54 protein-coding genes (2 of these 54 cut by a window edge) are annotated in these 57671 nt (G+C 38.2%); 17 read left to right on the top strand and 37 right to left on the bottom strand.

Going from position 1 to position 57671, the window contains the following annotated elements:
- On the top strand, nt 1–1804 hold the 3' portion of the coding sequence (locus JOC76_RS08225) for a glycosyltransferase family 39 protein (protein ID WP_205177116.1). 371 nt of this gene lie to the left of the window's left edge; only the last 1804 of its 2175 coding nucleotides appear in the window; its start codon lies beyond the left edge, outside the window; its stop codon occupies nt 1802–1804.
- 67 nt (nt 1805–1871) lie between these two features.
- On the opposite strand, the gene JOC76_RS08220 is transcribed toward JOC76_RS08225, so the two are convergent.
- The gene (locus JOC76_RS08220) at nt 1872–2432 is read right to left on the bottom strand and encodes a maltose acetyltransferase domain-containing protein (protein WP_205177115.1); all 561 of its coding nucleotides are present in this window, start codon (nt 2430–2432) and stop codon (nt 1872–1874) included.
- Nucleotides 2433–2467: 35 nt separating this feature from the next.
- Nucleotides 2468–3472, bottom strand: a complete 1005-nt coding sequence (locus tag JOC76_RS08215) for an ROK family transcriptional regulator (RefSeq protein WP_205177276.1) — start codon at nt 3470–3472, stop codon at nt 2468–2470.
- A gap of 260 nt (nt 3473–3732) precedes the next feature.
- Between JOC76_RS08215 and JOC76_RS08210 the strand changes: the two genes are divergently transcribed.
- Complete coding sequence (locus JOC76_RS08210) at nt 3733–5739, top strand: catalase (protein ID WP_205177114.1); 2007 nt, start codon at nt 3733–3735, stop codon at nt 5737–5739.
- Nucleotides 5740–6203: 464 nt separating this feature from the next.
- On the opposite strand, the gene JOC76_RS08205 is transcribed toward JOC76_RS08210, so the two are convergent.
- The 7 genes from JOC76_RS08205 to JOC76_RS08175 form a co-directional block, all read right to left on the bottom strand.
- Nucleotides 6204–7025: an STAS domain-containing protein gene (locus JOC76_RS08205; protein ID WP_205177113.1), complete on the bottom strand. Its 822-nt coding sequence runs from the start codon at nt 7023–7025 to the stop codon at nt 6204–6206.
- 485 nt (nt 7026–7510) lie between these two features.
- Nucleotides 7511–8110, bottom strand: coding sequence for a PP2C family serine/threonine-protein phosphatase (locus JOC76_RS08200; RefSeq protein ID WP_205177275.1), 600 nt, complete (start codon nt 8108–8110; stop codon nt 7511–7513).
- 86 nt (nt 8111–8196) lie between these two features.
- Nucleotides 8197–9201 (bottom strand): PP2C family protein-serine/threonine phosphatase, encoded by a 1005-nt coding sequence (locus JOC76_RS08195; protein ID WP_205177112.1) that lies wholly within the window; start codon nt 9199–9201, stop codon nt 8197–8199.
- A gap of 3 nt (nt 9202–9204) precedes the next feature.
- Complete coding sequence (locus JOC76_RS08190; protein WP_205177111.1) at nt 9205–9621, bottom strand: anti-sigma regulatory factor; 417 nt, start codon at nt 9619–9621, stop codon at nt 9205–9207.
- Nucleotides 9622–9624: 3 nt separating this feature from the next.
- Nucleotides 9625–9987, bottom strand: coding sequence for an STAS domain-containing protein (locus JOC76_RS08185; RefSeq protein WP_205177110.1), 363 nt, complete (start codon nt 9985–9987; stop codon nt 9625–9627).
- 332 nt (nt 9988–10319) lie between these two features.
- On the bottom strand, nt 10320–13412 hold the full coding sequence (locus JOC76_RS08180) for an MMPL family transporter (protein ID WP_205177109.1): 3093 nt from the start codon (nt 13410–13412) through the stop codon (nt 10320–10322).
- A gap of 182 nt (nt 13413–13594) precedes the next feature.
- Nucleotides 13595–14125 (bottom strand): TetR/AcrR family transcriptional regulator, encoded by a 531-nt coding sequence (locus tag JOC76_RS08175; protein WP_205177108.1) that lies wholly within the window; start codon nt 14123–14125, stop codon nt 13595–13597.
- Between the two features lie 178 nt (nt 14126–14303).
- Here JOC76_RS08175 and JOC76_RS08170 point away from each other — a divergent pair, with 178 nt between their 5' ends.
- The 6 genes from JOC76_RS08170 to JOC76_RS08145 all read left to right on the top strand — a co-directional run bounded on the left by JOC76_RS08170 (nt 14304) and on the right by JOC76_RS08145 (nt 19561).
- Nucleotides 14304–14450 carry a BH0509 family protein gene (locus tag JOC76_RS08170; protein ID WP_205177107.1) on the top strand — a complete coding sequence of 49 codons (147 nt, stop codon included), beginning with the start codon at nt 14304–14306 and terminating at the stop codon, nt 14448–14450.
- 257 nt (nt 14451–14707) lie between these two features.
- Nucleotides 14708–15619, top strand: a complete 912-nt coding sequence (locus JOC76_RS08165; RefSeq protein WP_307784701.1) for a ubiquinol oxidase subunit II — start codon at nt 14708–14710, stop codon at nt 15617–15619.
- Nucleotides 15620–15637: 18 nt separating this feature from the next.
- Entirely contained in the window at nt 15638–17644 is a 2007-nt protein-coding gene (locus JOC76_RS08160) for a cbb3-type cytochrome c oxidase subunit I (RefSeq protein WP_205177105.1), read from the top strand.
- 6 nt (nt 17645–17650) lie between these two features.
- Nucleotides 17651–18259 carry a cytochrome (ubi)quinol oxidase subunit III gene (locus tag JOC76_RS08155; RefSeq protein WP_307784700.1) on the top strand — a complete coding sequence of 203 codons (609 nt, stop codon included), beginning with the start codon at nt 17651–17653 and terminating at the stop codon, nt 18257–18259.
- Nucleotides 18260–18574, top strand: coding sequence for a cytochrome o ubiquinol oxidase subunit IV (locus JOC76_RS08150; RefSeq protein WP_205177104.1), 315 nt, complete (start codon nt 18260–18262; stop codon nt 18572–18574). It abuts the gene before it with no gap.
- Between the two features lie 72 nt (nt 18575–18646).
- Nucleotides 18647–19561 (top strand): heme o synthase, encoded by a 915-nt coding sequence (locus JOC76_RS08145; RefSeq protein WP_205177103.1) that lies wholly within the window; start codon nt 18647–18649, stop codon nt 19559–19561.
- Nucleotides 19562–20195: 634 nt separating this feature from the next.
- On the opposite strand, the gene JOC76_RS08140 is transcribed toward JOC76_RS08145, so the two are convergent.
- The 8 genes from JOC76_RS08140 to JOC76_RS08105 all read right to left on the bottom strand — a co-directional run bounded on the left by JOC76_RS08140 (nt 20196) and on the right by JOC76_RS08105 (nt 27116).
- Nucleotides 20196–20426: a hypothetical protein gene (locus JOC76_RS08140; RefSeq protein ID WP_205177102.1), complete on the bottom strand. Its 231-nt coding sequence runs from the start codon at nt 20424–20426 to the stop codon at nt 20196–20198.
- A 44-nt stretch (nt 20427–20470) separates the two neighbouring features.
- Nucleotides 20471–20914, bottom strand: a complete 444-nt coding sequence (locus JOC76_RS08135) for a hypothetical protein (protein WP_205177101.1) — start codon at nt 20912–20914, stop codon at nt 20471–20473.
- 312 nt (nt 20915–21226) lie between these two features.
- Complete coding sequence (locus tag JOC76_RS08130) at nt 21227–21385, bottom strand: hypothetical protein (protein WP_205177100.1); 159 nt, start codon at nt 21383–21385, stop codon at nt 21227–21229.
- Between the two features lie 498 nt (nt 21386–21883).
- Nucleotides 21884–23338 carry a glycoside hydrolase family 1 protein gene (locus tag JOC76_RS08125; RefSeq protein ID WP_205177099.1) on the bottom strand — a complete coding sequence of 485 codons (1455 nt, stop codon included), beginning with the start codon at nt 23336–23338 and terminating at the stop codon, nt 21884–21886.
- A gap of 85 nt (nt 23339–23423) precedes the next feature.
- A complete protein-coding gene (locus tag JOC76_RS08120) occupies nt 23424–25334 on the bottom strand; it encodes a beta-glucoside-specific PTS transporter subunit IIABC (protein WP_205177098.1) in 1911 nt (636 codons plus the stop codon).
- Between the two features lie 309 nt (nt 25335–25643).
- Entirely contained in the window at nt 25644–26387 is a 744-nt protein-coding gene (locus tag JOC76_RS08115) for a DUF4386 domain-containing protein (protein ID WP_205177097.1), read from the bottom strand.
- A 56-nt stretch (nt 26388–26443) separates the two neighbouring features.
- Entirely contained in the window at nt 26444–26668 is a 225-nt protein-coding gene (locus tag JOC76_RS08110) for a helix-turn-helix transcriptional regulator (RefSeq protein WP_205177096.1), read from the bottom strand.
- 1 nt (nt 26669) lies between these two features.
- Entirely contained in the window at nt 26670–27116 is a 447-nt protein-coding gene (locus JOC76_RS08105) for a hypothetical protein (RefSeq protein ID WP_205177095.1), read from the bottom strand.
- Nucleotides 27117–27612: 496 nt separating this feature from the next.
- On the opposite strand from JOC76_RS08105, the gene JOC76_RS08100 reads away from it, so the two are divergent.
- Complete coding sequence (locus tag JOC76_RS08100; protein ID WP_205177094.1) at nt 27613–28281, top strand: hypothetical protein; 669 nt, start codon at nt 27613–27615, stop codon at nt 28279–28281.
- Nucleotides 28282–28520: 239 nt separating this feature from the next.
- Nucleotides 28521–28667, top strand: a complete 147-nt coding sequence (locus tag JOC76_RS08095; protein ID WP_205177093.1) for a BH0509 family protein — start codon at nt 28521–28523, stop codon at nt 28665–28667.
- 107 nt (nt 28668–28774) lie between these two features.
- On the opposite strand, the gene JOC76_RS08090 is transcribed toward JOC76_RS08095, so the two are convergent.
- The gene (locus JOC76_RS08090) at nt 28775–29431 is read right to left on the bottom strand and encodes a CoA transferase subunit B (RefSeq protein WP_205177092.1); all 657 of its coding nucleotides are present in this window, start codon (nt 29429–29431) and stop codon (nt 28775–28777) included.
- A gap of 17 nt (nt 29432–29448) precedes the next feature.
- Complete coding sequence (locus JOC76_RS08085; protein WP_205177091.1) at nt 29449–30138, bottom strand: CoA transferase subunit A; 690 nt, start codon at nt 30136–30138, stop codon at nt 29449–29451.
- A gap of 206 nt (nt 30139–30344) precedes the next feature.
- Here JOC76_RS08085 and JOC76_RS08080 point away from each other — a divergent pair, with 206 nt between their 5' ends.
- Entirely contained in the window at nt 30345–31226 is an 882-nt protein-coding gene (locus JOC76_RS08080; protein WP_205177090.1) for a LysR family transcriptional regulator, read from the top strand.
- Nucleotides 31227–31311: 85 nt separating this feature from the next.
- A complete protein-coding gene (gene infC / locus JOC76_RS08075; protein WP_205177089.1) occupies nt 31312–31872 on the top strand; it encodes a translation initiation factor IF-3 in 561 nt (186 codons plus the stop codon).
- A gap of 112 nt (nt 31873–31984) precedes the next feature.
- On the opposite strand, the gene JOC76_RS08070 is transcribed toward infC, so the two are convergent.
- From JOC76_RS08070 to JOC76_RS08055, 4 genes are all read right to left on the bottom strand, one after another.
- On the bottom strand, nt 31985–35095 hold the full coding sequence (locus JOC76_RS08070) for an alpha-mannosidase (protein ID WP_205177088.1): 3111 nt from the start codon (nt 35093–35095) through the stop codon (nt 31985–31987).
- Between the two features lie 24 nt (nt 35096–35119).
- Nucleotides 35120–35944, bottom strand: a complete 825-nt coding sequence (locus tag JOC76_RS08065; protein WP_205177087.1) for a carbohydrate ABC transporter permease — start codon at nt 35942–35944, stop codon at nt 35120–35122.
- Between the two features lie 14 nt (nt 35945–35958).
- Complete coding sequence (locus tag JOC76_RS08060) at nt 35959–36879, bottom strand: carbohydrate ABC transporter permease (RefSeq protein WP_205177086.1); 921 nt, start codon at nt 36877–36879, stop codon at nt 35959–35961.
- Nucleotides 36880–36957: 78 nt separating this feature from the next.
- Complete coding sequence (locus tag JOC76_RS08055) at nt 36958–38331, bottom strand: ABC transporter substrate-binding protein (RefSeq protein ID WP_239557613.1); 1374 nt, start codon at nt 38329–38331, stop codon at nt 36958–36960.
- 394 nt (nt 38332–38725) lie between these two features.
- On the opposite strand from JOC76_RS08055, the gene JOC76_RS08050 reads away from it, so the two are divergent.
- Nucleotides 38726–39859 carry a GntR family transcriptional regulator gene (locus JOC76_RS08050; protein WP_205177085.1) on the top strand — a complete coding sequence of 378 codons (1134 nt, stop codon included), beginning with the start codon at nt 38726–38728 and terminating at the stop codon, nt 39857–39859.
- Nucleotides 39860–40358: 499 nt separating this feature from the next.
- Here the strand turns inward: JOC76_RS08050 and JOC76_RS08045 are convergent, their stop codons facing one another.
- Nucleotides 40359–40559: a cold-shock protein gene (locus JOC76_RS08045; RefSeq protein WP_026574136.1), complete on the bottom strand. Its 201-nt coding sequence runs from the start codon at nt 40557–40559 to the stop codon at nt 40359–40361.
- Nucleotides 40560–40879: 320 nt separating this feature from the next.
- Nucleotides 40880–41491: an NAD(P)H:quinone oxidoreductase gene (wrbA, locus tag JOC76_RS08040; protein ID WP_205177084.1), complete on the bottom strand. Its 612-nt coding sequence runs from the start codon at nt 41489–41491 to the stop codon at nt 40880–40882.
- A 232-nt stretch (nt 41492–41723) separates the two neighbouring features.
- On the opposite strand from wrbA, the gene JOC76_RS08035 reads away from it, so the two are divergent.
- On the top strand, nt 41724–43136 hold the full coding sequence (locus tag JOC76_RS08035) for a PQQ-dependent sugar dehydrogenase (RefSeq protein WP_205177083.1): 1413 nt from the start codon (nt 41724–41726) through the stop codon (nt 43134–43136).
- A 103-nt stretch (nt 43137–43239) separates the two neighbouring features.
- On the opposite strand, the gene JOC76_RS08030 is transcribed toward JOC76_RS08035, so the two are convergent.
- From JOC76_RS08030 to JOC76_RS08025, 3 genes are all read right to left on the bottom strand, one after another.
- Nucleotides 43240–44004 (bottom strand): putative protein N(5)-glutamine methyltransferase, encoded by a 765-nt coding sequence (locus tag JOC76_RS08030; protein ID WP_205177082.1) that lies wholly within the window; start codon nt 44002–44004, stop codon nt 43240–43242.
- A 107-nt stretch (nt 44005–44111) separates the two neighbouring features.
- Nucleotides 44112–44240 (bottom strand): hypothetical protein, encoded by a 129-nt coding sequence (locus JOC76_RS30425; RefSeq protein WP_275591341.1) that lies wholly within the window; start codon nt 44238–44240, stop codon nt 44112–44114.
- Between the two features lie 34 nt (nt 44241–44274).
- On the bottom strand, nt 44275–44544 hold the full coding sequence (locus JOC76_RS08025; protein ID WP_205177081.1) for an HU family DNA-binding protein: 270 nt from the start codon (nt 44542–44544) through the stop codon (nt 44275–44277).
- Nucleotides 44545–45006: 462 nt separating this feature from the next.
- Here JOC76_RS08025 and JOC76_RS08020 point away from each other — a divergent pair, with 462 nt between their 5' ends.
- Nucleotides 45007–45300, top strand: a complete 294-nt coding sequence (locus JOC76_RS08020; protein WP_205177080.1) for a hypothetical protein — start codon at nt 45007–45009, stop codon at nt 45298–45300.
- 166 nt (nt 45301–45466) lie between these two features.
- On the top strand, nt 45467–45658 hold the full coding sequence (locus JOC76_RS08015; protein ID WP_205177287.1) for a hypothetical protein: 192 nt from the start codon (nt 45467–45469) through the stop codon (nt 45656–45658).
- 231 nt (nt 45659–45889) lie between these two features.
- Here the strand turns inward: JOC76_RS08015 and JOC76_RS08010 are convergent, their stop codons facing one another.
- Nucleotides 45890–46075 (bottom strand): hypothetical protein, encoded by a 186-nt coding sequence (locus JOC76_RS08010; protein ID WP_205177079.1) that lies wholly within the window; start codon nt 46073–46075, stop codon nt 45890–45892.
- Between the two features lie 267 nt (nt 46076–46342).
- Here JOC76_RS08010 and JOC76_RS08005 point away from each other — a divergent pair, with 267 nt between their 5' ends.
- Nucleotides 46343–47692: an MFS transporter gene (locus tag JOC76_RS08005; protein WP_205177078.1), complete on the top strand. Its 1350-nt coding sequence runs from the start codon at nt 46343–46345 to the stop codon at nt 47690–47692.
- Nucleotides 47693–47784: 92 nt separating this feature from the next.
- Here JOC76_RS08005 and JOC76_RS30420 read toward each other — a convergent pair whose 3' ends face one another.
- The 8 genes from JOC76_RS30420 to JOC76_RS07970 form a co-directional block, all read right to left on the bottom strand.
- Nucleotides 47785–47910 carry a hypothetical protein gene (locus JOC76_RS30420; protein WP_275591340.1) on the bottom strand — a complete coding sequence of 42 codons (126 nt, stop codon included), beginning with the start codon at nt 47908–47910 and terminating at the stop codon, nt 47785–47787.
- Between the two features lie 188 nt (nt 47911–48098).
- Nucleotides 48099–48728 (bottom strand): polyhydroxyalkanoic acid inclusion protein PhaP, encoded by a 630-nt coding sequence (phaP, locus tag JOC76_RS08000; RefSeq protein WP_205177077.1) that lies wholly within the window; start codon nt 48726–48728, stop codon nt 48099–48101.
- A gap of 292 nt (nt 48729–49020) precedes the next feature.
- Nucleotides 49021–50613 (bottom strand): FMN-binding glutamate synthase family protein, encoded by a 1593-nt coding sequence (locus tag JOC76_RS07995; RefSeq protein WP_205177076.1) that lies wholly within the window; start codon nt 50611–50613, stop codon nt 49021–49023.
- A 270-nt stretch (nt 50614–50883) separates the two neighbouring features.
- The gene (locus JOC76_RS07990; protein WP_205177075.1) at nt 50884–52764 is read right to left on the bottom strand and encodes a sigma-54-dependent Fis family transcriptional regulator; all 1881 of its coding nucleotides are present in this window, start codon (nt 52762–52764) and stop codon (nt 50884–50886) included.
- Between the two features lie 240 nt (nt 52765–53004).
- Nucleotides 53005–54060 carry a 2,3-butanediol dehydrogenase gene (locus JOC76_RS07985; RefSeq protein ID WP_205177074.1) on the bottom strand — a complete coding sequence of 352 codons (1056 nt, stop codon included), beginning with the start codon at nt 54058–54060 and terminating at the stop codon, nt 53005–53007.
- Between the two features lie 17 nt (nt 54061–54077).
- A complete protein-coding gene (lpdA, locus tag JOC76_RS07980) occupies nt 54078–55457 on the bottom strand; it encodes a dihydrolipoyl dehydrogenase (protein ID WP_205177073.1) in 1380 nt (459 codons plus the stop codon).
- A gap of 16 nt (nt 55458–55473) precedes the next feature.
- Complete coding sequence (locus JOC76_RS07975) at nt 55474–56706, bottom strand: dihydrolipoamide acetyltransferase family protein (RefSeq protein WP_205177072.1); 1233 nt, start codon at nt 56704–56706, stop codon at nt 55474–55476.
- A gap of 29 nt (nt 56707–56735) precedes the next feature.
- Nucleotides 56736–57671, bottom strand: partial view of an alpha-ketoacid dehydrogenase subunit beta gene (locus JOC76_RS07970; protein WP_205177071.1) — the 3' portion only. 93 nt of this gene lie beyond the right edge of the window; the window shows 936 of its 1029 coding nt (coding positions 94–1029); its start codon lies off the right edge, out of view — the gene reads right to left on this strand; the stop codon is at nt 56736–56738.

Raw genomic sequence — 57671 nt, 5'->3', positions numbered from 1 at the left:
CCTTTACATTACCATTCGCCGCTGGTTTAGTGCAAATGCAGCACTCCTTGCAGGTGCCGTACTTGCCCTAACCCCGGTGGCCACACTTATGTTCCGTTTTAATAATCCTGATGCACTATTAGTTTTACTCCTTACGGCAAGCGCCTATGCCTTTACCCGAGCACTTGAGGAAGGTAAAACGAAATGGCTCGTGTGGGCCTCTGTCTACATTGGCTTTGGCTTTTTGACTAAAATGATGGCCGCTTTCCTTATTATTCCGGTTTTTGTAGTCGTCTATCTGATGTTTGCTCCAGTATCGGTACGTCGACGTCTGGTACAATTGGTAATTAGTGCGGGTACGGTTGTCGTATCGGCAGGCTGGTGGGTTGCAATTGTTGCGCTAGTACCAGCTGCAAATCGTCCATATATCGGAAGTTCTCAGAGTAATAGCATTCTCGATCTAATCTTAGGTTACAATGGTTTAGGCCGACTTACAGGAAATGAATCAGGAACGAGCAGCCAAAGCGGTTCCACGGGAGCAACTGGTGGCGGCATGGGCGGAAATTTCAGTGGCAGCACCGGCGTGCAGCGTTTATTTAACTCTGAAATGGGAGGCCAGATTTCTTGGCTGATCCCCGCAGCACTCATTCTATTAATCGTCGCAATTTGGCTAGTACGCCGTAACTGGAAAATGGATCGCGTCATTCCGGCAATGTTTTTATGGGCGGGTACGTTCTTCATTACTGGTATTGTGTTCAGCTTTAGTCAAGGAACGATTCACCCGTATTACACTGTTGCACTTGCTCCAGCAATCGGTGCCATGATTGGGATTGGTGTTGAAGTTCTCTGGAGTCGACGTGAACAATTAGCTGCCCGAGTAGGGTTAGCAGCAGCGGTTGCTTTGACAGCAGTTTGGTCTTTTGTCTTACTTAATCGCACATCCACATGGCACCCATGGCTGAAAATGGCCATCTTAATTATTGGTGGTGTTGCAGCCATTACGATCGTAATTGGACCAAGACTTGGACAAAGAATAATGATGTTTGCCGCAGCAGCTGGACTGGCTGCCAGCTTGGCTGGGCCATTAGCTTACACGATTAAGACCATTGCGACAGCACATACCGGTTCGATGCCATCTGCAGGCCCAACAACAAGTGGAGCTGGGTTCCCTGGTAGTGGCAAAGGTTTCCCAGGTAATTTTGAAGATGGGCAAATGCCACCTGGAATGAATTCAACCACCCCATCTACAACTACTGATAATACTGGAAGTGCCCCGTCCTCAGGAACTTCGGGTAATTCTGGAAGTGCTAATTCCAACAGTACGATGCCTGCGAACTTTAAACAAGGAGGTTCTGGAGGTACTGAAAAAGAAGACACAGCAAGCAAGCAAATCGTATCCATGTTACAAAAGAATGCTTCGAAATACACCTGGGTTGCAGCAACAATCGGTTCACAGACTTCGGCTACTTACCAACTAGCATCAGATGAACCAGTTATGGACATCGGCGGCTTTACGGGAAGTGATCCAACACCTACACTTTCGCAGTTTAAACAATACGTAAGTGAAGGAAAAATCCATTATTTTATTAGTGGTGGTGGAATGGACCATGGCGGTAAGTTTAATCAGATGGATGGCACCACTTCTAATAGTACTACCAATGGAAGCACGAATGGAGAAACAACTGCAAGTGCTGCCGGAAGTAATAGGCAAAATGGTCCAATGGGCGGAAGCTCGAACTCAGAAATCACCAATTGGGTTCAGAACACTTTTAAGTCAACCACAGTGGATGGAGTCACAATCTACGACTTGACTCAAATGAAATAAAAAATGAGGGAAACCTATGTAATTAAGGTTTCCCTCATTTTTTATAATTTCCTCCTAAACTTGTACTTTATTCTTCGATTTGTTTTATAATTCTAGCAGGACTTCCACCTATGACCACATTATTCGGTACATTTTTAGTTACGACCGCACCTGATGCTACGACGACATTATTTCCAATAGTAACTCCAGGATTTATAACTGCTCTCCCGCCAATCCAAACATTATCACCAATATTTACTGGTTTTCCGTATTCTGCGCCTGATATTCTTTCCTTAGTACTTACTGGGTGAGTCGCTGTATAAATATGAACTCCTGGTGCAATCAAGCAGTTTTCACCAATTCGAATTTCACAAACATCCAAGAAAACACAATCAAAATTAGCATAGAAATTTTCACCGACGTGAATGTTATAGCCGTAATCACAACGGAACGCCGGTTCTATATAAAAATTCTCTCCAGTGGAACCAAGTAGTTCTCTTAACAAATCCGTTCTTTGGTTTTTATCTGTTTCAAGACTATCATTAAATAATCTCGTTAACCTTCTAGCATTCTTTCTTTCGCTATGTAATTCAGCGTCAGCAGCATTATAAAGTTCCCCATTTAACATTTTTTGTTTTTCGGTTTTCATTATGTAATTCTCCTTATTGTCAGATACATTTACAGCTATATGCTTTTTCCGGTAATCATAAGTTCAAGACCAAGACTTTGTAATCCAAATAGATAGTCTTCTTTCCAATCACTCATAATAAGTTCTGGAAGATGTTCTGCCGGAATGTATGTTGAGCTTCGTTTTTCAATTTGCTCGATGATAAATGGATTGACCTCATCATCGCAAAAAATAATCGTATGAGGATTAATGATCGCTGTAAATGAAGCGACTAACCTGCTAATGGCATCAATCTCAAATTCCTCGCAAATGATTGTTTTTTGGGTCCTGTTTTCATTTTTGAGTGCCTGCCCAAAATTTCGGTCATCATACTGTGGAACGAATGAAACCTCTCCTGAAAAATTCGTACTGCCTCTCACGATAGCTCCATTTACCATAATTCCAGCACCTGGACCATTTTGACCTGAATATAAATAGACAATCGATTTATTTTTCTTATTTCCTTTAGTATCTTGATAGCCAAGTACTGCCGCATTCATATCGTTCTCTATAACAACCGGCATGGAGAATCGATTTTCCAAGTATCCCTTCAAATCAAAGTTTTGAAGATGTTCATAGCCTGGTATATAAATAATTCGTCCATTATCAACAGATCCTGGTACACCAATGGCTATAGAATTGATTTTTGGGAATTGCCTTTTTATTTTTTCAACAAACTCGGTTAATGATGTTAAATGATCATTTATTAATGTACTTGATGTTTTTCCCGCATTCTTGACCTCTCCTAAACAGTTAAAAACAATATAATTTGTCTCTGTTCTCTCTAAAAAGATGGCCAATCCTAACATATACTCGGGATTGTAGGTATATCTTTTAGCCCTTCTACCACCACTCGAATCATCAAGACCGACTGAAAGAAGTTCGCCGGCCTTTTCCATCTGTGTTAAGAATTTACTAATTGTAGGGAAACTAATTCCTAATTTATCGCTGAGTTCAACTTTTGTTGCACTTCCAAGTTCCAATAAAGATTTCCGAATACTACGAAGGATTTCCTTCCCCATTGATTTCGGAGTAGCATTCACAAGGATCACCACCTAATAAATAGACTTATTAAACACCTTTAATAAGTGCCGTATAAAAAAACTTATTAAACATCTTTAATAAGTAATATTGAAAATATATCATAGAAAATTAACGAAAACAATAGGACCAGTTCGAAAATAATTAGTTTACTTTTCTTTTAAAAGGGTATCGAAAGAGTGGGTAATACATTTATCTACTCTTTCTTTTTAATGTACATACTTTCGTAAGGAGGATGACTATGGAAAATAAGAAGGCTGTTCAATTAAAAAACTTTTCTATCAATAATGAAGAAACCGCCCCTTTGACTACCAACCAGGGGCTAAAAGTCTCCGAAGATGAGTTTTCTTTAAAGACCGGATTAAGAGGACCGACATTAATGGAAGATTTTCATTTTCGAGAAAAGATGACCCATTTTGACCATGAACGGATTCCTGAACGGGTCGTTCATGCTCGTGGCGTAGGTGCTCATGGAATCTTCCAACTATATGAATCTTTGGTTGAATATACAAAAGCTGACTTTCTCACTGACACATCCAAAACGACACCGGTTTTTGTTCGCTTCTCAACCGTACAAGGCTCGAGAGGGTCAAGCGATACGGTTCGTGATGTCCGAGGATTTGCGACCAAATTTTATACGGATGAAGGCAACTTTGATTTAGTCGGTAATAATATGCCCGTTTTCTTTATCCAGGATGCGATTAAGTTCCCTGACTTTGTACATGCGCTTAAACCTGAACCACATACGGAAATTCCTCAAGGTGCGAGCGCTCATGATACGTTTTGGGATTTCATTGGCCAAAATCACGAATCTGCCCATATGGTTATGTGGGTAATGAGTGACCGTGCGATTCCACGCAGCCTACGAATGATGGAGGGCTTTGGTGTCCACACGTTCCGACTAATCAATGCAGATGGTGAAGCACACTTTGTAAAATTCCACTGGAAGCCTAATCTTGGTGTTCATTCACTCGTTTGGGATGAAGCACAGCGGATTGCTGGTAAAAATCCTGACTTCCACCGACAAGATTTGTATGAAGCCATTGAGAAAGGGGATTTTCCGGAATGGGAGCTTGGCCTGCAAGTCATTCCAGAAAAAGATGAATTCAAATTTGATTTTGACATTTTAGATCCGACCAAATTATGGCCTGAAGAAGAAGTGCCCGTAAAGATTGTTGGCAAAATGACCTTGAACCGTAATGTTGACAACTTTTTTGCAGAAACAGAACAGGTCGCTTTTCATCCCGGTCATGTCGTTCCAGGCATCGATTTTTCCAACGACCCGCTCTTACAAGGACGTTTATTTTCCTATACAGATACACAGCTTTCCCGCTTAGGAGGTCCGAACTTTCATCAAATCCCTATAAATCAACCGGTCTGTCCATTCCATAACAATCAACGGGATGGAATGCATCAAATGGCAATTCATAAAGGGCAAACAAGTTATCATCGAAACGGTTTAAATGCCAATCAACCTGAACCTGCTCCAGTTGAACTAGGAGGCTACGAATCATACCAGGAAAAAATTGAAGGACGCAAAATTAGAGGGCGAAGTGATAGTTTTCTAGATTTCTATTCTCAAGCGAAGTTATTCTACAACAGTCTTACACCAATTGAACAACAGCACCTGAAAGATGCTTTGAGCTTCGAGCTGGGAAAATGTAAATCAGCTATGGTTAAAAATAACGTGGTGGCACTTTTAAATCGTATCGATCGGCAAGTGGCGGAAGAAGTGTCGGACCATATTGGTGCTGTACTTCCAGAGGAAAATCTTGAAGTAAAATCAGATAAAAAGTCTTCTGCTCTTAGTATGGCAAACACAGTTAGCCAAACGGATACTAAATGTGTAGCTATCTTGTTAAACGGTGAAGTGGAAGATGCGGTATTAACTGACTGGATTAAAACGCTGGCACAATTTAATATCAATTATAGTATTGTTGCCGAAAAGATATATACAATCAATCATTTCCTAAAAGTAACAGATACATTTGATACGGCGGATTCAAGTCTTTTTGATGCAGCACTATTTATTAGTACTAGTTCCAAAGTTGAACCGCCTATATTAGAATTTATTGAAACTTCCTATAAACACTTCAAACCTTTAGCACTGGCAGTTAAAGATAACAAAGCGCTTGAACGTTGTCGTGTGCGGTTAGATGCTCCTGGTGTTTATAATTTATCAAGATCTGACTTTCCTCCATTTATTGAAGGTATCACTCAGGGACGTTTCTGGGAACGTCCGTTATAAAGCCAAAAGCCCTGAACATTCAAATTGTTCAGGACTTTTTAATGTTCTAGGCAACACACTTGCTCACACACCTTCAGATAACAGGTAAATCCTTTATAAATCTCCCTTTACTCATTTTTTCCAGATACACCTAAAAAAATCATGATCCAAAGGGGGGACATAAGCGTGATTCCTCGTATAAATCCAATTATAAAATTGAACATCATATTCTCCTCCTAAGAGTTGAAGACCAGGAATGATCCTCTGCCGATTTTTACTTCCCTTCATTATGTAAATACCCCTTTTTGAAAAACATAATCATCTGCGTTTGAAGCTGGATTTTCAAACTATCTCACAAAAAAAACAGCTACCCAATAAGGTAGCTATATACGATCCTTTTAATACTAATTCAAAAATACTGGTAGATTTGGTTTAACTCGAAGTTCCGTTCCAATCTAATCTAGTACAAAATAGTTATGTATAGGTTAACTGAAATAACTATTTAATGTTTGCTGTAAGGTTGCTTTTGTTTCTGTAAAACTAGTAAGGTCAATTCCTAAATGAACCATCTTCCGAACAAGTTCTGGACGTAAGCCGGTTATAACTGTTTTAGCCCCCATCAAGGTGATACCAATCAACACCTTTTGAAAGCGGGATATGTTGACTTCGTCCATGTCTGATATTCCTGACAAGTCGATAATTAATGTTAGAATCCTTAACTTTGCAATGTCTGTTAACACTTTTTCTTCGATAATATCCATACGATAAGAATCGAATGTACCAATCAATGGTAATACGGCTACCTCTTGGCTAACTGGTATGATAGGTACCGAAAGATGTTCGACTAATTTCCTTTGGGAAAGGATTAATTCATCTTTATACTGTGAATAGCTAATGAAAAAGGAATTTAGAAACTCATCAATCCCATCATTAACTTTTTTCTCTAATTCAAAGAAATCGTCTACAAATTTAACATTCTCATTTATAGAATCATAAAGTTTGATAAAATACCATAAAGCACGTCTTATAGCATGCACCCATTCTAATTTGAAGGCAAGAGTTAATGAATATTTTGCCCAAGCAATCCCTTCTTCTTTAGCAAAAGTAATGAGTTCATTGCTTCTACTTTCCACCACATAAAGAACTAGCTTCTGTGCATTTTTCAATAAATCAATATTTCCCTCTTTTAAAATACCCTCAATATTAGAGGCAACATTGACAGCTTCAGATAATAGTTTCTTCTGAAACTCTTCCTTATGATTATTTATATATTCCGATATATTTTTAGTATCATAGTATGTTTCCACAGTGTATTCCTCCTTAGGTACGTCTCTATTACGTTTCACAAAGGTATCTCCATGTTTATACCCATTATTTGAATATTTGAAACATATTTTTGTTAGGCTTTGTTAAACATGGATGTTGATTTCCGCTCCAGGCGCTCAGCAAACCCGCGGGCGTGCCGGGGAGCCTCCTCGGCGCTTTTGCGGAGGGCACTGAAAAAGTGCTTTTCTGTTTAATTATGAAATTTCCGAAAAACCTAATCCCAAAATTTCACCGTTTTCCAATATCAAAGTGGGGGAATTCGTCTATTTTACCACTAATTATAAACTGGAAGTGGGGATGGGATTTTCAGGAATTAGTTTCGCATTAAATTTCACAGACTTTTTCAGTGGCCTCGATGAAAGCGCCTGTGGGGTCTCCCCTGCCCCGTACTTCCGCAGGAGTCGAGCGCCCTCGCTTCAATCAACATTGTTCCAAAATCAACAATATCCTTTAACACAGCCTTTTGTTAAAATAGTTGACCTACAATATAAGTCATGTCGTCTTTTCCTGTTTTCGTAATGACCTTTAAATAGTTAGAGATTTCTTCAATCGAACTGGAGGAACTTGCTAAAGACTTAATACCGGGATTGGCAAGACCATCCGTATGAATAATAAATTTTGACCCCTTTTCATAGGTAAATGTTTCGCAACGATATTTTTGGGGCTTCCCAGATAAATAGCCTTGGACAGGGAGTGGATAAATAATCCGACCAGAGGGGCATGAAAGAATAAACTGTATGTTCCCCACTGCGCTATAGGTAAAGGTCATTGGTAAAAAATGTACCTTTAAAATAGATAACGTTGCTCCCCTTTTATTCTTAAGGACCTGATTACAACAATCGATTAAGAGCTTTACCTCTTGATCATGGTTTTTTTCCACCACCTCACGAATCGCATTCGACGAATAATAGGCATGCTCCCCACTCCCTAAACCATCGGCCACAGCGCAAATAAAGTAATCGTCGGTTACTTTCATAAAAAAGCTATCCCCGTTTATTACATTACCATCCTTAGGAATTTGATAGGCAATTGCTTCTATATAATCATTCAACTCAAGTTCAAGCATTTTTTTACCATGCATCATACCAGTGCCTTTCATAGATTATATGGTTACTTTTCTATTAATCTAAATATTTAACGATTAGTACGGCTTTAAATTCTTTTTAAAATAATTAGCGTAAAATCATCCCTAATCTCAAAATTCTGTAACCTCTCGATCTGACGATAAATGTTTTCCACCATATCTTGTGCGGATAAATGCATAAAGGTTTGAATTAAGTCGGTAATGACTGATCGCTCAATAAAACCATTTTTCATCCTAGATTCAGTTACACCGTCAGATAGCAAAACGATTATATCCCCGGGGTAAACCTTTTTTTCAAATTGCTCATAAGTAATATTCGGTTCTACCCCTAACACCATGCCTCTTGTTATAAGGTCTTCAAAGGATTGAGAAGACGCATGATAATAGAAACCTTGTTCATGCCCTGCTGCAGCATATGTAAATGTATGCGTAATGAAATCATATATACCGTAAAACATGGTAATAAACATACTGGAATCGACATTACTTTCGACAACTTTATTTAAATTTGATAACACTTCATTCGGTTCATTTTTCGAATTTAGTAAACTATCCATTGCATACTTAATCATAGACATACAAAGTGCGGCAGGAATTCCTTTGCCAATTACATCTGCAATGGCAATACTAATGCTTTTTTCATCTTCAACAAAGCGATAAAAATCTCCGTTTATTTTCTTTGCCGGAATACTTATGGCGCCAATATCTACTTCCGCAATCTTCGGGATTGGCGTTTCTAATAGGGTTTCCTGGATGCTTGCTGCAATTTCAATTTCCGATTTAAGTTCAAACTGCTTGTCCCTCAAGCTTTGATATTCTTGGTATGCTAACCCATAATTCATCATAAATTCAATAAGGAAATCAAACGATGCTAAAATATCCTCACTAATATCTGGAAATAGATCCTTTAAAGCTTTACAATGAATACTAATAATTTCTTCAGGGGATACTTGCTGTTTTATGGATTTCCTACTAAACATTTGTCCTTGATACAGTGCTGCTTCGGAAGATTCTTTTAAATATCTGCGAAGTATCTCCCGATAACTAGATTCTAAAATAGGTTTAAAATCCATTTACTAACCAAACCTCCAATCTCGTAGCCATTTTACAACCTGAACCGTTGTCCCTTCCCCTAGTGTTGAGGTCAGATCGAATTCATCCATTAAACGTTTCACTCCTGGCAGACCTGCCCCTAAACCATCGGATGTGGAAAATCCATCCTCCATCGCTCTTCTAATATCCTGAATTCCGGGACCATGATCAAAAGCAATTATTTGTAGACCTCTCTTTCCTAATGAATTGACTGGCTCAAAATGAATCTCTCCTTTGCCGGCATATAAATAAATATTACGTGCCAGCTCAGAAATGGCCGTGGTGATTCTTGTCTGGTCTACGGTTCCAAATCCTAGCTCTTTAGCAATCTCTCTTCCTAGTTGCCTAGCTGCAACGATATCCCATTCTGAATATATTTTTACGGAGGATTCGTTTTTCATACTTTAATCCCCCAACTCTCTTTGTAATATTTCTAACCCCTTTTCTAAGTCTAATGCTGTATGGACATCTTGGAGGTGAATCCCGAGTTCAACTAACGTAATTGCTACAGCTGGTTGAATGCCAGTTAAAACAACTTTTACACCCATCAATTTGGACATACTTATCACATCACCTAGAACCTTAGCAATAAAAGAATCAATCATATCAACAGATGTTAAATCAATTACAACACCGCTAGCACCTGTTTCATATATTCTCTGAAGTAATGCCTCTTGAAATTGTAATGCTGTTTGATCATCAAGCTCCCACTGAATGGAAACAAACAGATGATTATATAATTTTAAAATTGGTATTCTTGTATTCATTCTTTTCCTCCATTTATACCGTCTTTCAATTCTTTATCATTATCGTATCACTACATGCCCCCTGAAATTAACATGACTTTCGCCCTATATTTCATTAACCATTTAATTGGTAATTATTGATTGAAGGCTATTCTTATCACAACAGATATGATTAAAAAATGTATTCAAAAAAAAGGACTATCATTAAGATAGTCAAAATTATTAGCAAAGTAAGGATATGGGGGAAAGTAGCTAATTATTATTTACCCTTATTTTAAGAAGGTAAACAAAAAAATACTGAAAAAGCCGATTTTTCCTTCCCAAAAGGAAAATCGGCTTTTTTTAAACTAGTTTTACTTACTTAGATTACTTTTTCCTCCAAAATGTAATTCTTCTTCCTTTTTTCTAGAAAATAAAGTTGTAAGGTTATCTGGAAGGGCAATCATCGCCGGCAAGAAGGCAGGAAGCAATACATAGCAAAGCAAGACGAGTCCTGTAATAACAGCTACTGCCAATTCAGTTAAAAGCACGAGTCCAGAAGGCATAAGAGTAGCAAAGGTGCCTCCAAGGATAATGACTGCTGATATAATAACACCGCCTGTATGCCTTGAAGCCAACACAATTGCCTTTTTCGGTGACAAATTCGGATATTCCTTAAAACGCATCATCAGAAAAATACTATAGTCTACTCCAAGGGCTACAATAATGATAAAGGAGAAGAATGGAACAAAGGAAGAAATACCTTCAAGCCCCTCTAGATTAATGAAAATATAATTGATGATGAACATCGCTGCATAATAGGCACCTATTAGGGATGCCGTTATGAAAACAGGTGTCCAGAAAGACCTTATCACAAAGAACAGGACTAGCAAAACTCCAATAATGACGATCGTTGTTGTTTTATTTAGATCGCGACTTAATATATTATTCGTATCATTGGTTGTGGCACTTGGTCCTGATGTACCAAACTTCGCATCCGAAAGCTCAGTGCCCTTTAGTCCACTGGAAACTGTTGCATTTATTTTATTTATCGTACTTAAAGATTCCTTTGAATAGGGGTCATCTTTTAAAACAATCATTACCTTTGTAATTTTTCTATTATCTGACATGAACGTGTCTAATGATTTTTTATAGTTCTGGTCAGTTAATGCTTCCTTTGGAATGAAGAAAGTCTTAGTTCCTTTATATTGTGTTAAGAAACCGTTTGTTTGACCAAGCCCATCCGATATTTGCTTTAACCCGCCGTTAACTTCCGATAGTTTTTCTCCAAACACACTGAAGCCCTTGAGACCGTACGCCAGCTGCTGCTGACCAGATTTCATTTGACCAAGCCCATCGGTTACTTGGTTCATATTCGTTACGATTGTACCTATTCCAGAAGAGGCTTTACTGAGTCCTGCTTCAAGTTTCTTCAAACCTTCTGACATTTGAGCTAATCCGTTGCTAATGCTTGAAAGATTTTTATTTGCTACAGAAAAACCAGCTGTTACTTCATTATAATGAGTATTTAATGCTTGTATTCCTTCGGGTGTAATTTGACTTAAAGACGCTGATAACCCATTTATTGTTTGTTCTAATGCTTGATAATTAGGGTCATTATTTGAATTCGAGTAACTGCTGCCTAAAGCTGTGACCATGGATTGCATTTGAGAGATTGCACTTTTAACACCAAGGAGAACATTAGCAGCATCTTGGTAGTGGGTACCCATCTCTTGATAACCTGCCTGCATTTTCCCATAATTATCAGCTAATACGGATACGCCGCTGCTCATCTTCGTGAGATTCGTTTGGATCGTTGCAATTCCCTTAGTTATTGTTTGGGAATTACTTGCCCTACCATCAATACCTGCTTGGATTTGCTTTAATCCATTCGTTAAGGCGGTCATACCATCTTGAAGCTTAGACGTACCGTCCACCATTTGGTTGACTTGAGAAAAGTCTGTGGATGCAAGCTTTTCCCTGGCCTGCTTTAATCCATCATTGATTTGATCAACACCACTTTGAGTTTTTGAAATACCATTCGTAACGGAGCCCATTTGGCTATCGACGTAAAAACTATTAATTTGTGTCCCTTGAGGCTGTGTAACCGAAGAAACCTGCTTAACTCCCTTAACATCTTTTAGTCTCTCCGTTAAGTTATCGATGATTGCAAGTGATTCATTATTATTTAAGGCTTTACTATTTTCGATGACAACCGTTGCAGGCATGGCTTGACCTTTACCAAAATGCTCCGCAATCAGATTAAAGCCTTTAGTAGAAGGATATTTATTTCCAAGTTCCCCAATTGTATCAAAATTAAGCTTTTCCTGATGTAAATACACCATTGGAGCAATAATTAACAGAATGACAATCACCGTTAAAAGAGGACGTTTTGTTGCAAAGGCGGATGATTTCCCCCAAAACTTATTTTCCTTATGCCCCCCTGCATTCTTCGAAGGCCAGAAAAGTTTTTTTCCTAAAACTTTCATCATAAAAGGTGTTAAAGTCAAAATTTCAAATAGTAGAATCGTTACACCAATGGCAACAACCACACCTGATTTGTAAATCGGTGATTCAGCAAAAACAAGTGCAAGGAAGGCAATAAATACAATGAGTATACTATAGGCAATCGTCTTACCCGCTGTTTTATAGGTGTTGACGATCGCTTCATCTATTGAATGTCCATGGGATAGTTCTTCCTTAAATCTATTAAAAAGGAGGATGTTGTAATCCGTACCAATCCCAAAAAGGATCAGGACCAATAGCATTTGGGTAAGACTTGTAATGGGAAATCCCGCTTTATCAATTAATTGAGCAGCAATACCCATGGAAACCAGATAAGAAAAGGCTACCGTTATTAAGGAAACCAAAGGTGTTACTACTGATCTAAATGCGATAATCAGGACAACTAGAATAAAGATAACCGTCAATGCGGCACTTTTTTCTACTCCTGTTAAAGACGCCTTCAGGTAATCGTTATTTATAAAGTCTTCCCCACTCAAGTAGTATTGGACAGGTACTAACTTGAGCTTGCTATCAAACTCTTTTTTTAGATCATCTACTTCCCTACCTTTTTTATCAAGCTTAAAGCTGACCATAAGCGTCGTACCATCTTTAGATATTAACGAGCTTTTTGCCTCGGGCATACTAAAAGGATCAATCATATTTGTAATACCTAGCTCATTGCTGCTATCACTAATAGATTTAACCGCAGCCCCTATTTGTTTCATTTCAGCATTTGAAATTTTATTTTTATCATAAAAAACGATGAGGTTGTTTATACCTTTTGTAGTATCCATCTTTTTCAAGATATTGTCTGCTATGACTGAAGAGCTGTTATTACTGGTTCCTTGCTGTCCTTTTTCTCGCAGTATAGCATTGATGTCTGGTTGAATGGCTGTAAGCACTATCGTTGCAACTAACCAAATGGCAAAAATAGCCCAACGTCCTTTTATGATTGTTTTCACCTTGCAGCTCCCTTCCATTGTTGTTTTTTAATGTTTAATTTCCATGTTGGGTGTCTCTCGGAAAGTATAAAACATCAAAAATCCTTTTTCACAATAGTCACTATAGCAAGGTGGAAGAACGGGTTCAAAGAGCAAAAAAGAACTAGTGTGTTAAAATACTACATTTAAAGCAATTTGTATTATTAATTCATCACCTGATTGAAAATTTCGAACAACTCATCTTTCTGGTAATTATATTCTTTACTAATCCAATTCTGTAAAATGGTCATAAATGAAGTGGCATATAAGTCACAAATGACATCAGGATACTTCGACTGATTAATTTTGCTAGAAATGTGATCATTCTCTGTTTTAGAATGTTCTCGTAAAATATCACTTGCAATTTTCACCATACTTTTAAATAATAAATGCCCATCCGATCCTAATAATGTATTTTCGAATAACACGAAATTTTCTTCGACATAATCCACAAGTAATTTAAACGGGTCTGTATTTGATTTTTTATTCAATTTCATAATCTCTTCCGATAAATGATAGATAAAATCCTTCAGTAGACTATATTTATCTACATAATATCGATAAAAGGTTGTGCGATGAATTAATGCATCATTACAAATATCTTGAATCGTAATCGAGGAAAATCGTTTTGTTTGCAGTACATGAATAAAGCTCTGTATGATTTGGCGCCTTGTTCGTTCAGTCGTATAGTTCATCGTACCATCCTTCTATATTAATATGTTTTTACTGTATTTGTATTAATCTCCAAAAATCAATCTAAAATTAATATTGGTTTCATCTCGTTTTTAGATATATAATTAGGATAAGAAATAAGAGAAAACGTTTTCAAATTGTAGCCACTTTGCTACTTCTCATATATAAGGAGGATTTAACATGAGCCAAGTTGAAAGAAATTTCAAAGTGAAGCATTTATTAGAAAAACAAAAATTCAATGAGAACGAAATTGCCTTAATGACAGATTCACAGATTGAGTATTATCACTGGCTTTATTTTGAAGATTCCGTTTATGACTATATGTAAGAACAAGTGCAAATCCTTCCCTAACAATCCACTTAGTGGGCTTAACGGAGTAAATAAATACTAAAAAAATTCTAAGGAATCGCAATTGGCGGTTCCTTTTTTCGTTGTCATCAGGAAAACCATAGTACTTTTCTCCATAAATTTTGTCGGAGTTCCATGTTTTGGAATTACATTAATGAAGTTGGGTACAATATTACCTGTTAATCACAAAAGTATATTTCATGAACCTCAAAAATAAAACGAAGGGGAATTGTGAAGTGAGAAATTGGATTCGATATTGCAAAACTTCTATTTTGTGTTTATTGGGCGTTATGCTTTTATCCAGTTGTGACCGTAGTAAATATATTGTCCTTGATCCAAAAGGCCCGGTCGGTCAGGAAGAGCTGCGTCTCATTATTATCTCTACCATTCTTTGTGCCGTTGTTATCATTCCTGTATTCGCCATATTTGTTCATATTGTAGTTCGTTATCGCGATAGACCAGGAAACACAGCACCTTATGAGCCTGAATGGGATGATAGCAAAGTGCTCGAAGTAATTTGGTGGGGAATCCCTATTGTTATTATAGGAATTCTAGGATTTTACACAGCAAGAACAGCGATCAATGTATCAAAGCCTCCTGTAAAAGATGTTACACCTGTTGTTGTTCAAGTAACTTCATTGGATTGGAAATGGCTGTTTACGTACCCAGGCCAAAAAGTTGCCACTGTCAACTATGCGGAAATTCCGGCTGGGGTTCCCGTTCAATTTGTCCTAACTTCTGATGCGCCTATGAATTCATTCTGGGTACCGCAGTTAGGAGGTCAAGAATATACCATGCCTGGCATGGCAATGGGTTTGTGGCTTCAGGCCAATAAAACAGGAGATTATTACGGCAGAGGAGCTAACTTTACCGGTACAGGATTTGCTCATATGAAATTTAGAGTAAAAGCTGTAAGTCAAGCAGATTTCAATAAATGGGCTGCTGGTCTCAAGAAAAACTCACCTGCTCTGACAAGCGACGGATATGAGAATTTGGTAAGACCAAATACGGTGAAAGAATTAAGCTTTTCTTCCTATCCTAAGAATCTATTTGAAGACGTCGTCAATAAAAATGGTGGAATCTATTTCAACCATCCACACCATATGGGTGATGACATGCAGATGCAAACCACTTCAACTCATCATTAAACAGGAGGAAACCATTTCATGAATACTTCGCATTTTTTTGTAACAGGCGATCCAATGATATATGGTGCAGACGTTTCTATTGCTTTAGTAACGATTGGTATTATCGCCTCTCTCACCATGCTAAAAAAATGGGGCTGGCTATGGAGAGAATGGATTACAACAGTTGACCATAAAAAAATCGGTATCATGTATCTATTGGCTGCCTTGCTGATGCTCTTTCGCGGCGGGGTAGATGCGATTTTAATGCGTATACAGCTGGCGGTTCCGAATAGTCAATTTTTAGCTTCTGACCACTATAATGAAATTTTTACCACTCATGGAACCATCATGATTTTATTTATGGCCATGCCTTTTATGTTTGCTTTGTTTAATATCGTTGTTCCATTACAAATTGGAGCTCGTGATGTTGCTTACCCATTTCTGAATGCCATTAGTTTTTGGGTATTCTTTATTGGAGCCATGCTCTTTAATATCTCTTTCGTTATTGGCGGATCTGCCAGTTCAGGGTGGTTATCATATCCCCCTTTATCGGAAACAACCTTTAGCCCTGGGCCGGGGCAGAACTTTTGGATCTGGGGTCTTCAAATTTCCGGGATAGGAAGTTTGGCCTCCGGACTTAACTTTACTGTTACCATTTTAAAAATGCGTACACCTTCCATGCGTTTAAGGGATATGCCTTTGTTTACTTGGTCAGTTTTAGCATCATCCATTGCCATTTTAGGGGCATTTCCAATTCTTACTGGTACATTAGGAATGTTAACAATCGACCGTTTACTTGGAGGACATTTCTTCACCATGACCTCAGGTGGTAACCCAATGATGTATATCAATCTGATTTGGATGTGGGGTCACCCTGAAGTCTACATCGTTGTCTTACCTGCGTTTGGGGTATTCTCTGAAGTAGTGGCGACCTTTTCCAAGAAACGTACCTTTGGATACGGTTCAATGGTCTACTCCATGATTGCGATTGCCGTCGTTTCTTACTATACATGGGCTCATCACTTTTTTACCATGGGCGCCGGTGTTGACGTGAATATTACCTTTGCGATTTGTACCATGATAATCGGGATTCCAACTGGTGTGAAAGTTTTCAACTGGCTTTTTACCATGTATCGCGGACGCGTCGAGATTTCGCAGCCCATGCTTTGGTTTTTAGCATTTGTTCCAACCTTTGTCATTGGCGGTGCAACGGGGGTCATGCTTGCAGCGGCACCAGCAGACTATCAATATCATAATAGCTATTTTCTAATTGCCCACTTCCACCAAGTTTTAATTGGTGGTGTCGTATTCGGTTATCTGGCTGGTATGTATTATTGGTTCCCTAAAATTTTTGGATTTGAATTAAATTATACACTTGGAAAATGGGGCTTTTGGCTTTGGCAAATCGGGTTTTATGTTTGCTTTATGCCTCAATATGCGCTTGGTTTTATGGGTATGACAAGGCGGATTTATATTTATAACCAAACCGAGGGCTGGGATATGGGCTGGGCTCCGCTCAATATCATTTCTTCTATTGGTGCGTTCTTAATGGGAGTTGCATTTGCCTTCCAAGTTTGGCAAATCCTATACAGCATTAAATATGGGAAACGTGATTTCACAGGTGATCCATGGGACGCGCGAACATTAGAATGGTCGATTCCTTCTCCAGCACCTCTATACAATTTTGCCATCCTCCCGGAAGTAAAAGGACGTGACTCCTGGTGGTATAAGAAACAAGAAATGAAAAAAGAAGGATATGAACAAGAGACTCCAAAATATGAACCGATTCATATGCCGAAAAATTCAGGCATTGCTTTTATCCTGTCATGCTTCTTCTTTATAGCCGGATTTGGATTTACGTTCGAATGGAATTGGATGGGCTTTGCAGGATTAATCGGTGTTGCGTTATCGCTATACGCACGTTCATTCCAATATGATACGGATTATTACATTCCAGTGGATGAAATTGAACGTACGGAAAGAGCTTTAAAGAATCGTTCTACTGTCATTCCAAAAACATCAACGGAAGAAACGTTAGGGAGGTAGAAAGTGGTGTCACAAAGTATTTCTGCGCAATCCTCTGGTCATGGTCACGATCATGGCCATGACCAGGGGGAATTGAAGGTTTTAGGGTTTTGGATTTTCCTTGTAACAGACTGTCTATTATTTTCAACATTTTTTGGAGCTTTTGCTGTGTTACGTGGTCATACAGATGGCGGATTTACAGCACATGATTTTGATGTTACTGGGTTTATTCTTGAAACCTTTATTCTTTTAATAAGTTCCTTTACAAGTGGATTAGCCGTAATATCCATGCACAAAGGAAAGAAAAATTCCCTTATTGGATGGTTAATTGTAACGGTCCTTTTAGGTGCCTCGTTCGTCGGACTTGAAATCAATGAGTTTGCAAACATGGCCGAGGAGGGTGCTACTATTTCAAGAAGTGCGTTCCTTACCTCTTTCTTCAGTCTTGTCGGACTGCACGGGGCTCACGTTTCATTCGGTATCATGTGGATGATCGGGTTGATCATCCAGCTTGCCCAAAGAGGCATTACATCAGTAACGAAAAATAAAATCTCAATTATTAGTTTGTATTGGCACTTTTTGGATGCTGTTTGGATCTTCATCTTTACCGTTGTCTACTTAATGGGGGTGATGTAAATGGCAAATCACGAACACACTGAACATACTGGAGCCATGAAGGCATACATCATTGGTTTCTTTTTATCGATTATTCTGACCATTATTCCACTCTTTTTGGTATTGAATCATATGATGTCAAAAACACCGCTGACGGTTAGTATCCTGATTGCAGCTGTTTTGCAATTTGCCATTCAGTTATTCTTCTTTATGCATATTCGTGAGGGCGACAAACCAAGGTACAATGCCATGGCACTAATTTTAGGTTTGGTTTTCGCTGTAACTCTCGTCTTTGGTTCTATTTGGATTATGGAGTTTAATTCTGTGGTTCAATAGAAACTAGGGTGATCATCCTACGGGTAAACCCACACTGGATCATGGAAGGTAAACACAAAGGAGTGAGGAGTCATGGCAGTTGTCCCGAAAATTAATCAGGAATCGCCATCTTTATTAAGTCGTTTAACTCAAACGATTTTAGTATATATAGAAGTCACCAAACCGAAAATTTTATTTATGCTAAGTTTTACTTCCCTGTGCGCTGCCATTGTTGCACAAAGAGGAGTACCATCTATGTATGTCACATTGGCAATGCTTTTGAGTGCATCATTGTCGGCAGGGGGTTCAGCGGCGATTAACATGTGGTATGACAGGGATATTGATCTCATCATGGAGCGGACAGCTAATCGTCCCCTTCCATTGGGTTTAATCCAACCCACATCTGTCTTGAGGTTTGGACTTGTATTGGGTGTATTATCAGTGGTTATCGCTTTTTTCTTTGTCAATCCTCTTACTGCTTTTTTAAATGCTGCGGGGTATTTCTATTATGCTGTCATTTATACAATGTGGTTAAAACGACGTACCCCTCAAAACATAGTCATTGGCGGAGGAGCTGGTGCTTTTCCCATTTTAATTGGCTGGTCTTCCGTTACGAATAGTTTAGATTTGACAGCGTGGTTAATGTTTTTGGTGATTTTTCTTTGGACACCGCCACACTCTTGGGCTCTTGCCTTATACAAGAATGATGAATATTCAAAGGCTGGCATCCCGATGATGCCGGTAGTTATAGGTCCTCGTGGAACCAAAATTCAAAGTCTTATTTATATGGTCCTTTTATTTGTTTGTTCCATCGTCCTTTACATACATGGGAACTTTAATACCATATACCTTGCAGGTGCCGTCCTTTTTAACAGTGCTCTCCTGTATTGCACTTTTAGAATGTGGAAAGAAGAGGATCATATATTTTTTTGGGCAAAACGGACGTTTATTTGCTCTTTGTTCTATATTTTAGGAGTGTTTTCAACAATGGTCATTGGAATTTCATAAAAGGAAAAAACGTTCATTAAGGGGGGACAAGATGAATTACGGACTAATCATTATTCTTGGTTTATTTGCTGTGACTTTTATTTTAACCACGATAATCTTTAAAAAGGCAATGAAAGAATAAATGGTACAACAGATTTAAGGGCTTTGTTGAAAATCCAACAAAGCCCTTTTTTATGCAGGTACCGGTACTAGGAATTGGTACTTTTTCGAGAGTTGTCTAGCTTCAGGCGCCATCGGCTCGAGGTCACAAGCATATCCAGTTGCGGCTCCTTGGGACTCGAGTCATAAGCCACCCCCTGAAGAAGGCAAAAAGCGCCTTCTTACAGTGGTCGTCTTATGCCTTAGTCCCAGAACAGTCGCCTCCACATTTAGGTCAATCCGGCCAAGAGGTTAAAGAACAACCTTCCGGCCGGCTCGTCTTGTGCTTGTCGCCGAAGTCTAAGCGCCTTGCGCTTTTCTAGTTATTCAGCCATCAACTTATAAAACATATATGAGGATAACCCCAACGCTATGACAAACAACCCAAAATATCCAGCTGTATAATAAATACTCTCCATTTTGTGCCCCTTTCTAATAACAGTTTGATTGCCTGAAAGAGATTAGATCGACAGCTCTTTGACAGTAAGGAAAAAAATCATTCTTTGAACAAATGATTTCTTTCTTGGATTGCTCCCAGAACAGCCCCGAAAATAAAGGTATATCCTGCACCGCCAAAACAGCCAAGTGCAAGGTTAAGATGGAAGTTTTCATTCATTGTCCAAGGAGTTCCATCCATTGCCCAGGGTTGACCCGTAAAAAGTTCATATAACATAAAAAGAACTCCTGCAATAATCTCCAATATTGTTAATTTTATGTACCATTTCATATTCTTTCCTCCATTATTTGGATGTATGTATTTGAAAAACTACATTATTCGCTTGATATGACTGAAACTCCCAACATCGGTGCAATGGTTTTGATATTATTACGATTTTCCACGATAAGCTTGCGAATTTGAGGTTTATTCTTTTGAGAAATCGCCTCAGTTAGCTGATCGTATTTTGCATCGATACCACCTGCAAATGTTTTACCCTTTTTAGCGATTAATGAAGGCAGGATAGCATCGTGAAATTCATCGTCAAGGTTACGCGAAAGGATTTTTGCAGAAGCATAATCTTCATGGGCTATAAATTTGTCCATCATTCTAAACCCATAGAACATATCATGAAAAGGCGTGGATAGTGATCGTTTAGCGTGAGTCATTTTGTAATCCGATTGAGTAGTGAGTTCATTATTGGTTAGTGTATCATCACAGCCAGCAACACTAAGTATTAATAGTGTTCCCATAATTCCAATCAATATTTTTTTACTCATCTTTTTGCCCCTTTTTTATAAATTTGGATAAAAACTCATGAAAACATCACATACTAGTGATAAATCATTTCTGTTTTATTATCCCCATTTACAAGCTTTTTATCATATCCAACATAAGCTCACATTATATTTTCACTAATGCCGATGGGGCTCCACTAACTTTTAGAGACAGAAAAAAGATGCGATCACTACAGCTATCACATCTTTAATGAAAACATATTATTGTTGTGTTAAAATTTTAAATATTGCCCGCTATGCGAGTTATCATCGTAATTCTCAAATTCTATCTGGCTTAAATTATCTTTATAGGCTTTATGAAAGAGACGATTCTTCATCTTCGGGCTGAAATTTCTGAAGACTAATGGATTCATCATTTGGTTTTCCCGCATTAGTGAAAATAAAATATAAAACAACCCAGATCGGACTCATCGCTGCCATACCTCTAACAAAGCCAATTAGAAAATCTAACATATATTTTCACCTTCCCATTATGTTAGTAAACAAGGAAAAGGTTTGCCGTTCCCATTCCCAACATTCAATAATTCTTTGATAAACAGCCTTTTACTGTTCATCCATCTTTTTTATGTGAAATAATAAATTGAACTGACTGCAAAGGAAGAAATAGAAGGCTGCAGAATCCTGCGAAATGAATGGCTGAAAAATGACATATACTCATACTAGAATTTTGTGATAGCGTTTGCAAAATCAAGAAATTAAAACAGGCTGCTTTATGCGGCATTAATTGAGGGTATGGAATAATATGGAAAGTTATTCAATAAAAACTAAAAAGAAAAAGAAGCATAAATTTTTTAACGCCAAGTTAATTCTTTCTCATCCCTCCTATTTCTTATACATTTAATAATATATTCTATGTAACAACAGTAAAATTCCTTCTTTTTTGAAAATTTTAAATATTAAAAAATATGACAAAAAAAGAGAACCAGAATCGGTTCTCTTTTTTAGGTGTTCTTATAAATTCACTCCATTGGATGCAATAACTTCTTTATACCAATTGAAAGATTTTTTAGGTGAACGCTTTAAGGTGCCATTACCATAATCATCCTGGTCTACATAGATAAACCCATAGCGTTTAGACATTTCTGAAGTACCGGCACTGATCAAATCGATACAACCCCAAGTAGTGTATCCCATTAGATCGACTCCATCTTGAATGGCTTCGCCCATTGCTTTAACATGTTCACGTAGATAATCAATTCTATAATCATCATTAATGGAACCATCTTCTTCCACCTTGTCATAAGCCCCTAATCCATTTTCCACGATAAATAAAGGTACTTGATAACGGTCATACATTTTCTTCAAGGTAATTCTTAAACCTGTGGGGTCAATTTGCCAGCCCCAATCAGATGTTTCAAGATAAGGGTTCAAAATTCCACTAGAGAAGTTCCCTTTTTGTTTCAATTTATCCGGATCACCGCTCGCTACCATGGTCATATAGTAGCTAAATGATAGGAAGTCAACTGGGTGCTGCAGCAAGATTTCTTCATCACCAGGTAACATCTCGATTTTGATGTTATTCTTTTCGAAATAACTTAACATATGGCTTGGATAATAGCCACGAACCTGAACATCTGTGAAGAATAGATTCTTTTGATCTTCTTCCAGTGCTACTAGCACATCTCGTGGATTACAAGTTTCTGGGTACACTTCCATACGAGCTAACATACAGCCGATTTGCGCTCCAGGAATAATTTCATGACAAGCCTTAACCGCTCTTGCACTAGCAACGAATTGATGGTGAAGTGCTTGGTATACAGCTTGCTCCTTGTGCTCTACACGGTCCACAAGAATACCAGAACCAATATATGGAGAGAATTGAGAGATATTGATTTCATTAAAAGTTAACCAATACTTAACTTTATCTTTGTAACGGTTAAATACGGTTTCTGCATAACGGACAAAGAACTCAACAAGGCGACGGTCTGCCCAGCCATTGTATTTTTGAACCAAGTGAAGAGGAATTTCATAGTGTGATAAAGTGACTAAAGGTTCGATACCATATTTTTGTAATTCATCAAACACTCTGTCATAAAAGGCAAGACCTTCTTCATTAGGCGTTAATTCTTCTCCAGTTGGAAAAATACGCGGCCAAGAGATAGACATACGGAAGACTTTAAAGCCCATTTCTGCAAACAACGCAATATCTTCCTTGTAATGGTGGTAAAAATCAATTCCACGGCGCTTTGGAAAGTTTTCGCCATCCCCTAAGGATAATAATTCTTCTAATTCTTTTTCGCTTTTAACATCCATCTCGGGATCATTTCCGCGTTCCTCTTTTGGCACAAATTTAACCATATCGAAAATGGATAATCCTTTGCCGCTTTCATTATATGCACCTTCTAATTGGTTAGCTGCAGTTGCGCCACCCCATAAAAAGTCTTTAGGAAATTGAATATTAGCCATTATTTTTACCTCCAAATATATTTTTTGTAAAATATGGTTTCGGCTTGGAGCCGAAAACCATATTCCATATAGATTGAACCTATAATTACACAAGCACTAATAGCTTTTCATTTTTATCAACTTGTCCTGCTTGTAATACTTTAATTTCCTGATAATCTGGTGTGTTTGTAACAACGATTGGTGTTACAACTTGATAGCCAGCTGCTTTAATCGCTTCTACATCAAATTCAACCAATAAATCCCCAGCTTTTACAATATCCCCTTGATTCACATGGGCCGTAAAATGTTTTCCATCTAATTCAACCGTATCCATCCCAACGTGAATGAGGATTTGAGCACCATCTTCAGATGTAAGGCCAATCGCATGCTTTGTTTTAAACATAATTGTTACTTCTCCATTAACAGGAGAGAAGACTTTTCCTTCAGATGGGTTAATCGCTACACCTTTACCCATTGCTTCACTTGAAAATACTTGGTCTTTGACTTCTGATAAAGGAACGATTTCGCCTTTGATTGGGCTAACTACTTCTACTGGACCTTCTTCTTTTTTCACTTCTACTTTTGTTTCTACTTTTGTTTCTTCTTTGCTTGCTGTGTCCTTGAATCCAAAAAGGGCAGTTAAGATAAATCCTAATACGAAAGATACTACAATCGCAATCATAGCTCCCCAGAAAGCCATATCAAGTCCTGCTCCTGGTTTGATAAAGCTTGGAATAGCGAAAATTCCCATTCCACCAAACATCCATAATTTACTTCCAAAAGCACCGATAATTCCGCCGCCAATTCCACCTGCGATACAGCTCATGATAAAAGGCTTTTTAAGCGGTAAGGAAATACCGTAAATCGCTGGTTCTGTTACACCGAAAATTCCTGAAATGAAAGCTGGAATACTTAAAGATTTTAACTTTTTGTTTTTGGTTTTTAACATAACACCTAAAACAGCACCAGTTTGTGCAAAAGATACAAAAGTGGTTGTAGCTAGAATTGGATCGTAATGTAAAGATGAAATGTTGTTCATTGCAATTGGAACAAGTCCCCAGTGAAGACCAAACATAACGAATACTTGCCAGAAGCCACCAAGAACTAAACCAGCCACGATTGGGCTTAATTGATAAATCCAAATGGTTCCTGCACCTAGTAAACTACCAGCCCACGTTGCGATTGGTCCGATGACTAAGAATGTTAACGGTACCATTACCATGATTGTAAAGAATGGAACTAAGAATGTTTTTACTACATCCGGAATGATCTTTTTGAATCCTTTTTCTACCTTTACTGCAAAAAATGCTGACAATACAATTGGAATAACACTTGATGCATAACTCATTAAGATAACTGGAATTCCTAAAAATGTTACATGAATATCAGATTGGAACAAGGTTCCTTTAAATAGTGTATAAAGTGGTTTTCCTGCTGACAAAGCTGTTAAACCTGGATGAACAAGTGCTGCGGCGATTGCCATACCGACAAACGGCGTTCCTCCAAATTTTTTCATTGCTGTATAACCTAGGAATATTGGTAGGAAATTGAATAAGCCATCTCCAGCGATATTTAATAAGCTATAAGTTCCAGACGTTGCTTCTACCCAATGCAAAGCTAAGATTAAGGCTGCAAAACCTTTAAGCATACCTGTTGCAGCAAGTACTCCTAAGATTGGTGTGAAGACTCCTGAAATCATGTCGATGAATTTGGCACCTAGACCGACTTTTTTACCATCATCATCATTTGAAGCGTTTTCACTTACTCCACTAAGACCACCAACTGCTAATACTGCGGCATATACATCTGGTACGTGATTTCCGATAACAACCTGATATTGTCCGCCGCTTTTCATGACCGTAACGACACCGTCTAAGTTTTTAATTTCCTCAGTTTTTGCAATACTTTCGTCTTTTAATTTGAAACGAAGTCTTGTTACACAGTGGAAAACACTATTAACATTTTCTTTTCCACCAATTAATTCAAGTATGTCTTTCGATAACTTTTCATACTTCATGTTATTGACCCTCCATAAATTAAAATAGATAGAATAATAGAACTCGCGCGCGGGAATAATAACAAAAAGGCAGGCAAAACCAAAATCACGGACCATTGGAGCATTCACTCAAAATGTTCATGTGATTTAGGTTTTGCCTGCCTGACCAGTAACAATCCTAAGTTCTTGTTATCGTTTTCTTGTTTATACTATACTACCATTACGAGAAATTTGTCAACGCCTTCATAAAACTTTTTTCATTTTTTATCGAAAGTTGTCGTTCCTCTTAACTAAAGCACTGTTGCCCTATATTGAACAATTTTGCTTTGTTTAAGATTCGACTTTATTACGGATTGTAATAACATTCGTTGCTTTCTTTTTTTCAGATATGGAAGCAAGTGCAGATTCATTAAATCCTTTTGCGATGAGCCAAACGGCTAAAATCATTTCATTAGCCGCAACTGGCAGCGCCAAAATACCACCCCAAACAGAAACTTGTTGAATGACACCGAACATTTCTAACAAGGCTGCAATAAATACAAGAACTGCCCCTGTTATACCCAAAATGGGTATAAACCTTGGTACGAGCTTGGATTTAAAAAAGATATAACTGTACATCAATGTATTAATGCCCAGCATGAAATTGGGACCAAGCAAAAATGTCCAATCATGCACCGCTTTTAATAAAATACCTGATGCTTGAAAGGAGTCGATATTTTGGGCCCCCGCTGCTACATATTCTCTGCTTAGTGTTAGTAAGGACAGGACGCTGATTATTCCAACCGTAATAATAACCGCTTCAAGAAACCTAAAAGCTAAATGCCAAAGAGCAATCGTTTCATTATACTTTTTTAAAAATGGAAACATGGTGGTTGCAGTACCAATTGCTGAAACGACAAGAATTAACTCCATCACCACTCCCCATATAACCTTGTCTGCATGTGAGGAACCTTGGATCAAGTAATCAGGAGTATTTAGGATAGGTCTGTATAAAATAACAGCTATTACCGCTGTAACGGCTGCCATGATAAATAATACTCCCACAATTTTTGCTGCTTTTTTGCTTGAATTCATATTTATATCCCCTTTTTTAATAAATTCAAAAACAGTAAAGCAAAACACTTTTCGTTTTAGAGCTTAGTTTGATCCCCATAGAAGAATACTTCCTCCAACGGTAAGTTAAAGGCATGAGCAATTCGAAAAGCTAATTCTAGAGATGGAGAGTAATTTCCCTTTTCGAGAGCCACGATTGTTTGTCTTGTTACGCCTACCTTGTCAGCCAACTTCTGCTGGGTCATTTCATCATGGTTAAATCGTAATCTTCGGATATGATTGCCGACAAGATTTTTAGCCATATTAGACTCCTCTTCTATAGTGATAAAGTTTTGTCAAGGATCCGGTGATATCAGAAAAGAACCCTGAAACGATTAGGATTATAAACATCACCTGTGACGGCTGATAGAAAACCAGCGATCCCATTGCAAGTAGAAAGCCGAAAATAAATATAAAAAAAGAAATTCGGTTTGCTTTTAAGTCGATTAACTTATCCAGTTCATCCGCAAATTTTGGTTCCTTTTCTCCCGTCGTCATTCGAAAAATAATGTTAAAAAGAATACTAATAATGATGTGTGCCACTATTGATAACAAAGTCAAAATGAGGACGAATGTACCCCAATAGCGAAAGGTTTCCATCGACTTCAGCCCTCCCTCGGGGTGCCGCGGGTACATATACAAGCAATAAATTGCAAAAATGAGTAAGGTGCTAATCAACGATACGATACTCTTTTTTTCTTGATAGGTCATGGTTTCCCTCCCTGTACATTTTACTTTACACTTAGTAATGTTTATTATACATAATGTAATATAAACTTTACATTAAGTAAAGTATTAATTACAAAAAATTCCAAAAATAAATAAAATTGAAATATACTAACATTAACCGAGCACTAGTTGGAGGAAGTTATGAAATGAAGTACCTAAATATGTGATAAAATTTTGAATAAAAAGAAAACGCAGTTTTATACTTAATATTCACTTAAGTTAATTTTAATAAGATTTTAATAAATATCTCTCCAATTTCTAATATAGTAAAAACAGTGTCATCTCAAATAAATACGAATTGGAAATTGATTAGCAAAATGACACTTCAATAAGGGAAATGATTTTAATGAACTTGTATAACTACATATGAAAATCGAAAAGATATTGTAATATAATCTCTTTTTGTTCAATCAACATGCAATAAAAAACGGCGTATTTCAACAACAATATACTTATTTGATAAGGGGAATTTGTTTTCATGAATCCAAAAATTAGAACCTATCTGCCAGCGATCCTAATTATACTCATTGCTGCTGGCATTCTTATATATCAGGCACTATCGAAACAGGATGTTCCAGACGACCTTAAACATAAAATGCAGGAAGCCGCAAAAAATGGGCAAAATTTGACACCAGAACAAATGAAGGCTATGAGAGGTAAAGGTGACGGGGGCGGATTAAAGGGATGGATGACACAGGTTGGGAATGTTTCCATCTTCTTAGGTACGGTTGCCTTCTGGTGGTTCCGTTTCAAAAAGAAGATGACTTCAAAGGTACCATTTATTAAAAAACTCTCCAAATTTTTATACAAAGTACATAACTTTGTGGGTTGGACTGCTTTAGTATTAACAGCTGTTCATGGTGCCTATTTCCTCTATACCAAAAAACTTGGTGACCATGATCAACTTTCTGGGATTGCAGCCGGTCTTATTCTTCTTACGCTTGCTATGTATGGGTATGTGATTCGTAAAATTAAAAATAAATGGACAAGACAGGTACACAGACTGCTGTCTTTTGCATGGTTAATTGCACTCGCCTTTCATGCAGGCGGATTTTTCGGTACATGTGTCGGCGCTAGTATCGGACTGTGGATTCTTATAGAATTCTTTGAAAGAAGTCAAAGTCAGCCAAAAAAACAAGTGGCATAGATGTCACTTGTTTTTTTGTGAATAAAATTTTAGAATGTAGAATTAATTTCTCCATTCACTTAATTACTCATTATTTCCCCCTGAACTCTACTTCTTGTATGAGTATTAATTTCAAAAAATCAATCTAAAAATAATATTGGTTTCATCTCGTTTTTAGATATATAATAAAGACAAGAACCAAAAGAAAACGTTTCCAGTTGTAGCATTCGCTATTACATATACATAAGGAGGCTATAGATATGAGCCAAGTAGAACGAAATTTCAAAGTGAAACATTTATTAGAAAAACAAAAATTCAATGAAAAAGATATTGCTGTTATGACAGATTCACAGATTGAGTATTATCACTGGCTCTATTTCGAAGATTCAGTTTATGATTATATGTAAGTAGACATGAAACAAATTTCAAATTGAAAAAACATAAATAAAAATGCCTGTCCCGGAGTACTTCGGACAGGCATTTTATCTTGCAATAAACAAAAGAGTTACGATTATTAATAGGCATTGCACTTAACTTGATTTGTTATAATTAAATTTGGTTCTGTCGATGCCTTTATGTCTTCAATAGTATATCCACTAGCCACTTCTATTAATTTCAAGCCTTCCTCCGTTACATCTATTACAGCTCGGTCAGTTATAATTCTATTAACTACTCCTTTTCCCGTTAATGGGAGAGAGCATTTTTTTAAAATTTTTGCCTGTCCATTTTTGTTTACATGTTCCATAATCACAATGGTTTTTTTCGCTCCGTGAACCAAGTCCATTGCTCCACCCATGCCTTTAATCATTTTTCCGGGAATCATCCAGTTTGCCAAATCCCCATTTTCAGCCACTTCCATTCCACCTAGAATGGCGATATCAATATGACCTCCACGTATCATGGCGAATGATTCAGCGCTGTTAAAGAAACTAGCTCCGCTAACTGCTGTGACAGTTTCTTTCCCTGCATTGATCAAATCTGGGTCGACTTCCTCTGCTGTTGGGTACGGTCCAATCCCTAGAAGCCCGTTTTCAGATTGTAAAACCACATGTTTGTTTTCTGAAATATAGTTAGCCACCATAGTTGGCATCCCGATACCAAGATTTACGTAATTTCCGTCTTGAATTTCTATTTCTGCCCTTTTTGCTATCTTAATTCTAACGTTACTCATTTATGTTTGCCCCCCTACTAAGCTCTTACGGTTAGACGCTCAACTCGTTTTTCATGTTTTCCTACAATCAATCCTTGAACATAAATTCCTGGAGTGTGAATTTCATTTGGCAATAGTTCACCGACTTCTACGATTTCTTCTACTTCAGCAATGGTGACTTTTCCAGCAGCAGCCATCATCGGATTAAAGTTTTGTGCTGTTTGTCGGTAAACTAAGTTTCCTAGTTTATCAGCTTTCCATGCCTTTATTAAACTAAAGTCAGCTGTTAATGCCTCTTCTAGTAAGTATTCTTTACTATTAAATTCTCTTGTTTCCCGTCCTTCCGCAATGGGTGTTCCAACACCTGCCGGAGTGTAAAAAGCAGGGATCCCAGCTCCGCCGGCACGTATTTTCTCTGCTAGCGTTCCTTGGGGTACCAACTGTACTTCTAATTCCCCACTTAACACTTGTCTTTCAAACTCCTTATTTTCTCCAACATACGAGGAAATCATCTTTTTTATTTGGTTATTCTTTAATAAAATACCAAGTCCCCAATCGTCTACCCCACAGTTATTTGAAATGACCGTTAAATCTTTTGTGTTCTTTTTACATAATGCTAAGATAAGATTTTCTGGAATTCCAACAAGTCCGAATCCCCCAACCATTAACGTCATTCCATCTTTTATTTCATTTACTGCTTCTTCGAAACTGGTAAAGATCTTTTTCATCACGATTCCCCTTCCTTTATTTAAAACTCACAATTCCCCAGACCAAAGAACATAAAACGCTTACAAAACGGACAAAAAGGCGGTTTTTACCTCCGTCTAATCAATTTCCCTATCATTTGATTAAAATTTTACAATATTCTTTTTTATGAGTAAAATGAATAAAAGTAATAAAAGTTATTACGAAATGGAATAAAAGGTGGTTTAGAATGGAATTAAAGGATTTGCAATATTTTATGGAAATTGTTAAATATGGAAGTTTCACAAAAGCGGCGGCAAGTACTTATCTATCACAGCCAACCTTAAGTAAGTCTATTAAAAAATTAGAATCCGAATTAAATGTTGAATTATTTGAACGTTCAACCCGTAAATTAATGTTAACTGATGCAGGGGAAATTGTTTACAAGCAAGCCTTAACCATATTAGGGGCTACAAATGAGCTCACCCTATTGATAAATGATTTAATGAATTTACCAACTGGCAAAATTAAAATTGGGATTCCCCCTTTGATTGGCACCCTCTTTTTCCCAACAATCGCCAAAAATTTTGGAATGCTTCATTCGTCTGTTTCCTTAGAATTAATAGAACTTGGGGCAAAACGGATTGAATATTTAGTAGAAGAAGGGCAAGTAGACGTCGGAATCGTTGTCTTACCAACCAATCATTCCAAATTTGATGTGATACCATTCATTAAAGAAGAATTTATGTTGTATACAGATCCAACACATCCCTTCGCAAAACAAGAAGAAATCAAACTGGAACAATTAGCAGAGGAAAAATTCATCCTTTTTAATCAAGAATTTGCCTTACACAATTTAATCATTCAGCATTGTCAGAAAGCAGGTTTCTATCCTAAAATAGCCTATCAAAGTTCGCAATGGGACTTAATCGCTGAACTGGTTAGTGTTCAACTTGGAATCACTCTTTTACCAAAATCCATCTATACAAAAATGGACAAACAAACGATTAACATGATTCCATTGCATTCTCCGCCCATGTGGGAACTTGCTGTCATCACCAAAAAGGACCGTTATTTATCCTTTGCCGTAAGAGCTTTGCTTCAGTTCCTTTACGATCAGTATAAAATTTAATGTTTTTTCATTCTATGAAGAAATGCTTTTTATAAAATTTTAGCTAAAGAGCCCTTCCAACTTGAATTTCTTAACATAGATTGTAATGAATGAGTACAAGATTACCACTATCAATGTTGATTATTGTGAATTCCATGTTTGGAGGGAAAAAATTATTAAAAAATTGATCATGAACGATGCGATTCAGTCAAAAGAAGTAAGACTCGTATCAGAAAGCGGTCAACAAGTATTACCCACCATTCAAGCGCTTAATATGGCGATTGAACGGGGATTAGACCTTATTCAAATCACGGAGTCTGATCCGCCTGTTTGTAAGATTTTAGATGCAGGAAAATACAAATATGAATTACAGAAAAAAGAAAAGCAGAACAAACAGAATCAGAAAACAATCGAAACTAAAGAAATACGCATGTCCATTACGATTGACGAAAATGATTTTCAAACAAAGGTAAGAAGCGCGGAGTCCTTTTTGACAAAAGGTTATTATGTCAAAGTAAGTGTTCGTTTTCGCGGAAGAGAAATTACGCATATAAAAATTGGTGAAGAAATCCTTACTAATTTTTGCCAAGAGGTCAGCCACTTAGTGACTTCAAAAACAAATGCTACATTACAAGGGAATATGTTATCGATATTGTTAAAGCCATAAAATTCGTTACAAATAATCCATAAAAAAAGCTCAAATCTTTGAGCTTTTTTTGTGGATTAACTTATTAATTGTTTACAAGGGGGAAAAAAATCTCCCCCACTTTGCCTCTGTCCTATTGTAACTTTATAATAAAAGTTTTAATTTCGTATGGCTTGATCTCAAACGTAAAGGCCTCATTTTCCCTTGCTTCGGAAATGCTTCTTTCCATTAAGTCGCATTCCTGCCACGATTGAATCTGGAAATCACTTGCTACCTCAACGGTTCCTCTTGCACCAGCAAATTCATGCAGGCGGAGGATGAGATGATCATCATTTTCTCCCTTTTTAACTGCATCAACCATGACATTTTGATCAGCAATATGAAACATGGAAACACTTTGAGACTGGCCTTCTCCATAGGTCAATGGATTATTTAGCTCCCAAGCATGCTGTACAGTATTACCTTCGTACCAGCCTCCAGCATGAGGAAGTAAGGAATAAGTAAACAAATGTTCACCTTGGTCAGCCAATACATCAGGGTAAACAGCAGACTTTAACAGTGTAAGTCGAATGACATTATCTTTGATATCATGTCCGTATTTACAATCGTTAAGTAAGCTTACACCATAATCCCGTTCAGAGAGGTCTGCCCACTGATGACCAACCGATTCAAATCGTGCGTAATCCCAGCTTGTGTTCCAATGTGTTGGACGTTTTACATTTCCATATTGAATATCATACGTTGCCTCTGTAGCCCGAATTTCAACAGGGAAAGCAACCTTCAACAGTTGATTTTGGTCATGCCAATCAATCTTTGTTTCAAAATCAATTCGCGGACTTGTAGCATAAAGGACCATTTTCTGATTAATCACTGAGTTTGAATAAGCCCATGTAAACTCGACAACACAACGTACCGGACCATTTTCAATCACTTTAGACTCTTGTAAACTCGTAATCTCTTTCATCTTTTCTTGATAATAAAGATCGATATCCCATGCATCAAATCGCATTGGTTTATCTTCAAAGACCTGAAGCACATTACCACGCGCATTAGGCGCCAAAACATTTCTTCCGTTTTTCTTGTCATAGATTTTCGTTAGCTGGCCATTATCATTCCATGTAATCTCATAATAGTCGGATGAAATACTATTTCCAGACTCATTGAACGGCGAAGCTGTATGGTTTGTCCCCTTTTCATAAAAAATGGAGCTTTTTCCGAATGATGGAACTTCATCCACTTTGACTAGCCATTCTCCATTAGCTGTTTGCTGAGCATCGAGGACCTCACCGGTTTCTTTCTTCCACAATAACTCACCAGTCGTGTTGGTGTTAATTTTAACCGTATCATTTCGCTTCCATGAAGAAGAATTATAAATGGTGTAAGATGGTTGTCCATGATTTTCGGTTAAGGATTGCGAAACTTCCTTCCATGCATTCACTGCCAGCTCATAGGCTTGTCCATATTCCAGCTTACTGTCTTCATAAACCTCGTGAATAGAGGATCCTGGAATGATATCATGGAATTGATTCCGAAGGACAATTTTCCAGCTTTCTCCTAATTGTTGTACAGGATAAGCTGACCAAGAACCCGAAAGTACACTGTTCAAGGTATTAAGCCATTCAGTTTCACGAAGAAGCAGCTCCATTTTGCGGTTCATCCGTTTATTATAGGCCTGAGATGTGTAGGTTCCGCGGTGATACTCAAGATAAAGCTCGCCATCCCATGTATGAACATATTGGTCTGTATTTTCTACCGTCTTATGAAGGCGTCTAAAAAATTCATCGGCTCTGCCTGTCTTAACAGCTGGCAAACCAGGCATCTTATCTAATTTTCTCCTCATTTCCAGCATTTCACGATTAACACCGCCGCCTCCGTCTCCATAACCATAGGAAATTAAAAGCTCCTGGTTTACAGCTTTATCACGATACGCTTCCCAAACTCCTTTTACAGAGCGAGGAGTAATCTGTCCGTTGTATGTATAGAACCAGCGGTCATCCTCAGGAGTGGTGATAAAATGAGTTAAGATCTCCGTTCCATCAATCCCCCTCCATTTAAAGGTATCATGCGGCATGCGATTATATTGACTCCAGCTAATTTTCGTGGTCATAAAAGTCTTAATGCCGGATTTCACTAAAATTTGCGGAAGGGCCCAGCTGTACCCAAAAACATCCGGAAGCCACAAATATTCACATTCTTTTCCAAAGTGTTCCCGGATAAATTTAGTACCGAACAACAATTGACGGACAAGTGATTCGCCTGACGTTAAATTACAGTCCGCTTCCAGCCACATACCACCTTCTGTTTCCCAACGTCCTTCCTGAACCTGTTTTTCAATTTGCTTAAAAATCTCGGGATAATCGTTTTTAATATAATCATATAATTGTGGCTGTGTTTGTAAAAAAACGTAATCCGGGTATTTCTCCATTAAACGGAGAACCGTCGAAAAAGAGCGTGCAGCTTTTTCTCTTGTATGCTTCAGCCTCCATAACCAGGCTACATCGATATGGGTATGTCCAATTGCTGTAACGGTAACGGGATAGTTTTTTGGAAGTTGCTCTATTTCTTCATTTATAACTGCTTGTGCTTGATAAAGGGAATCATAGAAACCCTCTGATCCGGGTTCAGACCAATCGATTATCAAGAACGCCCTGTCTAAAGCCTTTAATAATGCTTGCCTTTCCGGCTGATTTTCCTGCAGATACTCTACAGTTGCGAGCCCTGCCTTTGCGGTGTAATATAGATCATCGACCTTTTCATCCAGGCATGCGATAAAAGCCGTTTTCAACTGATGTTCCTGCAGTGTCGGCTTACCTCCGCCTTCGAGTCCGGACCAAAGTCGGAAGCACATTTCAATGGTGGTGCCGGCTCTTCTGCCATCCAAAAATACTTCCTGATGGTTCATGTCGACACCTTGATAGGGCTCTCCGTTTACATAGAGCAGGGATTCAAATCCTGAATTATTACCACCGCCCGTTTTTCCAAAATCAAACACTCCAACAATTTTTTGCTGTCCCCACTGCTCTGGGATCGGTATGAGCGTTTTCAGCCAAATGTATTTATCTCGACCTTCCCATCGATCCCCTACGTTCATCGTTTCCCATGGTCCACCCTCTGGTGGCCTCTGTCCAATCTTTCCTTCCTCATCTTCTTGAGACTGAAATGATGCCACCGGCAGAATATTTCTATAGCGATAGGAATCTAGTTCTTGTATCCTTCTCTCTAGCTTATCAATAGTCCAAAACATATCAAACACTCCTTTAAATTGTTATTATCCTTTGGAAGCTCCACCTAGACTGAAACCTTGAGACATAAAACGCTGAGAAAACATATATAAAATGACAGCAGGCATCGTATAAATCAGCGAGAACGCTGCAAGTTTTCCGTACTCAATCATTCCAAAATTACCAAAAAACTGAAAAATGGTTACAGATGCGGGAAATTTATCAGGTGTTTGGATTAATATGTATGGGACAAAAAAGTTCCCCCAACTTCCGGAAAAGGTAAAAATCGCGACCGTACAAATTCCAGGAATCATCAATGGTGCAACTACCTTCCTTAGACCACCCCAAACGGATGCACCATCAATCCACGCGGATTCTTCCAATTCCAACGGCACAGAATCCATAAAGTTTTTCATCATCCAAATCGCATACGGCAATCCAGATGCCGTTAAAAACAAAATCGTCCCGATGAGAGAATCCTGCATATTGAGATATAGGAAGAGCTGATACACAGGCACCATGACCGCAGTAATCGGTAAAGCCGTCATAAACAAAATGGTATACATAAATGATTTTTTAAATTTTAGTGCATATCGGGATAGTGGATAAGCTGCCATGATGGCCACCACTACAACCAGCACTGATTGTCCAAAAGATATAAATAACCCGATGCCAAAGGAACGAAGAGTGGCTGGATCAGTCAAGATGGAAGTGAAGTTATTAACCGTAAAAGAACTAGGCATTTTCAAAGCTTGCTGTGCATTAGGATCAAAAGATGCGAACAGGACCCACAAAAGCGGTAGGATAAACAAAAGACCAATAATCGATAAAATAATGTATGGGACAACTTTTTTAACTTTATAGCGGTTCACTTCTAACTCCTCCCTTAAACATTGACCTTCATGGAGCGGATATAAAACAAGCTTGCACAAATTCCGATAAGGAGCAGAATTAAGGATATCGCCGTTCCATAGCCAAGTTGGTAATTTACAAACGCCTGGTTATACATAAAAATAGGAAGAGTTTGTGTTGATGTTCCAGGGCCGCCGCCAGTCATCGCATAAATTAACGTAAACACCCCTAAAGTTTGCAAGGTTACGAGAATCATATTGGTAACAATCGATCCTTTCACCATTGGCAAGACAATACGGAACATGACTTGAAAACGGGAAGCTCCATCTACAACTGCTGCTTCTTCCACACTTTTCGGAACATCATCCAAAGCAGCCTGGAAAACCAGCATCGAAAAAGCCGTTCCATGCCAGATATTAGCGACTATCACACTGACCATTGGGAAGGTATACATCCATGTAACCGGTTTTAATCCAATATGCTCGAGAAGCATATTTAAGGTTCCATTATCACCTAAAAATGCTACCCAACAAAAAGCGACTACAATTTCAGGGGTTACCCAGCCGGCGATGACAATGATGCCTATAATCCGGCGAAATGTTTTGTTTTTCTCCTTCATCAAGACAGCGAGAATAAACCCTAAAACCTGCTGGCCAATGACGGCAGAAAAAAGCAAGAACACAATGGTTTTTACAACACTGATGCGGAAATTCGGATCTTGAAACATGGATAAAAAGTTTTGAAAGCCAATAAACTGAACACTCTTTGCCTCTGAACCAGTTAAAGAAAGATTCGTAAAGGCAAAATAAAAAGTGAGTAAGATAGGTCCAACAAAAAAGACAAGCAATAGGATCCAAGCAGGTAACAAGAAGAGAACCGATTTCAGTAAAGTATGATCCTTTTGGGTTTTCTGCTTGATTGTGACTGTTTGTGATACAACCGTATTTGTATTCATTTCACACCCCGTCCTATTATTTTTAGAAGGAGGTTACCTTTTTGGGGTTCAAAAAGGTAACCTATCGTTCCTTTTCGGTTATTTTTCAATTACATTATCTGAGCCGACAATTTTTGTTACATTTGTTTGATATTGCTTTGCAGCCTGATTTGGCGTAATTTTTTCTGTTACAACATCCTCGACAAGTGTTTGAATTTGAGTCGAAACCGTTGGATATTTATCAACCGCTGGACGGAAATGTGTGAATTTTAAGAAGTCAGTGGCTTCTTTAAACATTGGGATTTCTTGATATGTTTTCTCTTGTGCAACATCATTACGTGGAGTCAAATTTCTTTCTTTCGATAGGAGTGCAAGATTGTGTTCTTTCGATGAAGCGAATTCAATAAATTCCCAAGCTAAATCTTTATGATGTGAATTTTTTGGAATTGAAAGAGCCCAACCACCAGACATCGAGGTGGTTCCAGGAGCTTGCCCATGTTCAGTCGGCATTGCTGCAAATCCTAACTTATCAAAGGCTTCAGGCCAAGGTGCAGCCCCCGTCTCACCCCAGTTGCCTGTCTGCCAGAATCCATCTAATCCAATGGCTAGCTTTCCTTTAGGCATTAATTGCTGATATGCCACGGCACCGCCTGACCCATTTAAAACCTGAGAAAGATTTGGTCCAAGCTTTTCCTTATATACAGTATGGATAAAATTGAATGTATCTGTAAGTCCTTCGCTTTTGACAATCCATTTTTTCGAATCGTTATCATATAGTGGTGTTTCTGTACCATAAAGCAGCATTTCAAATGTTTGCATCGATGTTGCTTCCCCTGTTGCTTTACCTGAGTTCATCCATAATGGTGTCACATCAGGCAATTTTTCTTTAATGGTTCTTGCCGCTTGAAGGATATCATCCCACGACTTAGGTTCCCATGGAACTGGAAGACCTGCTTTTTTAAATAAATCCTTGTTATACCAAAGACCTCTGGAGTCGGTATTATATGGGACCCCATAAATTTTTCCATCTTGAGCAATGACACCTTTTTTAACACTGTCATTATAATTGCTCCAATCACTCCAGTTCTTGATCTTATCATCAAGAGGCTGTAAATACCCTGCACTTGCATCTGAATTGACCATAAAGGTATCCTCTGTGACGATGTCAGGTGCCGTATTTGGAGATTTCAGCATTAAAGCAATTTTGGCGAAATAATCACCTTCTGAAACTACTAGTGGTGCAAGCTGAACATCTACCTTTGGATGTTCCTTTTCAAATTGTGGAATGATATCTTTATTGAGCCAATCTGTAAGACCTTTGTTTGTTCCTCCTCCAGAACGGTATGTAATTTTGATTACTTGTTTATCACTGCTGTTTGAGGATGCACTTTGATTCGAACACGCTGAACTTACTAAAACACTTCCTGTGATAATTGAAACAGCCGCCATTTTCTGCAACATCTTCTTTTTCATAAATCTCTCCCCTTTTACACTTATTCCCACAAAAGAAAACGGTTACAACAGTGATGTAAAAAATAGAATGATACCATTGTTTTGGTACTTCATTCCTCCCTTCACTTAATTTGCTAACTTAATATATCGATAGCATAAATGATATATTTAGTATATGTCAATATACCAAATAAATTTTCTTAAAGTTAGAAAAAAAATAGTAAGATAGCACTACGAAATGAAATAGGATCGCATTATTTTCAAGTTACTATTTTATTATTTTTAATAACCTCTCTAAATATATCTATTTTTAAAAAAAGAATAGGAATACCCGTCAAAAAAATATGATCAGCTCATTGTAAGGATTTGTACTATATGATATATTCAATATATCAAATGTTAGGAATGATGATTTATGGAAACTCCATTATATGAAAAAATTTACCTTAATTTATTAAACCAAATTGAAACTGGTCAATTAAAACCAAGCGATCAGGTTCCTACTGAGAAAGAATTAGCCGACCGATATCAAGTCAGTAGAATCACTTCTAAAAAGGCGCTTGAGAAATTAGTGCAAATCGGGGCAATTGAACGCATTCGTGGCAGAGGTTCCTATGTATCTAAGACACTTCCTGATTTTGGAACAATTAATCCAAAGACGCATTTCGAACAAGGTGATTATCCAAATCGAGAAGTGAATGGGTTAATAGGACTTATCATTCCAGAATTCTTTAAGGATTGCTTTGGAAGGAAACTACTTAGTACGATTGAAAAACGCTGCTCAGAATTGAAATATAATTTAATCATTAAGCTGACTTATGGAAGCCAAGAGGAAGAGGACGAAGCTATTAATACGATGATACAGCAGCAGGTTAAAGGGATTATTATTTTTCCAGTCCATGGCCAGCATTACACCACAAGTTTATTGCGATTGGTTCTGGAAGAATTTCCACTCGTCTTAATTGACAGATATTTAAAAGGAATTCCAGCTTGCGCTGTTTATACTGACAATCATACGGCAGCTCAAAATCTAACAGATTTTCTCTTTACTCAAGGACATGAGCATATAGCCTTTGTTTCACCTCCAGAGGAATATACTTCCTCAATTGAAGAGAGAATTAAAGGGTTTAAGACAGCTTATTTGCAAAAAGGAATTGCCGTAAGTCCAAACTATATCCTGACAGATATGTTCAGTACATTACCGACTTTCAATAGATCTGATGAGTTTTTCGAGGATCAGTTAAAGCTGCGGAATTTCATTGAGGAAAATTCTCATGTAACGGCATTCATTGCTTGTGAGTATGAAATTGCATGTGTCCTAGCACAAGTTCTGAAATCTCTCGGAAAATCCATTCCAAATGATTACGCTATTGCTTGTTTCGACCATCCCGGCTGGTTATATAATGATATGATTTTCACGCATATTAAACAAGATGAAGATGGTATTGCAATAAAAGCAGTAGAATTACTTCTTCAACAAATTCAAGGGGAAACCGTCCCTGTTCAAAATATGGTGGATTACCAGTTAATTAAAGGAAATACATTCTAAATTGATTGGCTCATTCTAAGCATGAAATGGCTGATTTTTGAGAGTGAATGGCTCATTTTTAGCATGAATTGGCCGATTTTTGCCAGTGATTGGCTCATTTTCATGCTTAATTGGATTTTTTACCAATTATACCCAAATAAAAAGGAACAAATCATTGACAAAAGTTAGCAGGATTCATGATTATGTGTTACACTTAATTTACCATTTGATTTACTGTTTACATGTGCCCCACTCAAAAATGAGTGGGGCTCCTTGCTGTAAGGGCAAAGAACAAAAGCGCAAGCGCCTTGAACAGCCCCGACAAGCATAAGACGCTCAGGGAAAGAAGGCGTTCTTTGCCTTCATTCCCTGAGCGCCTTATGACCTCGAGGGGCTAGGCGCTGGAGCTGGACGTCGAAAGTCCTTATATTAACTGTTATCCACAAGCGATAATTTTATAATTTTTTAAACGATAAAAAACAGACTCTGGTAAAGAGCCTGCTTGGATTTGTTTATGTTATTAAGCTTTACGAACGTTAGCTGCTTGAGCTCCACGTTGACCTTGTTCAACATCGAAAGTCACTGCTTGACCTTCTTCTAAAGTTTTGAACCCTTCGCCTTGAATAGCTGAGAAATGAACGAATACGTCTTCTCCACCTTCACGTTCGATGAATCCGAAGCCTTTTTCACTGTTAAACCATTTTACTTTACCATTTTCCATTTTTGTTGCCTCCTAGTGCGTAAACACACATATTGTTACTATCCTTGCTCTCAGTGATCATCAAGACGCAAAGTTCTACTAATACGATCCTTTACACCGAACAAAAATAATTCTAATAAATATTAACATTTTTCACATATATTTGCAAGCAGGCAATGAAGAGAGAACATATTGCTCTTTGGTTGTTCTATTTTAATTACAGTGCCCTGCTAAAGCAAAGCAATTACTAACTAGATTCTATTGATTAGCAAACCAATAGAAAACCCTGCCTTTTTGAAATTAAGGCAGGGAAGTTCAACTAGTTTTTTCAAAAAATTCATTTATTGATTTGCTTTTTTTACCCATTCAGCAACTGTAACCGTACGTTTTGCTTGATGTTTTACAGCAGCTTGAACATCCTCAATCATTTTTCCGTCTTGACCAACCGTCACGCTTGTACCGTATGGGTTACCGCCTGAGCCAAATATAACTGGATCTGTGTATCCAGGAGCAGCGACAATAGCACCCCAATGATACATGGAGGTATAAAGTGATAAAATGGTGGCCTCCTGACCGCCGTGAGAATTTTGTGCAGAAGACATCGCACTTACAACCTTATTGACAAGTTTTCCGTTAAACCAAAGACCGCCAGTTGTATCTAGGAATTGCTTCATTTGTGATGGCATATTGCCAAACCGAGTTGGTACGCTGAAAATAATTGCATCTGCCCATTCTAAATCATTTAATTGAACCTCTGGAACATCTTTTGTTGCGTCTACATGGGCTTTCCAAATTGGATTACCTTCGATCGCTGATTGCGGTGCAAGTTCTGGTACTTTTAAAACCTTAACTTCAGCACCCGCTTCTTTTGCCCCTTCTTCAGCCCATTTTGCTAGTTGGTAGTTGGTTCCACCCATACTATAATACACTACTGCTAATTTTACATTCGTCATTTTCACTGTCCCCTTTTCAGTTAATTTCCAAAAAGTTTGGAAAATAACCCCTTTTTCATACACCAACTATTATGTCTTTCTTTTATCATCTACATTCCTTTTTTTGATAAGTCATTTCAGAATCAAATGGCAGAGACTTTCATCAGATTCCTGCAGCCTTAATTCGGTACTACTTGCCCATTTCCAATCATATTCTTTATAAAAGAATACCCGTAGAGGAGTGTAAAGTTAGGTGAGAAATGTTAAGGTTCGTTTACGCCCCATTGCTAGTAAGGTCAATTTACCCACTGTTGTGAAATCAACTATACTTCCGGGTAACACAACGGAAAGCTTATTTATTGCAACCCAGGTAGGAGAAATCTTTTACATAGGAAACTCGAGATTAAGAACTTTTTTAGACATTCGACCTCAAATAATAAAATTAGGTGGTCCTAGTGGTGGTTATGATGAACGAGGATTGCTCGGGCTAGCGTTTCATCCCGCATTTTATTCAAACGGTCATTTTTATCTTCATTATTCAGTAGCTGGAACACAAGGTCCAGGTGCTTTAACCGAACATTTTAAGCCTAACCCATGTGATCCAAGGACCTTAAACCAAAGTTGGAAAAATAGAGAAACTCAATATGACCATATTGACACAGTTGAAGAATGGATCTTACCCTCGAATGGTCAACCTCAAAAACGGCGGACATTACTTAATTTAAGAAGACCATTTATGAATCATAATGGTGTCAATAGCTTAAACTTTTCACCTGAAACGGGAAAACTTGTTTTAACAACCGGAGATGGTGGATCAGGATATGATCCATTTAATTTAAGTCAGGATTATATGGAAATAGCCGGTAAAATTCTTGAAATTGATGTAGCTAAGAATACTTTTATCAATAATCCACCCGTAGTCTCACGTTTTAATGAACTTCCCGTCCCTATACAGGAAACCCTTTCAGTAATGGCCAATGGGGTTCGTAATATACCAGGCATTTCATTTCAAAGGTTTTATCATCAGTTTATTAAATATGTGGGAAATGTTGGACAGGATCTGGTAGAGTCGATTTTTTCTTTCGTTCACTATAAATCAATACCGGTAACTCAGCTAGTTCAAGCTTCTTTAATGAAAACTGAACCTAATCAAGAAGGTTTTATTAACTTGGGCTGGCGAGGTTGGGAAGGTGCTTTTCCTACTTCAACTATAAAAGGCTGCTCGGCAAATCCGAAACTGGATGAGAAAACAATGGCTTATTTCAATGAAGTAATAGAAACCTCCATAAGGCGTCTTCTGCCTCTAACTAGTTATTTTCATGAAGATCAAAGGCCTAATAAGTTTGGAGGAACTGCACTGACAGGAGTGCAAGCCTATATGGGGAATGCAATCCCTGAATTAACGGGTAGCGTTTTGTTTACCGATCTAGCACGAAAAGGATCTCAATCTCCTGCTAAAGGAGTTTTAGCTTTTTCTAGGATAAGAACAGATGGGAAACTAAATGATTATAGTGTAATTGAAACCGATTATAATTTTGGGTCTCAATCAGCTTATTATGTTAGTTTGGGTACGAATCTTGATCAAACCAAACTATTTTTAGGAGTTTATGGCTCTATGAAAGTGACGGATTTAAATCAAGGTACTGTTTTTGAAATTGTTCCATGAATATAAATACGACAAAGGCTACCTCAAAATTCATATTCTTATAACAAAAGAAAACCTCCTCGTTATATCGGTGGCACCGACATGACAAGGAGGTTACTCCATTTTACTCTTTCTTTCCAATAACTACAGTTGCATCCATTTCTTCATTTCTGGCTATTTTGGCAGTTAGTCCCGCATTAACAAAAATTTCAAAGGTTTGATCAGCCTGCATTTTGCTCGTCTCTACCAATAAATGCCCTCCATGAGCAAGCCATTGAGAAGCCTCATCTGCTACCTTTCGCTGGAGGTCTAATCCGTCCATTCCTCCGTCAAGTGCGACTTTTGGTTCATATAAGCGTGCCTCCTGAGGCAGCAGCCTTATTGCATCAGTAGGAACGTATGGTACATTGGCGACAATTACATTCACACGTCCTCTTAATGAATGGGGTAGTGCTTGATACAAGTCCCCTTGATAAACGTGCCCCCCAATGTTAGATATATTGCGTGAGGCACATTTTAAAGCAATGGGATCAATGTCAACTAAGTGTAATACAATTCTTTTCAAGTCGGTTGCTACTGCAGCACCTACCGCACCTGTCCCACAACATAAATCAACAACTATATCAGAAATGGTGGTCAATGCTACTGCCTGCTGAACCAGAAACTCCGTCCGTTGGCGCGGTACAAAAACTCCCTGTTCTACTTCTATCCGCAGTCCACAAAATTTTGTAAATCCGAGTACGTATTCCAATGGTAAACCACTGGCTCGACTTTCTACCATTTTCATTAAATTTTCGATACTGCCAGCCTCCGAGATAAGTAACTGTGTTTCTTCTTCAGCAAAAACACAACCCTCAATCCGTAGACTGTCGATTATCCTTTTTTCCATTTCAATCTCTATAGAGAAAGTTAAGTTTTGTGCTATTTACCCCACCACTTCCGATTCCTTCATGGTTATTTTTCCCTATACTAAATAAATAAGGATTTACAGGATTTTCAACTTTGTTTTATTACATCCTCAATGTTGTTAGTAGCTTCTTTAGATGGTTGCGATTTTATATGTTCAAGAGCATCAGCAATTCTACGTAACTGCTTAATCATTTCTTCAGATTGTTGGTCGTTCATTTGTTTGCCTCCCTTATTTGGATTACCCTCAAACTTACATTTTCTGTATCAATGACTTACTCGCTCGGAATACAGGGACTTTGCCAGCATGAATTATGAATTCTTCACCCGTTTTAGGGTCGATTCGAGTACGAGCATCACGATGACAAACTTCAAATTTGCCAAACCCAAAAAGCGCAAAAGAATCTCCGCTAACTAGTGTTTGTGTGATAACATCGAATACAGCCTCTACAGCTGATTCTGCATCTTTTTTAGAAATTTCAGATTTCTCTGACACTACATTTACTAATTTTGTTTTGTTCAAAAGTTATACCTCCAATTAGTCAAAAAATAATACGAACATACCCAAAAAGTTGAGACGCCGAACCGGTAAACCCCAAAAATTATTTTTATAAACTTATTCGGTAAATATCGATGATTGTGCGGAGAAGAAATAAGAACAATCGATTATGTGGAAATACTGAGGTATAACAAACATATAAGTTGAAGACATTGGATAAATAATGAAACTTATCTAAAAAAATAATCCATTCATTATTAGTTACTCTTTTAAGGATAGCACACGGTGTCTAATTTATCAAATTTATTATAATATCATTAAATATCAATTTTAGTCAATGTTTTTTTAAAAAAAGCTAATATGATATCAATCTGATAAAATTTGACCTTTCTGCCTTGCTTATCTTTTTTAATTTCCTTTATTCTTCGATTTCGGTACTTAATTCACTTTAACCCCATATGCTTTATGTATGAGGAGTGAAAAATTATGCAAAAGAGTCAGTTTGATATTGAAACACTTAAACTAATTAGAAATAAACTAGATTATATTTACTCCATAGCTAAATGCAATTATAATGACAACCCCGAATTAATGGATACAATTGAAAGTTTAGCTGAGGTAGCAAACATGTTTGCAAATATTAGAATTCAAGAGTTAAACGATCATGTAGAAACCTTGGGTCCTCAAGGATTTATTGTCTCAAGACTTGGCAATGCATACTCTAGAATGAAAAATTATGAGAAACAAAAAGATAGCGATTTTCCTCCTTGGAAGTTATAATAGTTATTTAAGGCAAGCCAGTTCCCGACTGCTTGCCTTATTTATTTGAGAAATTTGATGAACAAGTAATTTAAGCAAAAATGCTGGATATTATTAAGAAGTCCTGCCAAACTTATAATAGATAGCATGTATCAACGACAAAGGGTATAATTTGACCAATTAATTATTGGAAGCTAAAGAAGGTGAAAAAATGAGGGAAAGTCTTTTTACAATTGGGAAAGAAGTTAAAATTAAAGCATCTGGTGAATCAGTTACCATCTCTAAATGTCATTATGTTAAAAACATGAAAAGATACTCTTACATTGTTAAGGAACATCCAAAAACCTTTTTCTTTGAAGAAGAATTAATTGAAGAATAATACTTTTAATTGATAAAAAAAGCCCACCTAATTAATAAAGTCGAGTTCTAGTAACAGTTATAAGTAAATGATGTGATGGTGGGACTGCGTGGGAATCGGACCCACCAGACCTGGCACGCACGTCTCAAGCAGTTTTGAAGACTGAACGTCTTTTTTGACTATCTTCTTAAACGCTTAGAAAAGATTAATCCTCAGAGCAACTAAAAGTACATAGAGTTGATTTAGAAATCTCTAAATCACTCGAATTTTACCAACTCTTCTATTTCGATTACCCTCTTTAGTATTCAGTGCTCTTTGGGATTTAGGACTTGGAAATGAAATGAGGCCAGCTTTAATCAGGGCATATCCGATAAAGGTAGTAAAGATCGTACTTCCAATCAGAAACCAGATGAATCTTCTGCATACATGGCTTAACATATTTTCACCTCTCTAACCTCTCATTGATGATAAATATGATGAAATCATCATTTTTATGTCGTCTTATTCAACTCTGACTACCTTCCTCCTGCCCGAAAATAAATCTTTTTTTATGTCAATAAACTACTTATGTATATTGTCTTTATATCTCTTAATCAACGAAACCCCAGTTCCTCTAAGTACCTTTTTCTACCAATATGTTTTATCATTATTAATACAATAATTTGTTTATATCATTTTCAATGAAAATCACCGGAGGGGAAACATATGTCTATAACAAACAAAACCCGCTATCTTTTTATTACTGCCGTTGCTTTGGGAACGCTGCTAAATCCCTTGAATTCTTCGATGATTGCCGTTGCGCTTTCTCGCATCCAAAATCAATTTTCTCTTTCTTTTACGGATGCATCATGGCTTATCTCCACATATTATCTTGCAAGTGGTATTGGTCAGCCTGTCATGGGAAAGCTCGGCGATGTGTTTGGACTTAAGAAAATATATTTAATCGGTCTCGTTATGATTGCAGCAGCTTCATTTGCAGCTCCCTTTTCGCCAAGTTTTGGCTGGCTAATTGCGATCAGGATCATCCAGGCAATCGGAAGTTCAGCGCTTTTCCCTGCAGGCATGGGAATGATTCGCAAATCAATTACGGAAAATCAAGCACAGGCACTAGGTGTGCTTTCGATTTTTTCATCCGTTTCCGCCGCATTCGGTCCTTCCATTGGTGGATTTCTCACACATTACTGGGATTGGCAAGCGATCTTTTTGGTTAACTTCCCATTCATTTTAGCAGCCTTTTTTCTGGGAATATTTATTCTACCAAAAGATAGAAGGGATAGAAGCCGGAAAGTCACCATTGATTTTTTCGGAATCCTTCTATTTACTCTGTCCATTTTAAGCTTGCTATTGTTTTTGCTGTCATGGGAAAGCGGTGTTAACTGGGTAGAACTATTGGTAAGCCTGGTTTTGATCTTCGTTTTTTATCAATACGAGAGAAAACAATCGCAACCATTTATCAATGTAGGATCACTTAAAGAAAACCTGAATATGAGTCTTGTGTACGTACAGTTTATCCTGGTCAACGTGATTTTCTACTCGATATTCTTTGGAGTTCCACTCTATCTGCAAAACGTTCGCCATTTCGATTCCAAGACTACGGGTCTTGTTATGCTTTCCATTGCCGGCTTTGGCATTATCGTTTCTCCTTTGGCTGGACGCTGGATTGACAATCGTGGTTCAAAACCGGCATTAATCGCAGGGACATCCTGTATGATTGCAGGTTCTTTGCTTCTACTTACCATCCACGTTTCATCGCCGGCGGTATGGATATTCTGTTGTTTATCCGTTCTTGGATTCAGCAACGGCTTCAACAATCTTGGTTTGCAGACAGCACTGTACTCGTTTGTACCTCCTGCCGAAACCGGTACTGCTTCGGGACTTTTTATGACGTCTCGATACATAGGGACCATTTTTTCTTCTAGCTTACTGGGTATTCTATTCGGGAAGCAATTTACAACAAGCCATTTTCATGTAATGGCCATCATCTGTGTGATTATCGGAATCATGATTATGCTGTTGACGATTCGGATGCCCCAAAAACTGAAACAGAATCAATAGCAAAAGGGACACTCGTGTCCCTTTTTTATAATTGATTTCATAGTGACAATGGACATGATGAAAAGGATTATTCTTCAAATCCACTCCCTATATCAATTCTCTTTTTGTTCAATGAGAGTAACCAATTCCTCAATAATATCGTTTAAGCACATCTTACTTGTATCTTTTTTTAGAATTATAGATGTTTTATAAATCAACATTTCTTCTTGTTCATTCACAACAAAAACCCCCAATATATTATTCCATCAGTCTTAACCTAATCCTACTAAGAACTTTTGTTAAAACTTCAAATATATCAAAAAAAGTAGCGTGCCAGTGGAGGTAAAGCTGCTTTTTTGTGCAATCATAGAATATTCCTTAACAAGAAGGGCTCATCTACTTAAGAGTGTTTTTTTCTTTAAAATTATTATTTACTTGGCGCAACAAGTTTACCAATGCTATCTTCAAATCGTTGAGCAATATTTTGATGAATTTCCCTAGTTTGTTTTAAATAGTTGTCTGTGATAGCTTCCCCAGCGTTCCATGCTTCATTTGTATATCTAATAAATGACTCACTATTTTGTTCAACAAGCTTCTCTGATTTCTCCATTAAGTCAAAGGCAGTATTAATTGGAGTTAAAGAAAGCTCCTCTAATTTATTAGCTACTTCACTTACTTGACCTTTTAAAGATTCAGTCACTTCTTGAGTATATTCATTAGAATTGATATCAGTGATTTGGAATAAGCTTTTACGCAAATCGCTATTAATTTTTGTTGCATCCTCAAAAAGACCCTTTAAAGTATTGCGGTATACTTCATTGAACTTTGTTGTTTGCTTTATAGAATTCAAGAAAAGTTCTTGGCCTTGTGCTCTATATTCTCTATTACAAGAAATTGCACCTTCAAATTGATCCCAAAATGTTTCAATTAATGACTCTGAAACATAGCTTGTTTCGTTTTGCAGCTCTACTTCTTGAATCTCAACTTCTGCAACCTCTACTTTTTGAACTTCCTTACTAAGAACTTTTTCTTTTGGTTCCATTACCTTTTGTGCCATCTTTATTCCTCCTCATGTCCTTTTTTAAATATCACTATTTTTTCCTCCTATGAAACGGAGGTATGTAGAGTTTAATAATTTTGGTTATAAATATAATTTACGAAATTACTATATATGTATTTTACACATATAAGTTAAAATTAGTCAATTAGACATACTCAATAAAGTGAGTAAATTTTAATAATTTTATAAAAGCATGGTGGCTTTGAAGATTTTCAAAAACCACCATGCTTTTATATTGCGTCATTGAAATGACAAGTCATTAACATTTATCCCGTTCATTTCTATTAAACTATAAAGTTCTTTTACATAATTCATCCAAAGAATCAGGAATTGGAAACAGTTCTGATAACCTTTTAATTTTTCCATCAACATCTTTAAATACTATGTGATCACGAGTGAATTTACGCGGACTATCAATGCCGCAAGCCGCAGCTAAGGCAAACAAACCTTGACGTACATTAATGATGTAGTTCATGACTCGCCATTTCTTTTCCTCTGGCACAAGTGCTCCTTGATATTTTGGATCGGTGGTCGTTACACCCGTAGGGCATTTACCCGTATGACATTGAAGTGCCATAATACAGCCGTTAGCAATCATAAATCCTCGCGCAGAGTTTACGGCATCTGCACCAATCGCAATGGCAATCGCAATTTTATCGGCTGAAATTAACTTTCCTGAAGCAAAAATTTTCAGCTTTTTTCGTAGACCAAACTGATGGGCCTTATCAACAACCGCAATTAGAGCAGGATATAAAGGAAGCCCCATTGTATCTGCCATTGATTTGTAAGTGGCGCCTGTTCCTCCTTCTCCACCATCAACCGTAATAAAGTCCGGATAAATCCTAAGATTATTCATGGCCTCGAAAAAATCATCCAGGATGGATGGATATCCAACGACAATTTTGATTCCAACAGGTTTTCCACCTTCATCTTGCAGCATTTTGATAAACTGCAAGGTTTCGGGCGCATTATGCAAAAATGGAAAGCGATTTGGGGAATTAATGGTCTTCCCCACTGGAACCTTACGAATATTTGCTACTTTGGTTGTAACCTTCGACCCCTCCAGATGTCCGCCACGGATTTTTGCTCCCTGGCCAAATTTAAGCTCAAATGCTTTTATATTCGGTTCCTCGGCTTTACACTTAAATTCATCAATAGAGAAATTCCCCTCATCATCGCGAAAACCAAATAAACCAGGGCCAATCTGAGCAACCACATCTACACCACTTTCTAAATGCTCTGGTGCAACTCCGCCCTCCCCCGTATTAATCCATGACCCTCCTGCCAGACGGCTGCCATGACCTGTTGAAAGTATATAGTTTTCACCGACTGCTCCGTAAGATGTGGCCGAGGCACCAAATGGACCACGAAGTTTCCATGGAAATTTCCGATTCCCCCCAACGATTATTGTCTCTTCCTCATGGTAAAGCCAACGTGTTGTTTGGTCCTTTTCCAACTTTTCATGACGAGTAAACAATCCTTCATGATCGATTTTATACTTCATTGAGTGGACTTTTTCTTGATTGTCCACCCTTAATTCTTCATTTAATAGGGGAAACAAACCATTCGCAATATAAAACCCAGGCTTATCAAAGTCACGTTTGGAACCAAAGCTTAAAAGATCACTTCGATATTTGGCTGAAAAAACAAGCCCTAAAAAATCGGTTCGTGAAAATGGTTTGCCACTATTGTCATCATCAAACCAATATTGCCTGAATTCCGGACCAATCTTTTCTAATAAGTAGCGCATCCATCCCAAATACGGGTGTGCTCTGATAATCGAATGTTGCGGTTTCTTTGCCAAAATATTTAACCATAAAAGCAAAGTAATCGGTCCCACAATAAACACAATCAATAGAAAGATAAAAATAGCCCATACCATTAAATAATCCCTTCTTTTCTACCTAATATTTAGACAAGTTCTGCGGTTCTGATGAATGTGATTATTTTTTTCCCTACTAATACGTTATTAAAAATTTTCCTTAAGTTGCCTAATTTAACACAAAAGGAGGTATTTTTTATAGTTTAATATTCATAGCAAAAACCCCTTGTTACAAACAAAACTCATTTATAACAAGAGGTAATCAAGTTTTTACCGTCAATTCATTTAATTTTTAATTTAGAAAAACAAATGGTTTGAACCAAGTCAGCCTTACATTCCAAACTTTTGAAGCCTTTTATAAAAAGTACTCCTTGGGATTTCTAGTAGTTTCGCCGCTGCGGTTACATTCCCTTTTGTCTTTTTTAATGCATCCAGCATTAGGTCTTTTTGTATTTTTTCTCGGGCATTTAACTTCTTTTCAGCCTCTTCTTTATTTTCCTGTTCATTTAATGAAGAATTGGATGGATGTCTAATAGTTAAAGATTCAAAGCTATTAACGATAATATTCTGACTTGACTGTTCATCAAGAGACATAATGTGCAGGCGCTCTAAGACGTTTATTAATTCTCTTATGTTCCCTGGCCATTCATAGTCTGTCAATCTATAAGAAAGATCATCCATATTCGGGAGGTTCCATCCATTTCCTTTACAGAAATACCTGACAAGGTGCGGGATATCTTCTTTTCTTCTTCTAAGAGGAGGAACATCAATTGGATAAACATTCAAACGATAATAGAGATCTTCCCGAAAATCCCCATCTTTTACAAGTTTCGTAATATCACGGTGGGTTGCTGTAATAAAACGGACATCCAATGGGATTTCCCTCGTACTCCCAATCGGAGAGACTTTCTTCTCCTGTAGTACACGCAATAAGGCCACCTGCATGGAGTGCGGGATTTCACCTATCTCATCAAGAAATATCGTCCCTTCCTGAGCCTGTTCAAATTTACCTTTATAGCCTTGCCGTCTTGCCCCGGTAAAAGCCCCTTCGACATAGCCAAAAAGCTCACTTTCCATAAGGTCTTTCGGGATTGCTCCACAATTTATTGAAATAAATGGCCCATCTTTTCGGGGGCTGTTGTCATGAATGGCCCGAGCAATCAGCTCTTTTCCTGAACCGGTTTCACCTGAAATAAACACGGTGGCATCTGTTGGAGCTACAAGCTTAACTTTGGCTAATGTATTTTGAAAAACCTCACTCGTTCCACACTCTCCTTTAAAGATAAAGGATTTTGAGTGACTTTTTGCTTGAAAAGATACGTTTTTACGATGAGTAATTCTCTCTGAAAGGAAATAGCAGCTTCCGATGATCCTATTGTTTTCCTTTGAATGGAATGGCATTTCAACATCAATTTGGTATCCGTTATGTAATAGTTCGTACAGGTTCATGCCGATTAATTGAGGGAACTTTTCCCTAAGTGGCTTACTTGCTGATATGATCATTTGTTTTAGATTACATACCAGAAAGGGCTGGCTTTGATAGGTCTCTACCAGGTGGCCTGCTTGCTGGAAAAGTATTATTTCTTCTAAATGGCAACGCTTGCTGATTTCTTTTTCAATGGCATATGAAATCGATGTGACCATTCCAAGCATAAAGGGGTGCGAATAGTTAACAGGGCATGAAACATCAATGACCCCCAATAGGTTTCCATTATCGTGAAAAATAGGTGTGGCGGAACAGCTCCATTGATGGGAAGCGACGGAATAATGTTCTGCCCCATTAATCGTTACCGCTTCTTTTGTCTGTAACGCTGTCCCAATAGCATTTGTACCGACCTCTGCCTCAGTCCAGCGCACTCCTTCAACAAAATTAATTTTTCTTGCATCCGATAAGGTTTGTTGGTTTCCTGTTAAAGATAGAACATATCCATCCGGATCGACCAAAAGTGCCATCATTCCAGAATCTTTAATCGCCTGATCCATCTTTTTTATATAAGGAGAGGCCATTTCGATCAGCAGAGAATTCTTTACTTTTTTGGCATTCAGTTCTTCTTCTGATAATAAATCCAGGCCTTTTTTTAAATAAGGGTTTACCTTTTCTTTTTTACAGCGGTGCCAGGATTCCGAAATTCGTTTGTTCAACCGTGCTGAATCAAGAATTCCTTCTTTAACAAATCGCTTCCAAGCATCAAAATAAAAAGTAGTATTCATAAACCCTCCTGTACCCATAGGAAATATTTTCTACATTTATTTGTGATAGTTACTTGTTGTAAATCTTGCGAAGAAAAAAGGAGTATTAGAAGAAATACGTCAAAACGTGTTGGTTAAACGTACAATTCTAATTATACAAAACTAGGAATGCGCTTTCAATCATACAATTGTCATTATATAGAAAATTCGAAAAAGCTATGCGCATTAAACGCATAGCTTGATAATTTTATAGAATCATTATTAGGAGGGATCTACTAGGATCTTAATTTGGTTCTTGTTTTTAGTTAATGCTTCAAATCCTTCAGAAACGATTTGCTCAATAGATATTTTTTTAGTCACTAATTCCGCTGCTTGGATTTGCCCATTGGCAATAAGTTGAATAACTTGTGGAAAAATGTTGCGATAAGCTATTATACTAGTCATTTTTCTCTCAGTTAAAATAAAATTATTGACTGGGATACTAGCTGGCTTTTCCCATATGCTGATATTCACCACATTACCTTCTGCTTTTGTGGATTCAATCGCGGTATTAATAGTGGCTTCGATTCCAGCTACCTCAAATGCTACATCAACCCCAAGTCCATTTGTATATTCTTTTATAGCTTCAACGGGATTTACTTCGATAGGATCAATGACGATGTGGGCTCCAACTTGTTTAGCAATCTCACGGCGTTCAGCTGAAACCTCTACTGCAATAATTTGACTAGCCCCTGCAGCTTTAGCAGCTTGAATAACTAATAATCCAATTGGTCCCGTACCGATCACGGCAATGGAATCCCCAATCTTCATATCACTTTGGCGAACTGCGTGAACGGCAACAGCTGTTGGTTCAACAAGCGCCGCTTGTTCCCATGACATATGGTCTGGAATTTTATGAACCATCTTTGATGGTACAACGCTGTATTCTGAAAAACCGCCCAAGCCCCCGGATAGACCAATAAAACCTAATTGTTCACAAACATTATAGTGACCCTTTTTGCAAGAGGAACACTTCCCGCAGCTGTAAATCGGTTCTACACACACTCGGTCACCTACTTTAATACCTGTTACAGCTTCCCCAACTGCTGTCACTTCCCCGGCATACTCATGCCCCATAACAATTGGAGCTTTATCCTTAGAAATTGGATGGGGTTCTTCTACTGGAACGAAAATAGGTCCAGCCAAATATTCATGTAAATCCGAACCACAAATGCCACAATAGGATACTTTTATTTTCACCTGATCTTCTTCAATCAAAGGTTCTGGAATTTTTTCGACTCTTATATCTTTTTGGTTATACCAAAGAGCAGCTTTCATACACATTTCTCCTTTTCTTATACATGAACAGCATGTCCAACAGCACTAAGGATTGCTTCATGGATGGCCTCAGAAAGACTTGGGTGGGCAGCAATAAATTGTTCCATAGTGTCTGTTGTCAACTCAGCATGGAGCATGACGGTGCCTTGCCCAATTAGTTCGGTGGCATGGGGTCCAACAATTGAAACCCCAACGATTTCCCCATACTCTGGTTCAACCAACACCTTTACCTTTCCAGCTTGTTCATTGGAAATTAACGCCTTGCCGTTTGCGGAGAAAGGAAACTCCCCAACTCTTATGTCACCATATTGGTCAATAGCCTGCTTTTCTGTTAACCCTACGCTGGCAATTTCAGGTGAGGTATAAATGCAGCGGGGTACAGCACGATAATTTACCTGCGCATCCAATCCGCAAGTGTTTAAAGCGGCAACTGTTCCCTCATGGAACGCCACATGGGCCAATTGAATCCCACCGATGACGTCTCCACAGGCATAGATATTCGGCATGTTTGTTTGCATTTGCTCATTTACGACAATTCCTTGCCTTGTAAAATCAATGCCGATGTTCTCTAGACCTAAGCTATTCACCCTTGGTTTACGGCCAATCGAAACGAGGACCATATCTGACTCAAGCTCATGGAGACCTTTATCGTTTTCAAAAAACGCCTTCTTCTGGTCCTTATTTAAATCTTTTAGTCTAGTAGAAGGATAGATCGTTACACCGTCGTTTTCAAGCTCCTTATGTAAGATCTCAGCTACATCTTTATCTTCTCCCGGCAGCAGCTGATCCGCCATCTCAACAATGGTGACCTTTGTTCCCAATCTGCTAAAAATACTAGCAAACTCGCAGCCGATTACACCCCCACCGACAATTAGCAAGGAGGAAGGAATGGACTGAAGTGACATCGCCTGACCACTATGAATGATCCAATCGCCGTCAAATGGGGCAAATGGCAGCTGGATGGGTTCAGATCCTGCAGCGATGATCACTTTGTCTGCCGTTATCTCTTCTTGTTTCCCATTATGCTCAATCCGTAAAACCCGGCTTGTTAGGAAAGATGCCGATCCCTTTACTACCTTTACTTTATTTTTCCTCATTAAATATTGGATTCCTTGAACCAGTGTGGAAACAATCTTGTTTTTTCGACCCTGGACGACATTCCAATCGATTTCAATGCTGCCGGAAGGAAGACGAATCCCAAACTCACTCGCATTTTGAAGTTTATTGTACACTCCAGCACTTTCTAAGAGGGCTTTAGTAGGCATGCACCCTTCATTTAAACAAGTGCCTCCAAGCGGTCCCTGGTCTATTATTGTCACTTCATGCCCTTGCTGGGCTGCAATAATTGCAGCCACATATCCAGCAGGACCACCACCTATTATTGCGATTGATGCCAAAAGAGTTCCCTTCTTTCTATAAAAGCATGGTTATCGGCTCTTCTAAATACAGCTTGACCGTTTGTAAAAATGCTGCAGCTGGAGCGCCATCAAGAACACGGTGGTCAAATGTCAGACTGAGCGGAAGAATGCTTCTTCTTTCTAAATTTTCACCAATATAGGTTGGGGTATCATAAACAGCACCGACACCAAGAATCCCTGTTTCAGGTGGATTTAAGACTGGTGTAAAATGCTCAACACCGTAGGCTCCGAGATTACTAATTGTAAACGTGGAACCTTGCATTTCCTCAAGATTAAGCTGAGCTTCTCTTGCTTTTTGTGCAAGGGTTTTAATGTTTCGAGACAAATCAATAAGTGAACAACTTTCAGCATTGCGGATGACTGGAACCACTAACCCTTTTTCAAGCGCAACAGCCATGCCAAGATGGACGTTGTTGAACAAATGAATTTTGTCGTCCATATACGCACTATTCATCTCCCCGTGCTTCTGCAGTGAAAGCACAACGGCTCGCGCAATAAAGTCGGTCACCGTTAATTTTTGATCATAACGATTTTGAACGGTTTGAGCTATTTGCTTTTGTAACGCAATTAAATCCGTTACATCGACCTTCATGTTAATCGTTAGCTGTGCTGTTTTTTGCAGGCTATCGTACATGCGTCCTGCAATTACTTTTCGAATTCCGCTGACCGGGATTTGCTGGGTCTCTTCTAATGGCTGCACCGAAGTTTCGATCGTTATTTTTTCCTCCACAGTCTGAGGCGAAGATGAATTCTTTATAGCTACCTCTACATCTTCCTTTGTTATTCTTCCTCCCGGCCCAGATCCATTGATATGTTCAATAGTAAGGTTGGCCGCCTCCGCGATTTTCCTAGCGACTGGGGAAATTTTCACGCGATTCCGAGCCGTTTTTACTGAAGAGATAGGCTCATGTTTTTCATTTACAGGTGCAACATTTTCCAGTGCAGGCTTTTGGGCTCCTTCGACTGCCAACGCGGCAGCTACTTCTTCACCCGGAATTCCGACATAACAAATTACAGTACCAGGCGGAACCCCTTCTCCTTCGGGAACAGTAATTTTCAATACTGTTCCCTTTGCAGGAGATTCCACATCAATTTCTATCTTCTCTGAGCTGACACTTGCAATCGGTTCACCCTTTTCAACAGGGTCTCCGACTCCTTTATTCCATATCGAAACAGTGCCTTCTTTCATGGCCATTCCCAATTTCGGCATCACGACTTCTACCGCCACGTTGATCTCTCCTTCCCATGCTCTCTGATTTATACTTCTAGGGGTGTTCCGACTAATTCGGCTGCCACTTTAACCACTGTTTCTGCTTTAGGCAGATAAATATCCTCGAGCACCGGTGAGAAAGGTACAGGCGTGTGTGGTGCCGTAATCCGTTTAATTGGGGCATCAAGTGTATCAAACCCTTTATCCGCAACAAGTGCTGCGATATCCGTAGCAATACTGCATCTTGGATTTGCCTCATCGATAACAATTAGGCGGTTGGTTTTTGCTACAGATGTTAGAATCGTTTCTTCATCCATTGGTGACAGGCTGCGCGGATCAACGACTTCCACTTCAATTCCTTTTACTGAAAGCTGCTCAGCAGCTTCCAATGCGGTATGTACCATCTTACCAACCGCAACAATAGTTACATCTGACCCTTCCCGCTTGATATCTGCTTTGCCAATTGGAATCGTATAATAACCTTCTGGAACATCTCCTGTCATATTATAGAGTGTTTTATCCTCAAAAAAGATGACAGGATCGTTATCTTCGATTGCAGCGAGTAATAGTCCTTTTGCTTCATAAGGCGTGGATGGGACAACCACTTTCACACCTGGAATCGCAGTAAACAGAGCATATAAACTTTGGGAGTGCTGGGCAGCCGCTCTAAATCCAGCACCATGCATGGTTCGGATTGTAACTGGAACCTGCGCCTTGCCCCCAAACATATAGCGGAACTTTGCCCCTTGATTTAATACTTCATCTAAACAGCTTCCAATAAAGTCGTTAAACATTAATTCAGCAATTGGCCTTAAACCGGTTGATGCCGCCGCCATCGCTGCACCCATATAACCTGCTTCTGTAATAGGGGTATCCAAAATTCTCTCCCGTCCAAACTCCTGAACAAGCCCTTTTGTGACCCCGAGTACTCCGCCCCATGCATCTTCGTCCAGTAAGTGATCCACTTCAGCCCCGCCGGCCAC

The organism is Neobacillus cucumis, from assembly GCF_016908975.1.
Classification (GTDB): Bacteria; Bacillota; Bacilli; order Bacillales; family Cytobacillaceae; genus Neobacillus; species Neobacillus cucumis.
The sequence above is the reverse complement of the archived record's forward strand: the minus strand, read 5'-3'. Positions and strand labels throughout refer to the sequence as shown.

Coding starts and splice junctions, on each gene's coding strand:
- JOC76_RS08220 (WP_205177115.1), bottom strand. CDS start 2,432: ATGAAAACCGAAAAACAAAAAATGTTAAATGGGGAACTTTATAATGCT.
- JOC76_RS08215 (WP_205177276.1), bottom strand. CDS start 3,472: ATGGGGAAGGAAATCCTTCGTAGTATTCGGAAATCTTTATTGGAACTT.
- JOC76_RS08210 (WP_205177114.1), top strand. CDS start 3,733: ATGGAAAATAAGAAGGCTGTTCAATTAAAAAACTTTTCTATCAATAAT.
- JOC76_RS08200 (WP_205177275.1), bottom strand. CDS start 8,110: ATGCTTGAACTTGAGTTGAATGATTATATAGAAGCAATTGCCTATCAA.
- JOC76_RS08195 (WP_205177112.1), bottom strand. CDS start 9,201: ATGGATTTTAAACCTATTTTAGAATCTAGTTATCGGGAGATACTTCGC.
- JOC76_RS08190 (WP_205177111.1), bottom strand. CDS start 9,621: ATGAAAAACGAATCCTCCGTAAAAATATATTCAGAATGGGATATCGTT.
- JOC76_RS08185 (WP_205177110.1), bottom strand. CDS start 9,987: ATGAATACAAGAATACCAATTTTAAAATTATATAATCATCTGTTTGTT.
- JOC76_RS08175 (WP_205177108.1), bottom strand. CDS start 14,125: ATGAACTATACGACTGAACGAACAAGGCGCCAAATCATACAGAGCTTT.
- JOC76_RS08170 (WP_205177107.1), top strand. CDS start 14,304: ATGAGCCAAGTTGAAAGAAATTTCAAAGTGAAGCATTTATTAGAAAAA.
- JOC76_RS08160 (WP_205177105.1), top strand. CDS start 15,638: ATGAATACTTCGCATTTTTTTGTAACAGGCGATCCAATGATATATGGT.
- JOC76_RS08150 (WP_205177104.1), top strand. CDS start 18,260: ATGGCAAATCACGAACACACTGAACATACTGGAGCCATGAAGGCATAC.
- JOC76_RS08145 (WP_205177103.1), top strand. CDS start 18,647: ATGGCAGTTGTCCCGAAAATTAATCAGGAATCGCCATCTTTATTAAGT.
- JOC76_RS08140 (WP_205177102.1), bottom strand. CDS start 20,426: ATGAAATGGTACATAAAATTAACAATATTGGAGATTATTGCAGGAGTT.
- JOC76_RS08135 (WP_205177101.1), bottom strand. CDS start 20,914: ATGAGTAAAAAAATATTGATTGGAATTATGGGAACACTATTAATACTT.
- JOC76_RS08130 (WP_205177100.1), bottom strand. CDS start 21,385: ATGTTAGATTTTCTAATTGGCTTTGTTAGAGGTATGGCAGCGATGAGT.
- JOC76_RS08125 (WP_205177099.1), bottom strand. CDS start 23,338: ATGGCTAATATTCAATTTCCTAAAGACTTTTTATGGGGTGGCGCAACT.
- JOC76_RS08120 (WP_205177098.1), bottom strand. CDS start 25,334: ATGAAGTATGAAAAGTTATCGAAAGACATACTTGAATTAATTGGTGGA.
- JOC76_RS08115 (WP_205177097.1), bottom strand. CDS start 26,387: ATGAATTCAAGCAAAAAAGCAGCAAAAATTGTGGGAGTATTATTTATC.
- JOC76_RS08110 (WP_205177096.1), bottom strand. CDS start 26,668: ATGGCTAAAAATCTTGTCGGCAATCATATCCGAAGATTACGATTTAAC.
- JOC76_RS08105 (WP_205177095.1), bottom strand. CDS start 27,116: ATGACCTATCAAGAAAAAAAGAGTATCGTATCGTTGATTAGCACCTTA.
- JOC76_RS08100 (WP_205177094.1), top strand. CDS start 27,613: ATGAATCCAAAAATTAGAACCTATCTGCCAGCGATCCTAATTATACTC.
- JOC76_RS08095 (WP_205177093.1), top strand. CDS start 28,521: ATGAGCCAAGTAGAACGAAATTTCAAAGTGAAACATTTATTAGAAAAA.
- JOC76_RS08090 (WP_205177092.1), bottom strand. CDS start 29,431: ATGAGTAACGTTAGAATTAAGATAGCAAAAAGGGCAGAAATAGAAATT.
- JOC76_RS08085 (WP_205177091.1), bottom strand. CDS start 30,138: ATGAAAAAGATCTTTACCAGTTTCGAAGAAGCAGTAAATGAAATAAAA.
- JOC76_RS08080 (WP_205177090.1), top strand. CDS start 30,345: ATGGAATTAAAGGATTTGCAATATTTTATGGAAATTGTTAAATATGGA.
- infC (WP_205177089.1), top strand. CDS start 31,312: ATGAATGAGTACAAGATTACCACTATCAATGTTGATTATTGTGAATTC.
- JOC76_RS08070 (WP_205177088.1), bottom strand. CDS start 35,095: ATGTTTTGGACTATTGATAAGCTAGAGAGAAGGATACAAGAACTAGAT.
- JOC76_RS08060 (WP_205177086.1), bottom strand. CDS start 36,879: ATGAATACAAATACGGTTGTATCACAAACAGTCACAATCAAGCAGAAA.
- JOC76_RS08055 (WP_239557613.1), bottom strand. CDS start 38,331: ATGAAAAAGAAGATGTTGCAGAAAATGGCGGCTGTTTCAATTATCACA.
- JOC76_RS08050 (WP_205177085.1), top strand. CDS start 38,726: ATGGAAACTCCATTATATGAAAAAATTTACCTTAATTTATTAAACCAA.
- JOC76_RS08045 (WP_026574136.1), bottom strand. CDS start 40,559: ATGGAAAATGGTAAAGTAAAATGGTTTAACAGTGAAAAAGGCTTCGGA.
- wrbA (WP_205177084.1), bottom strand. CDS start 41,491: ATGACGAATGTAAAATTAGCAGTAGTGTATTATAGTATGGGTGGAACC.
- JOC76_RS08030 (WP_205177082.1), bottom strand. CDS start 44,004: ATGGAAAAAAGGATAATCGACAGTCTACGGATTGAGGGTTGTGTTTTT.
- JOC76_RS30425 (WP_275591341.1), bottom strand. CDS start 44,240: ATGAACGACCAACAATCTGAAGAAATGATTAAGCAGTTACGTAGAATT.
- JOC76_RS08020 (WP_205177080.1), top strand. CDS start 45,007: ATGCAAAAGAGTCAGTTTGATATTGAAACACTTAAACTAATTAGAAAT.
- JOC76_RS08010 (WP_205177079.1), bottom strand. CDS start 46,075: ATGTTAAGCCATGTATGCAGAAGATTCATCTGGTTTCTGATTGGAAGT.
- JOC76_RS08005 (WP_205177078.1), top strand. CDS start 46,343: ATGTCTATAACAAACAAAACCCGCTATCTTTTTATTACTGCCGTTGCT.
- phaP (WP_205177077.1), bottom strand. CDS start 48,728: ATGGCACAAAAGGTAATGGAACCAAAAGAAAAAGTTCTTAGTAAGGAA.
- JOC76_RS07995 (WP_205177076.1), bottom strand. CDS start 50,613: ATGGTATGGGCTATTTTTATCTTTCTATTGATTGTGTTTATTGTGGGA.
- JOC76_RS07990 (WP_205177075.1), bottom strand. CDS start 52,764: ATGAATACTACTTTTTATTTTGATGCTTGGAAGCGATTTGTTAAAGAA.
- JOC76_RS07985 (WP_205177074.1), bottom strand. CDS start 54,060: ATGAAAGCTGCTCTTTGGTATAACCAAAAAGATATAAGAGTCGAAAAA.